The sequence below is a fragment of the Pusillimonas sp. ANT_WB101 genome (genome assembly GCF_008369125.1).
GTDB lineage: Bacteria > Pseudomonadota > Gammaproteobacteria > Burkholderiales > Burkholderiaceae_B > Allopusillimonas.
The window spans coordinates 56,713-114,383 of record NZ_VOAY01000002.1 but is presented as its reverse complement, the minus strand read 5'-3'; the positions used below and the strand labels follow the sequence as shown (position 1 = coordinate 114,383).

The window sequence follows — 57,671 nt, the reverse complement described above, 5'->3', positions numbered from 1 at the left end:
GTGTAACACAGCATGATAGCTGGAGGTCATTGAGTTCTGATGGTTTGATGGCTCACTGACGTTCGGCTGCCTGCCCGATAACCCCATCTTCGATGGGACCCTGATTGATGACGTTGCCAGCCCTTCGACCTGGCTGGCACCTTCAAATCCACAAATTCGCTGTCGCTCATTTGTGGCCTTAAAAGTGCCACACAAGACGCACCCTGGTGGGGTAAGAAAAGCGCTTGCTTTTCAAGGAATTGGGAGCGAACGGCGGTCGCCCGCGTTGTAGGACATAAAGAGCAAAAAAACAGTGTAAGAGCTTGATTTATCGAACGGATATCCGGCTACAGTTGTAGCCTTGTTTCTGGTAGACGGCATGGACACCAGCCGCTAGCAACGTACCAACTACACGCTGACTGCTTTCCATCTGCACTTTGATTGCATGGCGACAGCATTGGTGCTGCGTGCTGATTACCTATGGGCGGCAGGAGTTTTACAGTGTTGTGGCATCAAGCGTACGAGGAAATGTCAGAGGCACTGTTTCATACTTGAGCAGACAGGCATTGCCAGGTCTGAGGGGCAGAAATCGGCTCTGAGCGGCCGTTCAGCGAAAAAGTCAGGATGAGTCTTGCGGCGATTGCTCCCGTTTCGGCGTTCTATCGAAATAAGCAGAATGCAGCATGTAGCCTTAACGCTACGTGATTAGCCTTAGAGGCCATCGGTAAAGTACAGTTGCGTGATTTACAGCTGGACGAATGCGCGCAATGCCATGATTCTTCACTTTCCGCCGCCAACCAACTGGCAAGATTTCCAATTACTTACCTTGCGCCTTGTCGAGCAGCTGTGTGATCCGACAACTGTTCGTGAGTATGGACGTCAAGGTCATACACCACCAGGCTGCCGGTCTTTTGCAAGCGAGGGCGAAGAATCTTGTTTTGGATGAACTCGGCAATGCTCATATGCCTGCCCCCCAAGCACTCGTATTTGTGGATCATGGATTCACCCCTGTTGTTTTGTGGCTCACAGGCACACCACAAACCTGCTTGAGGCTCGCCAAATGCCATTTCGTGAGCCACAAAGGCATTTGTAGCCATTTCATGAGCCTCAAAATGCCTCCCGCCCTTCGGCGATGTTCAATAACGCTGGGAAGCACAGCGTGGCAGGCCGATTGCCGCAGGCTTCCATCAGCACCTTCAACACCTCGCCGCCGCGCAAGACACCCAGAATGCGATTGGCCGTTGGGGCAGGAATGCCGCTGCTGGCCACAAAGTCCGAACTCTTGAAGATCGGCCGCTCGAACACCCAGTCCAGCGTATGGATGGCGTACTGCGAGCGCGTCAGCTCAGTCACCTCGCGCTTCATGCGTTCGTACAACGACAGAATGTCTGCCGCCTTGCGCTGGTTCTCTTCCGCCTGGGTCTTGATTGCCCGCAAGAAGAAACGGCATGCGGCGTGGAGAGCTTGTGCAGTTGCGATGGGAGCACGTGGATCTGACGCGCCGTGTCGCGCACCTTCCACTTACCAAAAACGGAAGTTCACGCGATGTGCCGCTATCAACCTGACCTGCCCCCAAAGTTAGGCACAAAATCAGGTAGAGTCCGTTTAAAGGGATACGGACATGAAGAAACGGTTTACCGAAGAACAGATCATCGGTTTCATCAAGGAAGCCAAAGCGGGCTTATCTGTGGATGCGCTGTGCCGCAAGCATGGGTTGGCAGCTCTACTTTTTACAAGTGGAAAGCCAAGTATGGCGGCATGGATGTCTCCGACGCTAAGCGACTCAAGGCGCTGGAAGATGAAAACGGTCGATTGAAACGTCTTTTGGCTGACAGCATGCTCGATAACGCCGCGCTCAAGGATATCGTTAGCCGAAAGTGGTAGGCCCACAGGCTCGTCGTGACGCTGTGCAGCTATTAAAGCAAGCATGGCAGCTGTCGGAACGACGCGCTTGTGGGCTGATGAGCATCTCGGTGTCGGTACTACGCTATCAAGCGCGGGCCGATAGTAACGGCGAACTGCGCGAGCGTATAACAGCGCTGGCCCAGGAGCGTCGCCGCTTTGGTTATCGTCGTATTCATGTGCTACTTGAGCGTGAGGGCTGGGCTGTGAATGTAAAGCGTACCTATCGGATATATCGACAAGCAGGATTGGTTGTACGCAAACGCAACCGTAAACGTATCGGTCCAACGGAACGGATTGCGCTGACATTACCTGATCAGCCCAACGATACGTGGTCGATGAACTTTGTGCACGATGGTCTGGCCGATGGCCGGCGTATTCGTTGCTTAAACATTGTGGACGATTACACGAAAGAGACGCTCGCCATTGAAGTGGATACGTCGCTATCGGGCGTGCGTGTAGCGCGCGTACTGGATCGCATTGCCCTGCACCGCCCCTTGCCTCGTCGACTTCGTGTTGACCATGGGCCGGAATTTACGGGTTTGGCGATGGATGCGTGGGCCCAGCAGCGAGGCGTGACACTGGCCTTTACTCAGCCTGGTAAGCCTATACAAAATGCGTATATCGAGAGCTTTAATGGCAAATTCCGCGACAAATGCCTCAACGACAATTGGTTCACGAGTTTGTGTGAAGCGCGTGTACTGATTGAATCGTGGCGTCAAGATTACAATCAGACTCGACCCCATAGCTCTCTGAATAATTTAACCCCGTGCGAGTTTGCTGCTCGTCACATCAACTTAGCCACAAACTCTACAACGACTTGTGCCTAAATCTTGGGGGCAGGTCAAACCGATTCCTGCGGTAAGCAAATGGTTGCAGCGTTTTATCAGAGACTACTTCGCGTACCACGCAGTGCCGACAAACATGCGGCGCCTGGATGGCTTTAGTGTTGAAGCGTGCCAGGCATGGCTGCATGCCTTGCGTCGACGCAGCCAAATGCACCGAATACCGAGGAAGCGTTTTGCTCGCATTGCCAATCAGTACATACCACGGCCGCGTAAATTGCACCCCTATCCTGAAGAGCGCTTCTATGCGTTACAACAGAGGTATGAGCCCTATACGGTAATTCTGTACGTGCAGAGCTGTGCGGGGGGAGGCACTGGGTAACCGGTGTCTCTAGCGCAACCAGTCTCCATAGCAGCTGTGGTGATGAACCGTTACGTTTCCGCAGAGCTCTGCACCCGCCTTTTGGAGCGCGTAGGTGTTTTTGCTGGCTCAGACTCAAGTTCGGCCAATCGGGCCAACGCAATAATCTTTGCGCGCTCGTTGTATAGGATGACTGCGGCGTTGGCTGCTTCAGGATTGCGCGCCTTGATTGTCTCCAATAAGGCCATAAGATCCTTGATACTTGCCGTAGGTCGGCCAGGAACCCGTAATGATGAGGCCCACATAAAGCTGAGCTGGGCATTTAGCTGTCTTAACAAATCGGGCAACGCAAAATTGCCCGAACCCATCATAAAACACTCGAAAAAATCATTTTTAGCCACTCGAATGCGGTGCTCGTCTTCGTTGACCAGCGCTTGGTCCATTGCGTGAATGCATTTTTCCAGCGCCAAGATTTGCGCATCGGAACCGTGGAGCGCAAAACGCCTGGCGGCCAGACATTCAATGGTGGTGCGAATATCCCATAGGTCTAGGAATTCCTTGGTACTTAGGCGCCGTACCACTGGACCCTTATTTGGGATGATTTGAACCAGCCTCTCAGCTTCTAGTCGTCGTAGAGCTTCGCGAACAGAGGTGCGACTTACTTGCAGACGGTCACACAACTCGCGTTCGATCAGGCGGTCGCCGGGCTTGTAAACGCCTTCGATGATCAGAGTGGAAAGTCGTGTGAGGGTATCTGAATATACGCTTTGTTTTACAATTTTCGTTGATGCTTTTTTTTCAATTGTCATACAATATGTGTTCTTAAGGCGGTAATTAGAAGAAATATAGACTTGTTAACTAATTTTTGTCATACAATTAAACACGAGGAAGCTATGAGATTCTTTAAACTATTGTGTCATGCTTGGGTTGCCTTGGCAGCGTTGAGTTCTTTCTCTGTCGCTACCGCCCAGTCAGCCTCGTCGTACCCTGATAAACCCATTCGGCTTATCGTGCCTTTCGCACCAGGCGGAAATACCGATGTAGTAGCCCGCGTTGTCGCCGAAGGCTTGGGGCAGAGGCTGAAACAGTCCATAGTAGTTGAAAACCGGGCCGGAGCTGCCGGCATAGTTGGCACTGAATATGCAGCCCGCGCGGCGGCGGACGGATATACGTTATTAGTGGGTCACATCGGCGCGTTGACGATCAACCCGTACATCTACTCTTCGTTGCCTTACGATACTTTGAAGGATTTTGTGCCTATCAGCTTATCTGCAAAGACTGCATTAATTTTGTGTGCAGCACCCAAAATGGGGTTCAAAACAGTTAGTGATTTAATTGCGGCGGGCAAGAAGGACCCGGGGTCGTTAGCCTTTAGTACGGCAGGTGTTGGCAGTGCCGCATACATGGCTTCGATATTGTTCAATAACCAGACGGGAATCAGCGCGTTGGATGTGCCCTATAAAGGTGCGACGCCCGCCACAACTGCAGTGGTCAGTGGTGAAGTGTCTTTTACTTTTGGGGGCTTGGCACCTTCGCGAGGGTTAGTTGAATCGGGTCGGTTGAATGCCCTAGCAGTTACCAGCATCGAACGGAGCCCATTATTTCCGGATGTGCCCACAATGGCAGAGGCTGGTGTTCCGGATTTTGAGATAGAAGATTGGAATGGCATCCTGGCCCCAAAAGGAACGCCACCCGCCATCATTGAAAAACTGAACAAGGCAATGGTAGCCTTGTTGAATGACCCCGCGACAATGAACAAGCTGGTTTCACTGGGTTTCACTCCTGCGCCGACTACGCCTGACGAGTTTTCCGAATTCATCAGAAGTGAAATGAAAAAATGGTCGGCGATTGCTAAGTCGGCCAACGTCAAAGTCAATTAAACGCATTTTGGACGGTGGATGCGATAAAGGTGGAATGCATATGGCTATGACATCAGCCGAAAAAATTCTGGCGAGAGCCTCGGGCAAAGACAAGGTTTCGCCGGGCGATATCGTCCAGCCAAATCCTGAACTTGTAATCATGCACGATGGCTATGTCAACATGGCATACGAGCAACTGTCGCAGCTTGGCTACCGCAGAATTACTGCGCCCGAAAAGGTAATGATCATTACGGACCACAAAGTGCTCCATTTGACATCCGAAGCGATCTTGGACGCTAAAAACCATAGACACGTTGCGGAAAAATGGGGTGTACGATATTTTTTTGGAGCGGGCCAGGCTGGGCACGGTCACATTTACCCGATGGAGGTCGGGCTGGTAAAGCCGGGAATGTTTCTGTTTTCGTACGACATGCATTGCACAAACTTTGGAGCGGTGGGTGCGTATGCTCATAGGGCGGGGCCCGATATCATTACTGTGCTGGCTACTGGATCATTGTGGGTAACCGTGCCGGCCACGATTCGAATTGAATTGACGGGCCAGTTTGCATTCGGTGCGCATCCGCGCGATCTGGGATTCTGGTTGTCTTCGCAGTTGTCGCCGGAAAGGTTGGACATCGATTTTGACTATAGAGTTGTCGAGTTTTCCGGTCATGCTGTAGACGAAATGCCCCTTTCATCCCGAGTAGCGTTGTGCAATACGCTGACTGAAATTGGCGTAGCCAACGTGTTGTTTCCGTCTCAACAGTTGACGGGCGGTTGGCAAACGCAAATCAGCGATGAAGATGCCCATTTCGAAAACAAGATTACCCTGGATATCGGCGAAGTTAGCCCACAGGTCGTATTGCCAGGCGCGCCGGACCAGGGCGTATCGATAGACGAGGTGGTCGGCTTGAAGATAGACCATGCCTTTATCGGAGCGTGTGGCTCTGGCATGTATGACGACTTTCGGATAGCTGCGGACATCCTGAAAAATAAGAAAATTGCACCGCATGTGCGAATGTTCGTTGTGCCGGGTACGGTCGCCGTAGCCAAACAGTTATCCGACAGTGGCTTGTCCAACATTTTTGCCGATGCGGGCGCCATTCAGTTGCCTCCTGGTTGCGGCCTCTGTGCCGGCGGGTTGGGTGGCCCTCTGGCTCCAAATGAAGTGTCTATTTCCACGGCGGCAACTAACGGCGCGGGCAGGATGGGCGCCAAAGATGCTAAGTGCTATTTAGGCAGTCCCATCACCGTTGCGCGCTCTGCGATCGAAGGGTGCATAACCGATCCTCGCACATAAGTTCCTGAACTTTTATTAAAGGCGTCCGATAAATCATGAACTGGATCCAACGAGGTTATGCGCACGTGCTGGGGGATAACATTCCGCACGATGGCGGAGTGATTAGTTTTGACAAGGTGATTGGGCGGGTTACCGATCCGGCTGAACTCATGCCCTTGTTGTTTCGGGAGATCGATCCCGAATTGGCACAGCGCATTCAGCGAGGGGATTTTATTGTTGCTGGAAAAAATTTCTTAGCTGGCAAAGCCCACAATAACGGTCTGTACGCTTTGAAGGCGTTGGGTGTTGGAATACTCTGTGAGTCCATGGGTGTGCGCGCCTCTCAGGGCGTTTACAACTTGCCACTGCTTTGTCTGAAAGACTGCAACGATATCAGCAAGAATATCCAGAATGGTGATGATCTACAGGTCAACTATCAGAATGGGGAAGTTCAAAACCTGACGACAGGAGAAGTCTTTTTCTATCCCCCGCTACCGTTGAGTATTCAGCAGATCATCCAGCAAGGCGGGTCAATAGGGATGCTCGTCGAACATCTGAAAAACAACCCTCATTTAGGTGAACCGGCTTAATCGCGCCGACCATTAATTCCGCCAATTAAATATCTCCTAATAGCTTGGGAGGATTGTTGACACTGAACCGCTCAGAGCGCATGGAAGAACACGCATGACTATAGAATTAACAGGAAGAATTGCTCCGGAGAAGATTAAGCTGCTAGAGCTGCCACACACTGATCCCTCAGTACTGGCGGAGCTTGAAGCACTAGGTGACGCAACATCTGCCGTATCCGATGCATTGGACTCCTTGGGTATTCCAGGAGCGATAAGTGCGTCCAAGCTTAGATGCATCATGCCCAATAGGCGTATGGTCGGCACCGCGTTAACGCTTAAGAATGTGGCGCGGGAGGAAGATCCATTTTTACTCGCCCAAGTTAATGACAGCCGGATGGCTGAAATTGAATGTCACAACCTTGCCAAACCGGGCGACGTCCTTGTTATTCAGGGAGTCGCGGGCGCATCAAATATGGGAAGCGTGGGCGGGCGTATGGGAAAGCGTCAAGGCGAAGTCGGCGCCATTGTTGATGGCGCAGTTCGCGATGTGCCCGATTTCATCGCCATTGGATACCCTATTTGGTCCACTGAAATTACTCCAATAACAGGCAAGTGGCGGGTTGAGTCCGTTGAAATAAACGGCATGGTCAATATATGCGGTATAGAGGTTCATCCAGGCGACTTGGTTGTGGCCGACGGCGCCGGCGTATGCTTTATTCCACGCAGTCATATTCTTGAAGTGCTGGCGTTCGCCAAAAGAAAAGTGCAGTATGAAATAGATAAGTGCGCCGAGGTCGACAGCGGAAAGCGTATCGTCGATATGGCGAAGTCATAGGACGCTCAAGCGGACACAGGCTTTTCCACCACATACACCGGATCCACCGGTAATAAGCTGTTCGATATCAGCTTCGGTGCATCGAGTTAAGGGTGAGCGAGCCCAGATGTTCAGTCAGCCTATCGGTTGGGATAGAACACCCCTTGGTGGCAGCGCCTGCTCTAATGTCACCACAACGAAGTCCGTTATCAAGCGATTTACAGATGCTGATTGATCAGTAACCAGGACCTGACCGCCGGACGGGGCCTTGCCGGGCTCGGTAGCTCGGTGCTCAAAAGGCAAAACCGTTAGCATTACGCTGAGCGGACTACTTTTTGCGAATAAGCAAGGAACAGGCGGAACTCTTGCTTACGGCAGGCGAGAGTACGATCAGGCTTACTCATCCACTGATTTTTTCAGCCACATCAATCAAACGGCGAGTCTGATGGCTAATCGCGGCCTTCACCTCTTCGGTAAATTCCTCGCCTTGTGTGTGACTGTAGCCGTAGGGGTTGCCGCCTACCTTGAAGATTGATGGGTCGGTATAGCCAGGGGCCACCACAATGGCACCCCAATGAAACATCGACGTATAAAAGGAAAGCAGTGTGGCTTCTTGTCCGCCGTGCCGGTTTTGCGCAGATGACATCGCCGAGACTGCTTTGTTGGCAAGACCGCCTTTGCTCCATACGCCTCCGAGGGTATCGATAAAAGCGCGCATCTGGCTTGCCATAACACCGAAACGTGTCGGAGCCAAGAACAGGTAGGCGTTAGCCCATTCCATGTCTTCTATCGTGGCAATTGGGATGTTGGCAGTCTTGTCAGCTTGCGCTTTCCAGGCCTCTTGGCCCGCAACGACCTCCTCTGGTGCCGTCTCGGCGACTTTTAAAAGTCGTACTTCAGCGTTCGTCGTTTTTGCTGCTTCGGCAGCAATCGATGCCATCTGATGGTTGGTGCCGTAGGTAGAGTAAAAAATAATAGCGAGTTTGACTGCCATGACGGGTTCCTTCTTGAGTGATTAGCTAGAGTGTTCGTCGCATGAATATAATTGCGGTTTCCTGACGCCTGGGTGTCTGTTGGGCTGCAGGGCAATGTTATCTGATTGCACCGCGGACACGCCTTCCGAACTATCGCCTACTTGGCGGGCGATCTAGGTCCAAAACAGGGCCTACGGGGACAATGCCGTTGGGATTGATGGTGCCGTGGCTGCGGTAATAGTGCTGCTTGATATGATCGAAATTCACGGTACCCGCAACGCCCGGCCATTGGTAGAGCTCGCGCGTGTAGCTCCACAAGTTTTCGTAATCGCTCAGACGCTTCAGGTTGCACTTGAAATGACCGTGATACACCGAATCGAAGCGGATCAAGGTCGTGAATAAACGCCAGTCGGCTTCGGTGATCTGCTCGCCCACCAGATAACGCTGCTGATCAAGCTTGACTTCAAGTTTGTCCAGTGCGGCGAAGAGATTACGCACATCGTTTTCATACACGCTCTGTTCGGTGGCAAAGCCTGCCTTGTAGACACCATTGTTAATGGCATCGTACGTGTAGGCGTTAATGGCATCGATTTCGGGCAGTAAGTCGGCGGGTGAATAATCGCCGTCCTTTGTCGCAAAGCCATCAAAGGCTGAGTTAAGCATGCGCATTATTTCCGCCGACTCGTTATTAACGATGGTGTCGCGCTCCAAATCCCAAAGCACCGGGACCGTGACGCGACCACTGTACTCTGGCTTGGCTCGTAGATAGACTTCGTACATGTACCGGGCCCGTGCGACGGGGTCGGCGATCACGCCGGGGCCGGGCTCGAAAGTCCAGCCGTTTTCTGCCATATAAGGGTTGACCACGGATACACTGATCACGTCTTCCAGGCCTTTGAGGGCACGAAGGATCAGAGTACGGTTGGCCCACGGACACGCGAGCGAGACGTACAGGTGATAGCGACCTGCCTCGGCTTTAAAATCCTGGCTGCCCGTCGGGCCAGCGGAACCATCGGGTGTGACCCAATTGCGAAACTGTGCATCACTGCGTACAAAGCGTCCCCCAGTGCTTGAGGTGTCATACCACTGGTCATGCCATGTTCCATCGACTAAAAGTCCCATAACGTTTTTATCCTTTTAAAAACGGGTGCACGATCGCCTTCAATTCTAATGTGTCAGCCCTTTTCCAATACTACCCCAGCCCAATTTAAGGGTGATGCTCTACCTAGGCCGTACCCAGTGCTACTTCGTGTTTCATGACGGAGTTCCTTCTTTTAGACGAGTATCGGCCGTGCGTCGACGCGTCCTACTGTTTGCAACATCTCACGGCATTTGCGGCAATTCCTGTGAGCGCAGATCGAACACCAGCACCTCGGCATCCTTGCCCCCGGTTAGCTGCAGCGACTGCGGATTGCGCAGGCGCACGCCGTCGCCGGCTTCTAGCTTTACACCATCCAGTTCAATGCTGCCGCGAGCGACATGCACGTAGGCATGGCGGTTCTTGTCCAGCGCCAACGTGGCACTTTCATCGCCGTCGAACAGGCCCGCGTATACGTAGCTGTCCTGCTGAATACGCAGCGAGCCATCGCTGCCATCGGGCGAAATAATCAGGCGCAGACGCCCACGCTTGTCCGCTTCATCAAAGTGCTTTTGCTGGTAGGCCGGCGCACCCCCTGTGTGGTCCGGCACGATCCATATTTGCAGGAAATGCACCGGCGCCTCTTTGGAGCCGTTAAACTCGCTGTGAGTAACGCCGGTGCCGGCACTCATCAGTTGCACATCGCCGGGCTTGATCTGTGAGCCGGTGCCCATGCTGTCGCTATGCGCCAGAGTGCCTTCCAACACATAGGAAAAAATCTCCATGTCCCGGTGTGGGTGTGTACCAAACCCCTGGCCCGGCGTTACGCGATCCTCATTAATCACGCGCAGATCCGAAAAGCCGATCTGGCTGGGATCTCTATAGTCGGCAAACGAAAAGGTGTGGCGCGAACTGAGCCAGCCGTGTTCGGCCACGCCGCGCTCAGAAGCCTTGCGTACTTGCATCATTATGGTTCTCCTTGGTAATGTGAAATGGAGGAGCTTTCCTCACCTGAAGCGATCAGGCGGTCTGGCTGCGACGTAGACGTAGGGCATCCAACCCTAAGCCGCCGGCGCCATATACCGCCACCTGCAACAAGCCACCGGCGATAGCAATGTTTTTCAAAAAATGAGTCATCTGGTTCGGGTCGGCGAACTGCGCATGAAAGACGAATGCGGTGATCACTGTAAATATAGCTAGCAGAGTTGCCACCACGCGAGTGCGGTAGCCTACTAACAGAGCCATGCCCAGGCCGAGTTCAATAAAAAGGGCAGCCAGGTAGGCTAGATCCGGCGAGGGCAGTCCAACCGAAACGATGTAGGCCTTGGTCGCGGCGGGCGCGGCCAACTTGCCGAAGGCGCTGACGACAAACAGCAAAGCCAGTAGCACACGGGCTGCGGCAGAAACGTTGGACGATTGACGGTTTATCATGATAGGGCTCCGAAGTGAGAGAAAATGCAGTCGTTGCTGCATCGGTAAAGAGTTATCATAAAGTCCCTATGCGATTTGATAAATAGGCTCAAACGCTTAACACTGTCAACTAAAGAGAGACAATGAGCCAACTCGAAGACATGCGGATCTTTGCAGAAACCGTGGATGCGCAAAGCTTTACGGCAGCGGCTGATCGGTTGGGCCTGTCAAAACAGTTCGTCAGCAAGCGCATCGCCGCGCTAGAGAAGCGGCTGGGTGCGCGACTGCTGGAGCGCTCCACGCGGCAACTACGCGTCACCGATCTGGGGCTGGCCTATTACGAGTGCACTCAGCGCATTCTGCTGGAGGTCGATGCCGCCGAACAGATGATCACCAACCAAACGGCAACGCCTCGCGGCGTGTTGCGGCTGAGTGCGCCAATGACGTTTGCCACCATGTATCTGGGCCCATTGATACCCGCTTTCATGCAACGCCATCCCGAGGTGTCAGTGGAACTTGAGCTTAGTGACCGCATCGTGGACGTAATCGGCGAGGGCTATGACATGGCCTTACGCATAGGTACATTGGCCGACTCCAGCCTGATCGCACGACGGATCATCAACGTGCAACTGATTACCTGTGCAAGCCCTGGCTACTTGCGTCAACATGGCGTACCGACGGCGCCGCAGCAACTTGCCACACACGCCTGCCTCATCTACGGGCATACCCCTCAAGCGCAGTGGACCTTTCGTGTCGGCGAGCGTATGCGTAAGGTATCGGTGAGCGGGCCGATTCGCTCGAACAATGGCGAGATGCTGCGCGAGGCTGCAGTGGCCGGTCTGGGGCTCATCTTATTGCCTGACTTCATTGTTGGCGGTGCGCTGGCCAAGGGACGGTTGGTGGAGGTGCTGGAAGATTTTCGCCCCGAAGGTTTCACCCTATATGCGGTTTATCCGCAGCATCGACAGTCATCGTTAGTGGTGCGCGCATTTACCGAATTCTTAGTAGAGAGCTTCCCTCAGGACGGCGCGTAAAGTACCAACAAGTAAGAATCAGGGCAGGAAAGGATATAAGGTATCTGGTTCTGCCGTCCTTGTATTCGGTAAATCCAGTCTTAAGAGGCTGCCCTAGCTCGCACGTCCTACTGATGTGTCAGAAATTGAGGCAATAAACAAGAGTCCACACCAGTCCGACCACGTACCTAACTCAAAGCTGTTTCGCAGTGCTGCCGTAAATTGACGTGACCGACAGGCATCTCATCGATGTTATATCGGTCGCACGCGCGTCATCCAGGGTGCCAGCCGTGCGGATTATTGCGTTTCCGGTCGTTGTTTGCGGGCTACAAAAGGAGCCATGTATTCATGGGGCTCAGAGGTCGTGAAAGCGTGGCTGAAGGCGTCAACACTGCGATCCAGCCCTGCCTCTACCGTCGATGTGCTCCAGTAGCGCAGCAAGGCTTTCTGCGAGCGCACGGCGCGCGGGCCGCTCGCGATGATGGGTGCAACGCTGCGTTCGATTAGAGAATCGAGGCCCTGTGGCTCGCAGGAAAATTGTAGGAAACCCCAGCGCAGCGCTTGTTCCGCGTCAATGGTCTCGCCCGTGAGCAGCAGCCAGTTAGTGGCGCCGGAGCCGATCAGATTGGGTAGTAGCAAAGCATGGATAACTGAAGGTATCCCCACCCGAACCTCCGGCATACCGAAAACGGTATCGCGCGAGCCCAGACGAATATCACAAGCTGCAGCTAGCTCCATGCCAGCACCCAGGCAGAACCCCTGGATGCGCGCGATGGTAGGTACAGGGATATCGGCTACTGCTTCGCAGAGCTGGCGCAAATTCGTGATGAACGTACGAGCGCCTTCTGGATCAAGCTTTGCCATTTCATAGATATTGGCTCCTCCCACGAAAGCTTTCTCACCCGATCCCCGAATAACCACTACGCGCGCATCATCCTGGGCTGCGATCCAGCGTACGGCCTTAGTTAAGCTCTGAGTAACTGGTGTTGCCAGGATGTTTAAACTTTTGGCATCGCGTATTTGTAGCGTATAAACGCCGCGTTCATCGCGCGCGATCAGGCTGTGAGCAAAGATAGGAATGGCTGCGGTCATCGTAGTGAGGCTCCGACTATAGTTGAACGAGTAAGGTATGGGCTTTTGTTAATCACAACAAGCAATCAGTTTTTATATATTCAGCTCGCTTTAGAACACATAACGACAGTATCGCGACCCTTCCAACCCCAGGGATAACAGTGATGGGCATCTCGTTGAGCCAGCTTAGGGTCTTGCGTGCTGTCTATTAGTTAAGAAATTTTACGCGTACCATCGAGGCATTTAGTTCGACCCAATCTGTGGTGAGCAAACTGTGCTCGCATCTCGAGAAAACCGTTGGATTTGAACTGTTCTGGCGTGCAGCGCGCGGCGCGCAGCCGCGCGCGAGAGTTGACGATCTCTACGCTTATGTACAAGGGGTATTGGACTCGCTGAGCGCAGCGCAGTCCCGCCAGTGACGCCGGGCTGGAAGGCGGTGAGGTAGCCAGTGCTGCGTTGCCTGTCCTGATATGCTCGGCGGTGCTGCGCTTCGCAATACCAAGGACGTCGTAGGCTCGATCCAAGCGTCGCTGGGGTCCCTGTAAAACAATGGGTGTGCCCGTCACAAGGAGACCGATTTGTCATGCTTACGGGGCCGCGCTCATTTACCTTCGTACTGAGCGATGACTCCTTGGGAGAGGAATCGTTCTATCTCGGATTGATCATACCCAGCCTGCAGCAGCACCTCTTGAGAGTGTTGGCCTAAGGTGGGTGCAGCAGACTTGACGCCTCGAGGCTGTTTGTTAAATGTGACAGGGTATGCAATGTGTGAGACTTCGCCCAGCGTTGCATGAGCGCTTTTCACAACAATATTTCGTGATTTGACCTGCTCGTGATTCAATGCCTCGGCCAGGGTCTGGATTGGTGAAACTGGAACACCTGCAGCGCGAAGAATGCTGATCCATTCTTCTGTTCCGCGCGTGCGAAGTCGCTCTTCCACCAACGCGCAGGTTTGGGCGAAATTCTTTACTCTGGCGGCGTTGGTCGCAAATCGCGGATCGGCCATGTACGGTCCAAGATCAGCGCTGCTACAAAACTTTTGCCATAACCTATCATTACCCACCCCAAGCATGAGCGAGCCATCTAATGTGGCGAATGTCTGATATGGACAAAGTGAGGGGTGGCTCGTTCCCATCGGAGTTGGGACCCGCCCAGACGCCCAATAGTTGTGCGCCATATAACCCATGTATCCCATTGCTGTATCAAGCAGCGATACCTCTACATAAGAACCTTGGCCTGAGTTTTTTTTGTGAAGAAGTGCGGCGAGTATGCCCGATACGGCGTGCATGCCCGTCCCGAGGTCTACCGGGGAGAAGCTGACGCGTGCGCACTCGCCACCCGCTTGACCTATGCTGCTGATCATGCCGCTGAACGCCTGGAGCATCACATCATAGCCGGGCTCTGAGCCCATAGGGCCATCGCGACCATACCCGGAAATTTCGCAATAAACGACGTCGGGAACAATCGCCTTTAACGTCTCGTAATCGACACCCAAGCGCCGGGCTGTACCCGATCCGAAGCCCTGAATAATGACGTCGGCGTTGCGCGCAAGACGATGAAAGATCTCTTGCCCCTGCTTTGCCTTCAGGTCAATTGCCAGACTCTTTTTGTTGTGATTGACCGCCAGAAAACTGGCGGATTCATCACCGTATTTTGGGGTCCAAGCCCTGGCGTCATCACCTACTACTGGCGGTTCTATTTTAATAACGTCCGCGCCCAGATCCCCCAGTGACTGCGCGCACAGCGGGCCAGCCAATACTTTACTGAGGTCCAGGACCTTTACACCATTGAGAGGCAACATAGCTCTGATTCATCCATGAAAATGTTAATTAGGTCGTTTGCGCAGTAGATATTTTTGCAGACCATCCATAACAGTCTCGCTACGCTGATTTTTGATTTCAGAGCGCATAACTAGTACGCCAGTCGTATTGCCAGCAGTCATCTCAGCCACCTCGAGTGAGGGGTACAGGGTATCGCCTACGTATACCGGTTTCAGAAAGCGACTGCTTTGTTCAATGAACGCCTTTAATGACGCTTCGACCATATGGGGAAACATGCCAGCACCGGCAGCCGACTGGATAAGCACCTGAAATCCATGCGCAAGCATATGTGGCATTCCGAGTGCACGGCAGTATTCAACATCATAATGAACCGGATGGTTATCTCCGCTGGCCATTTGAAACGCTGCGAATAAGGCATCGGTCATAGTGCGGGAGGGGATGTTAAAGCGTTCTCCTAGCTGGAAATCTTCAAAGTATCGTTGTTCGCAAAGCTGATGTGAAATCATGTTCATACTCCAAGTGTCATTTATAGTAATTAGTTTTTTGACATGTCCGATGTCTTTACCACATCACGCCATTTATCGATTTCCGCGCTGATGAAAACATCCAAATCAGCCGGGTTGGGCTCACTTTCCAAGAGTAGGCCCATCATATTGGCTTTCTCTTTAAGCGCTGGATCTTGCAATGACTTCTGCAGGGCGGATCTAATTTGTTCGATGACCTCTGCCGGCGTTCCTGCAGGCACCAGAACCGCATTCCATGTGTAGGCTTCGTATCCAGGCAAGTATTCGGCTATTGCGGGAGTATCCGGCGTCAGTGGCAGACGGTCTTTCATTGACGTTGCCAGAAGCCTGACAGTACCAGCTTTGACTTGGGCTAACCCAGTGGGAGCGCTATCAATCATGAATTCGGCATGTCCGCCAATTACATCGGCCATAGCAGGCGCACTACCGCGATAAGGGACATGAATGGTCTCAAATTTGCCTATATGATTGAGCAACGCACCACCTAGATGGGGTGCACTTCCAATTCCTGCAGATGCGTAGTTCACTTTGCCTGGGTTGCTTTTGAGGTATTCAAAGAACTCAGTGACTGTATGAGCAGGCAAGTCATTGTTAACCACTAGTACGAGCGGTGCACGCGCGGCAAGCCCAACTGATGAAAAGTCTTTGATGGGGTCGTAACTAAGGCTCTCGTGCAGACTGGGGTTAACTGAGTGAGCCACAGTGGAAAGCAAAATGGTGTAGCCATCGGGTGCTGACTTGGCCACAAACTCAGTCCCTAGCATTGTTCCCGCCCCAGACTTGTTTTCGACAATCATGGTGGCACCGAGGTTTTTCCCCCACACCTCGGTAAGTACTCGTGCGAATGTGTCGGTTGGGCCGCCTGCAGCGTAGGGCACTACGAGCTTTACGGTGCGCTCAGGGTAGGCGGCCAGAGCGACACTTGAAGCGAACAGAGCTAAAAGACCGGAAGCTATAGCGAGGCGAGCAGGAAAAGTCATTTTCTACGTCCTTTGAATATTCAGAAGTGAGTTATTAGACTCACTATAAGCGTGAGTATTTCACACGGTCCAGTTGAAATACTCACCAGTAGCATTAGAAAAATTCGAATTGAACCTATAATGCTGAGTCATTTATGCGTCATTGATAGGAGATGGGCTTGCGATACGAACTCACAGATCTACGTGTATTCATGGCCATTGCCAATGCCAAGAGCCTAACCAATGGTGCGCTTGACATGCATATGACGGCTCCCACCGCCAGCTATAGATTAAAAAATTTAGAACGCGCTATGGGTGCTTCCTTATTCAACCGTACGCCAAAAGGCATGGCGCTTACGTCGGCCGGTGAGACTGTTTATCGCTACTGCCAGAGCGTCTTGTCCAACATCGACCAATTGCATGGCGAAATGAGGCGCTACACCTCGGGAGTGGTGGGGCAGGTCCGTGTGTTTGCCAACAGCAGCACCCTAAGTCAGTTGCCAATTCCACTAAGCCGTTTTCTTGCTGCGTACCCCAATGTGAATATTGATTTGGAGGAGCATCTGAGCGACGAAACTGTCAGAGCAGTGCATGACAATATGGCTGATATCGGGCTGGTAGCCAGCGTTGTTCATTTGCGTGGACTTGAGTCGATTGAATACGGACATGATGAGTTAGTGGTGATCACTGTGCCTGGTCATCCATTGACGAAACGAGAACGAGTCACACTAGACATGATGCTGCAGTACGACATCGTGTCTATCGGAAGAAACAGCAGTAACTTTTTGTACTTGCAGCAAATGGCTAACAGCTTGAGCTGTCACATGAACGTTCGAGTACATGTGCCCAACTTTGGCGCTGCGCTGCGCTGTGTTCAAGAAGGAGTGGGGATCACGCTGATACCGGCGACTCTCGCGAGGCCCGCAGTCGAGAAGGGTTTGGTCGACTGGGTTCGGCTCGACGAACACTGGACTTTACGCCAGCAAATGATCGTAGTCAGGTCATTTGCTGCATTACCTGACTACGTTAAAGCCTTCATCCAGTATTTGCAGGACTACTCTATTGAGGATGCGAACTTGCAGCAGGGTATGTGAAGCGCTTGGGGCTTTGCTAAGCCACGTATCAGAAATATCGAAGCTTCATATCAGTCGTTCGACCGCGCTGCGCCCCAACTCGGCCCAAGCTTCGTTTTCTTCGGTCGTGACTGGCGGCCGAGTCGAACAGTTCGCCCCACCTGACTTCGTCTCGCACGTTTTGCCGTGCGCGGTGTACAGCGACTTTCTCAGCGGTGGTTGGGACTGTTTCAGTGGCCATGCTGTTCTCTTGTGTGAATGGGCACAGCTGACGCACACCCAGTTGTCGCCCGGCGACTGTTAACTTTTGTTGTCATATTTTCCAGGTATGAGAATTGCGGAGCGACTATCCCTTTTCGGAGATAGCAGAGACTCTATGGCCGCAACAAAGCCCGATATAATCCAAGGCAGAGATATGTATGTACTCCAATCTGGACGCTTAGCATTTATAGAGGGCCGATGCCCATCCAGCGTGCTCGAAGTGGTGTATACCGGCTACACAGTCATCCTTGTTGCTGGTACTGCCCGGAAGCTGTATCTCAAATGGCTTAGTGATGGGCGATGCATCACATCAGACAATGATGAATATCAGATCATTAAGCGCGTGTAAGGCCGACTCGCCTCATTGGATGACCCCATCTCGCGTGCCAGTGCCCAACTCATACTTGCGCACCCATTGGTTCAAGGCCTGCGGCACATAAACTAGCTTCGTGGCAATCGATTCGTTGGTCGCTCACATAGACGGATACTCTCCACGGTGCTCTTACACCCTGCGCACGGCGTGCTCACGCACCTCGGGGGAAACCTTGGTCTGTTTCATCATAGCTTTGTCCCCTCAAATGTGGGAGCCTCCACAAATGCCGGGGCGCTTCAGTCACGCCATTTACCAAGCATTATGCACATCAACCGCTCAGCTTATTAGGTCTGGCGTCCTGTGGTGGGGGTATATGTTGAACTTTCCCCCGTCACGGCCTAAGATCCCCACAGCAGCGAACAGCGAACAGCGAACAGGGAAGGGGGAAGAAATGCAGGGTTGGTGTAGCGCTTTTGATTTGGCTTTGGATGAATTTAAATCAATGAAAGCGGAAGAGGCTCTTTTGCTTTCATGCCTCAAAGAGGCAGAGCGCAAGGCGGGCGTATTGGCAGCGGCCGAAGAGCGTGCGCGATGGTTTTCATCTCGTGAGCGGGCTCGGTGCATGAATGAGTACATCGTGCGCCACATAAGCCGCGCACCATCAAGGCCGGAGACGTGTCTTGATGCTCAGATCGGCTGACGCTCGTCGCTCAGTGCGCCGACCAGATCGGCTTGCTGGAGGCTTTCGTTGTTGTCAGCTAGGCATGCAATTGCAACGCAATAACGGTTCGCACAGGCGAAGAACTCATAAACGCATTGTAGTAAGTTAAAAAAGGCTCATCTGCCACGCTTATTGGAGTGATATGCATCAGTACGCCTATGGATGCAAGCAAACACTTTGAACTCTCCATCTTAATCGTAGTCCTCATCGGCTGAGAAATAGATGAGCGAGATTTAGCCTCCGGGGGGCTGACCTGCCCTCAAAGTTAGGCACAAAATCAGGCAGAGTCCATTTAAAGGGATACGGACTTGAAGAAACGGTTTACCGAAGAAAAGATCATCGGTTTCATCAAGGAAGCCGAAGCGGGCTTAGCAGTGGATGCGCTGTGCCGCAAGCATGGAATTGGCAGCTCAACTTTTTACAAGTGGAAACCCGAGTTTGACGGCATGGATGTGTCCCACGCTGAGACAATACTGTCGAGGTGAGGGCTCTAAACCAAATGAGAGAAATGGTCGGCTTTTGGCCTGTTGAATTGCCTTTTGCCTTGTTTACGGTTTACCTGATATTTTTGATCCGCGTCAGGCTTGGAGTTTTATGCCATTGCGCAGTTTCAACTTAAAAACAGAAGATCGGTTTATAGTGCTTTTAACGCCCTTGTACTGGAGACCGAAATGATTGAATTTGAAGTCAATAACATGTCTTGCCATCATTGCGTAGAGACGATCACTCGTGCGGTTAAGGAGGCTGTTCCAGGTGCTAGGGTGGATATTAATCTACCTGAAAAAATAGTCCGCATTGAAGGGGCATCGGACATTGATGTACTACAACGCGCGATTCGAGAGGTCGGCTACACGCCTACGATCAAGTGATAGGAGCAATGGTCCAATTGGCCATTGCGTGCCTCGCTCAATGATCTGGAGGCGTGCTAAGTATTCAGCATCGCCACTACGCCATGCGGCGTCAGTTTGGCTTTTGCTAGCATGGACTGCGTGGCCTGGCTGATTAAATTGCTGATCGGTCATGCTTGAGGCCCCTCTCGAGTAATCGGCATTTGGAGCAAGTTTGACGAGTCTTTCAACGAATAGCCCCATTGGGCGCCATTGCACTTCGTGGGTCATGCTTGGCCTGATGGCCAGTGTCACCTTTGTCGGTATTCTATCTGAGCTCGCTCCTTCTGGAATCATGTCTCAGATGACTGAAGGCCTAGAAATTGAGCAGACCCAAGTAGGCTTTCTCGTGGGCGTGTATGCGCTGGCATCTGCAGTCCTTGCGATCCCACTAATCAGTATGACCCTGTGGATGAACCGAAAAACTCTCTTGTTGGTTTTGTTGACAGGATTTGCCGTTTCAAATGTCATCGTCGGTCTCGCGTCTTCTTATTCCCTGATTGTAGCAATGCGCATTATCGGCGGCATTTGTGCGGGCGTTATGTGGCCTATGATTGCTGCGTACGGTACAGCGCTCGTCCGAGAGGAGATGCAAGGCAAAGCTATTACTGTCATTCTGGCGGGCAATACCTTTGGCATAAGCCTTGGTCTGCCTTTCATGACGTTCATCGGTACCGAAATTGGCTGGCGGGCAGAGTTCGTGGCGCTAGGCGTGCTTGTGGCCATCATCGCGCTCTTGTCGATCAAATATCTGCCTTCGGTCCAGGGGGAAAAGCTCACCAAGCACAATTCGCCCTTTGCTGTTCTTAAAACACCGTCGGTCTTGATAGTCCTGTTGCTAACTTTTCTTTCAGTCATTGCTCATTACGGTACCTATACCTACGTCACGCTGTTGGTCGAGAGTATCGATTTCTTGGGCGGCATCAGTATAGCGTTACTCATTTTTGGTATCGGCTCCGTCATTTCAGTGCTTGTGTCGATCAAGATCATCGATTCTTACTTACGTGGTTTGATCATTAGTATGTTGGCTTGCGGCGCCGTCTCGATGGCCCTGTTTGTTTTTTTCGACGGAGCCAACGGTATTTCGCACTTGGCCTTTTTTCTTTGGGGCCTTGCATTCGGCCCTCTTGTGACGATGTATCAGGCTGCGGTTAGCAAGCAGGTCGCACAGGGCAAAGCTGTGGCAACCTCGGTGCAGTCCAGTGTCTTTAACTTCTCAATAATGATTGCCACGTGGGTCGGCGGGTTAATTCTTACCTATATGCCACGGTTGGGTGTGCTGGGCATTGTGTATCTGTCCATAATTTGTTTTGTTCCGGCCATGATTGTCGCTTTTATGGCAAAGCGAGCCTTGAACTCTTAATGGGCGATTTTGCACGAAGGCGGGGTAATGAAGAAATTTATTAAGGCGGTGCGTAACAGCCTTCAATTTAGATCACCGCTTCGGTGATGGTTGCGCTCGCAGCGGGTGGAGCTGCTGGGTTGTGCAGTGGTGGTGGGACCGCAAGCCGGAGTGTCTGGAATTTTGTGTTCAGGTCTATGATTGTCTTTAAGGGGGCAACCCATGGCACGAGAACACAAAAAAACAAGGATTAGGGGTTCCCAAAGGCACGTTGCCGGCCAGCGCCTAGCAACTGCTGGATGAACTGGTGACCGGGTCGATGACGGCCGAGGCAGTGCATGACACGTTCACGCTTCTCAAGAAAGCGATCATCGAGCGTGCGCTGGGTGTTGAACTGGGACACCATCTTCCTGGGTACAGCAGCGGTGAGCTTCGTCCGGAGCAGAGCACCAACCAGCGCAATGGCAGCAGCGCCAAGACCGTGCTCACCGATATAGGACCTATACGCTTGGACATCCCTTGGGAACGTGATGGGAGCTTGGCATCGATCCTGATTCCCAAGCCTGCACGACGTATTACGGGGTTCGATGACAAGATCATCGCTATGTATGCTGTTAATGGCCAATTAAACTAACCCACCAGGAGGTGCGGTTAAAAGTAATGGCCATTGACATATGCCCGGGGCATGAGTGTGCGCGAGATTCATGCGTTTCTGGCTGCGCAGTTTGGCATCGAGGTTTCAGCCGATTTCATCAGTTCAGTGACCGATGAGGTCATGGACGAGGCGCAGGCCTGGCAGCACCGAGCGCCCGAGCCAATGTATCCGGTCGTGTTCTTTGATGAGTTACGGGTGAAGATTCGCGATGAAGGGGTGGTCCGTAACAAGGCGGTGTACATGGCCTTTGGATTGCTGCCCGATGGTACGCGTGAGATCCTGGGGCTCTGGATTGAGAACACGGAAGGCGCCAAGTTCTGGATGCGTGTATTTAACGAGGTGAAGATGCGCAGTGTACAGGGCATTCTGATTGCGGTGACCGACGGACTAAAAGGTATGCCTGATGCCTTGAAGCGGTGTTTCCGGCCACGACGCTGCAGACCTGCATCGTGCACTTGATCCGTAACAGTATGAGATATGCAGGCTGGAGCGACAGGAAAAATCTGGGTGCCGCACTATGGCCCTATCTATGGTGCTTTGAATGCGCAGGCCGGTCAGCAGGCGCTGCACGAGTTCGCCCAAGGCCCGTGAGGCCAGAAGTATCCGATGTTGGCGATCGCCTGGGAAAGAGCGTGGGAGCACGTGATTTCTTTCTTTGCGTTCCCGCCGCAGATACGCAAGATCAACTATACGAACAATGCTATCGAAAGCGTGAACGCGCAGTTACGCAAGATCATCAACACGCTTAGGCAGTTTCCCACCGACGAATCGGCCACCAAGCTATTCTGGCTGGCCATAAGAAACATCACCGTCGAATGGGAATCTGCCGCAGATCAATGGACACCTTCGATGCAGCAGTTTGCTATCCTATACGAGGAGCGATTCACTCAGGCCTATTCCTATCGGGATCCAGAGTCACGGGCAAGATAGGTAGATCAATGGTTTATGTAAAAAGCCTGAACACAAAAATTCTGACACTCCTCCGTAAGCCTGGTCCTGAGAGTCTCATGGCCGTAAAAGGCCGACAGTATCTCCGCTTCGGCGCTACAAGGTGCATTCACAAAAACCGCGCTGCGACTTTTCCTGTGGAAAAACTCGGAAATATTTGCAAGAAAATCACTCAGTGTTATTCCAAATGTGACAATTCTTGTTGTGCTTGTTATCGAAAAAAGCTCTTGAAAACTGGCTTTCGATAATTGGCAAGACTGAGCACTTAGATTGATATAGCTCCGTCTACCCCGTACGAACAGAGCACTGGAAGCACTATCTGCGTTGAACCAATACTTTATGAATTTGTAAATAGCAGTGGGCTTTTACCTTACTATTTACGTTTCTCGGGCCATCAGGTCAAAGGGTCCATATGGTTAAGAAGTTAGAAAGACCCATGCGGCGCTTTCTAAAAGGCAATAGCCAATTAACAATGAGACCGCCTCCCAGATCGTGTGTGGATTTTTCGTTGACTAGTTCAATGCTCCTTTGATGCAGGATGACTAACGCCGTGGCCTGGCGTTTTGACTTAAAGCGATTGACCCATCGTCCACCAGTTGATAAAGCAGGACGAGCGGAATTGCGAGTCATCGTTGAGGCAAACTTACAGGCCCCGAGGGGCCAGACCAGTCCGTGAACACGGACGATGTGTCCCATGTAGGAACGACACTGTGGCAGCCATGGGCATGCCTAGCCGACTCAGGTTGGAGCGCCGCAGCCAACAGCGTTACAAACGCTTGGTGACGGATGATCAGTTATTCGGGCATGCTGAAATTACCTCCTGAAGAAAGCCGACTTATGACCGGACAAATTAAAAGCGCTTTACATTTGTACGTACATAATATTTAATTGCAGCATAAGAAAAAAATATCAGTTGATCGCACTGCCACCCTATTTATCTGCCTGAGGAGGCATTCAATGAAGAAACTTCGCCCATCTGTGTTCTGGTTTGCTCGTAAGGTTGTGATGATTTCCTTGGCGTTAAGCTCGGCCAGCGCCATGGCTCAGATGGAACTGAATATTTCGGTTCCATGGGGAAAGAATGAAGTGCACTCGGTGAACGCCGAGCGCTACGCTAAGCGCGTGCTGGAGGAAACGGGTGGCTATATGGTTCTTAAGCCCCACCCCGGTGGCACATTGGGTGTGAAGGCAAGCGAATCTATGAGAGCAATTGGCGAGGGTGTTGTACCCATGGGAGATTTTGCACTTTTCCAGAATGCCAGTCGGGGCGCCGTACTCGCGGCAGAGACACTGCCTTTCATGGTGCATGACTTTGATGAACTAAAAGTGCTGCACCGCTCGTTTCGCCCGCTTTGGGAAAAGGTGCTGGCCAAGAATAACCAAAAAGCCTTGTACATGGCCCCGTGGCCCAGCCAGTTTTTCTTTCTCAAGCAGCCCGTTAACTCCATCGATGATCTCAAAGGGGTGAAGATGCGTACCCTGGACAAGTTGACGTCCGACTGGATCACACGACTAGGTATGTTACCGGTTCAAATGACGAATCTTGAAATTTTGCAGGCACTGGGCGCCGGAATGATTGAAGGTATTCCAACATCTGCCGGTACCGCGGTTGCACAGAAGTACTGGGACTTTCTCGATTATGGCTATGTGACCAACCACATATGGGCATCGAATGCCATGGCCATCAATCTGGATGTGTGGAAGAAGATTCCGCCTGAGCATCAGGCCACCATGGAACGCATCGCAAAAGAAATGGAGCCTGAGTTCTGGGAGGCAGCAAAGCAAGATCATGAGCAGAAAATGGCAGAACTGAAGAAAAACGGTATGAAGATCGCTGTAGCTCCTGAGGCTTTGCTCAGAGAAATGCAAGAACGCACCGCCCCACTTTGGGCTGTTTACGTCAAGCCTATGGGGGCTGACGCAGTGGCCGCATTGGCTCAGTATCGCCAGGCAACTGGCAAGTAAATGGCCACTTCCGTTTGTACCTTTAAAGGAGTTAGTGCGGTGCGGAAAATTCTGGATACGCTATACGACGGCAGCCTTTATCTCGCCGGACTGTTCTTGGTTTCCCTGTTTGCTGTGATGATTCTCGAAGCCGTGATGCGTGCGTTCGGTTCGCAGGTAACGGGGGCTGGCGAGCTGGTAGGGTGGTTTTGCGCAGCTGCTGGATTTCTCGCTTTGCCAGCTACGTTCAAACGCGGCGACATGGTCAGAGTGGGTGTTTTGCTTGACGCAGCGCGGCCGTCGCTGCGTAAGCCGTTAATGCTTGCAGGGCTGCTGATTGCCACGTCGTTCAGTGTGTACATGGTTTGGGCTGCAGGAAAATACTTGCTTGACGGATGGGACTCGGGCGAGCTTACTCAGGGCATGATCGAGCTGCCTGTCTGGATACCTCAGTTGAGCTTTTTGTCAGGCACGGTGCTTTTGCTTCTGGCCGTTGTGGACGAGTTTGTATCTATATGTATGGCATCGGCAAGTACCCTGCGGGCCGAGAATACGCCTTCTGTTGAAGACGCCGCTACACACTATTGACAGGGGCATCACCATGATTGCAGCATCTATTTTAGTTTTACTGCTGGTGGTTCTAATTGCTGGGGGAATATGGATCTCCTTCACGTTAGGCATTGTTGCCTGGGTTGGCATAGCCTTTTTTTCCAGCACCAAGCCAGAGTTCAATCTGTTTACGTCCTACTGGAACACTTATTCATCCATGACGCTCGCGTCATTGCCCATGTTCATCTGGATGGGTGAGATTCTTTACCGTACACGTCTGGCAGAACAGATGTTCGCTGGCCTTGCACCCTGGCTGGATAAATTGCCCGGCAGGCTGCTGCATGTAAATGTCCTTGGCTGTGGCATATTTGGCGCGGTATCGGGGTCTTCTGCAGCCACCTGTGCCACGATATCGAAAATAGCGCTGCCTGAGCTGCAAAAGCGCGGGTACGACGCAAAGATGAGCCTGGGGTCTTTATGTGGGGCAGGCACTCTGGGGATATTGATTCCGCCATCTATTGCCATGATCGTGTACGCGGTTGCAGCAGATGTCTCGATTATCAGAATGTTTCTGGCGGGGATACTTCCCGGCCTCTTGTTGTTGGTGCTGTTTTCTGGCTACATCATCGTGCACTCGTTGTTGAATCCTGGCGCTACTCCAAAACAGACAATAAAAATGAATTTCCGGCAACGTGTCCGCAGTTCTCGCGAATTGATTCCGGTTGTGTCGCTTATCGCCTTTGTGTTTTTTTCCATGATGGGCGGTTTGGCAACCGCAACGGAGGCAGCTGCCTTTGGCGTGCTGGGTGCATTGCTGATTGCCTGGTGGGGTAAATCACTAAGCTGGGAAACCTTTAAAGCCAGTCTGTCCGGCTCATTGCGCATGAGCTGCATGATCATGTTTATTTTGGGTGCATCCAGTTTTTTGACCGTGGCTATGGGCTTTACAGGGATACCCGCCTCGCTGGCGACATGGGTGGTGGCGCTTGACCTCTCGCCTTATATGCTCATTGCTATTTTGACCTTGATCTATTTGCTTATGGGCTGCGCACTAGATGGCGTTTCCATGATTGTGCTGACGACATCTGTTGTGCTGCCTATGGTGCAGGCTGCAGGCTTTGATCCAATCTGGTTTGGTGTTTACATTATTATCATGATTGAACTGGCTCAGGTAAGCCCACCTGTAGGGTTCAATTTGTTTGTATTGCAAAACATGAGCGGCCAGCCCATTATGGCCATCGCCAAAGCTGCCATTCCGTTTTTTCTACTTATGGTTTTGGCAACGATGATTATTGTGGTCTTCCCGGGCGTGGCCACCTGGTTTCCGCAGTTTGTAATGGGCAGGTAGCATCATCAACCGCGACCGATCGATTTTCATCCTCCTGACCCTCGTCACCATGTCCTGGGGGCTGAATTTCTCAGTCGTCAAAATCCTCACTTCGGTTTTGAGTGAACTGTGGATCGTCATGCTGCGCATGATGCTCGCCACCGTCACGCTGGCGCTGTGTATGGTGTGGCAGCGCGTAGATTTTTCGCGGTTTGAAACGCGTCGTTGGTTTGCCATGCTGGCTTGCGGGTTCTTTACCGTCTATCTGAATCAGCAGTTTTTCATTAAAGGCTTGCATCTGACAACGGCGGGCAATGCGACGCTTATGATCGCCCTTAATCCCGCCCTTGCGGCCGTTGCTGCCGCCATTGCCTTTCGCGACAAGGTGTCGTGGTCGGCTATGGTTGGGCTGTTAATCGGCTTTGGTGGTGTAGCATTTGTCATAGCGGGTCGCAGCGGTGCCGAAATTTCCACCGTGGGCATGGGTGAGTTTTTTATCTTTGTCGCAATGAGCGCTTTTATTTGTGGCGGGCTGATTATGCAGCGGCTGGCACAATCGGAAGATGCCTTTCAGATAACGCTTATTGTGCAGGTGATGGGGTCCGCATTGCTTGCTCTGCATGTTGCCGTCTTCGAGGGCTGGTCTAATTTTCCCTTGGCCCAGATTGATTTCAAGATCGGCATGTTGCTGCTGTATTCGGGTGCGATCGGTACTGCCCTGTCAAACCTGGCATGGTTTTACTCGGTCGCCAAGGTTGGGCAACGTAGAGCAGCTGTCTTCTTTTATTGTGTGCCCGTTTTTGGTCTGCTGTTTTCTGTGCTGCTGCTAGGCGAGGTTATTCGCTGGCAGCACGGAGTTGGTTTAGCACTTGTCATTGCTGGTACGCGACTAGGAGTTATGGTCAAACGTAGCGTCAAGGCAGTAAAACCGGGCACCAACCCTGGTGGGGATGAGGCCTCTATCATTACTTCAGGCAGTTGCCCACCGCGTTAATTTTCGTTTCAGGTTTTTCGCGGGGGTGACTTGATCTCAATGGCGATGGCGACGCAGTCTTCAAGCACCTCGCTCCAGTGTGACACACCTATATGATGTATCCACGCGTCGCCGGCTGTCGCTTTGATCACGCACACTATTTGTATTCATACCCATTTGATATGCTCCTTTGATTATTGCCAGTCGATGCGCTAGCTATTACTTACCGCAAGAAATTTCAAAAGTTCCTGACAATCGGTGTGCGACTCGATGTTATCGAACCAGTGGATCATGTTACTGATTTTTTCTTCGCTGTGAGTGGCTTGGGCGTTGCCGCGACCAAGTCGATAACACTGCATGAATTTTTCTTCCCGATCTGTGCGGTTAAGTGGCATGTCGGGGTGACCCCAGGCATAAGGAATAGGGCGTTCAAATACACGACCATCCTGCAGTTCGAAAATCAGTTTTTGTGGGTAAAACGCATTGGGATTCGGGTGCGCCGCTTCGACAGCGTTAACCTTTTGCGCAAGTGCTTCAATGGCTGGGTCAGCAAGTCGATCGGGGTAAAAACTCGTTGGGTCCACACTGCCATATAAAAGCTCGGTAGCCGCTACAAAAGGAACACAAAGACGGGCATAGTTGGGTGCGGGGCTGGGACGCATGGGGCGTCCGACCAGCTGCATGCCCAAGGCAGGAAGCTCCAGTGTTATCGCTTTGATCGCGTCATAGGCCTGCTCAGGCGCAAGCGCGAGTTCGTTGCGTAGTTCACGCAAGGCGCGGATAGTGCCATGGGTAACGCGACCACTCGGAAATGGTTTGTGAGAGAGCCGCGTTACCTTCCAGGGCGCGCCGAGTTGCGCGATGGCTTCTGGCAGCTTGTTTCCGTGCTCAAAATTATTGAAATAACCAAAGCGACCATCCAGCACCTGCACAGCACTGGAAACACCTGCAGCAGCCATGTCGTAGGCTTGCACAGCATTACGTGCCGCAAAACCCATTTGCATGGCAAGCATCATGGAGCCTTCTTCATGGGCCTGCATTGTTCCGCCCATTTGCGCGTAAGCAATACCGAAGGCATAGCGCAATTGTTCTCGGGACAAAGGGGCCAGACATGCCATGGCAGCCAGTGCCCCAAATGTTCCTGCCGTTCCTGGTCTGAAGAAAAACATGCTGCCATTCGCCGCCAGGCCGAGGCTGCAAGACACTTCTACCGCAACCACAAATGCTTTGAGTAGAGCTTCGCCGCCTGGAGGGTGGCCTTGATTGCTCAGTTGCTCCGCTTTGAACATGAGTGCACTGAAGATGGGTGCAGCTGGGATAACGACACCCTCTTCGTAGACGCAATCAAACTCCAGCGCATGGCATTGATAAGCGTTTGCCAGGACAGCGACCGGTGGGGGCATGACTTGCCCGGTATTCCATACTGTTGCGCCGAGTTCGGGGCGCTCTGCTTTACCCCAGAGCCCTGCAGCCGCGAGTAGTTTGTCCAGCCCTGGTGCTTGAGCGCCAGCGCAAATGACACCCACGGTGTCCAGCATAAAAATCTTGGCGGATGCGATTGCATCTGGGCCAATTGTTGCGCCGCCTTGATTCAGGATTAGGTCCAGAAAACGCTCAATGGAATCGTTGTAGGTCGTGTCTTTCAAAGCGGCTGCGTCCTGTAGAGATAACTGGAACCCTGGCGTGATCTGCCTAGGCAATAAAAAATTCAATTAAATTAATTGTACGTACATATAGTGTCAAAGATACATTGTTAAGTCAACGGTGTGATGGTAGCGATCCATATTTGGCTTAAATTCAACTATTTCATTATTTTATGTACGTACATATTGACTTTATATGTCCGGTCTTTTATATTTTCTCGACCTTAGCGAAATTATGTGGAAGATGAATGGCCAACAAAGAATCTTTTCTGAAGCGTTGCCTGCTGTTTGTTCCGGCAGACCGCCCCGATCGGTATCAGAAGGCGCTGGCAACTGGTGTGGATGCAATCTGCATCGATATGGAAGACGCAGTTGCCCAGTCATCCAAAGATGCTGGCCGCAACGCAGCAATGGATGCATTGAGTAGCCAAGATTTCATGGGCTACCGCCTGGGCCTGCGCATTAACGCAGTGGAAACCCGTGCAGGGTTGCAAGACCTTCTCGCATTACAAACCCTGGCCGAACATGGCATACGCCCAGCGTTTGTGTTGATCCCCAAGGTGACTGCCCCCGCCACGGTTGAAATGGTGTCGAGCTTGCTTGGTCCAGGTCAGCAAAACCTAATCCCCTTGGTCGAATGCGCTCGTGGCCTGTCATCGTGCGAGTCCATTGCCGCCGCCCCAGATGTGGTCGCTTTGATGTTCGGTGGTGCCGATTTCAGCGCCAGCATCAAAGCTGACTTCGCCTGGGACAGCCTGGTCTACGCGCGTCAGCGCTTGGTTGCTGCTGCGGGTTTGGCAGGTGTCGCAGCCCTCGACGTGCCCTATATCCACGTCACCAATCTGGACGGGTTGGCGGATGAGACTGCCCGCGCAATCAGTTTCGGGTTCTCTTGCAAGACGGCTATTCATCCCACCCAGGTTCAACCAATTCAGCAGCTATTTGCGCCGTCGCCCGATCGTGTGGCGTTCGCCCAAAAAGTTATTGAGCAAGCAACAAACAGTAAGGGTGGTGCGCTTATGGTTGATGGCCGCATGATAGACCAGCCAGTGCTGGATATGGCTTATAGAACAATGCGTTACAGCCAGTTGGCTGCAGATCTTGAGTCCTGACAGGCTCAGTTTTTTTGAATTTAAACGAGGTAATAAAAATGGTTCAGACAGTCAAGAAAGTAGGTGAAGGCCGATACCGCGAAACCTTCGGTCGATATTTTGAAGATTTCGAAGTGGGTGATGTGTATGAACATCGCCCGGGCCGTACGGTAACCCAGACGGAAAACATCTGGTTTACCTTGCTCACCATGAACACGCACCCCATGCACTTTGATGAAGAATATGCAAAAGCCAGTGAATTCGGGCAATGCATTATTTGCAGCCCCTTCACCGTTGGCCTGATGGTGGGTATGAGCGTGACCGACGTCAGTCAGAAGGCCGTCGCCAATCTGGGCTGGGGCGAAATAAAAATGACACATCCACTGTACGCAGGCGACACCCTGTTGGCCGAATCCAAAGTCTTGGGCAAGCGTGAATCTAACTCGCGACCTGGAGCCGGCATCGTAACTGTTGAGACGCTTGGCTTTAATCAAGATGAGAAGCAGGTTTGTTCATTCACACGCACCATGTTGATAGCCAAGCGCGGCTTTAGCGTGGAAGACAAAGTCGGCTATTGAGAAGGAAGAACGTCATGAGCAGTTGGAGCCAAGAAGATGAAGTGGCAATACTCGACGCCGTTGGTAATTGGGTAGAAAAAGAACTTCGACCTGTAGCGCGCAAGTTTGATCTGGCTGACGAATATCCCTATGAGATCGTCGAGCAGATGAAAGAGCTAGGGTTGTTCGGTGCCACCATTGGCCAGGAATATGGTGGTTTGGGGCTTTCCGCCTGGGCATACGCCCAAATTGTAATGAAGGTCTCCAGCGTCTGGATGGCGCCCTCCGGAATCTTCAACTCGCATCTGATCATGGCGTCGGCCATTGAGCGGGCAGGTACGCCCGAGCAAAAAAGTGCTTATCTGCCGCGCATGGCCAGTGGCGAATACCGCGGTTGTCTGGGCTTGACTGAGCCAAATACCGGTACTGACCTGCAGGCAATACGCACCATGGCCAAGCGCGACGGTGACAATTACGTTATCAACGGTGCAAAAACCTGGATTACAAACAGCAGGGAAGGGCATGGTGTTCTGCTGCTGACGAAAACCAATCCGGATGCTGATCCTCGATACAAGGGGATGAGCATGTTTATTGTGGATAAAGGCCCCGGGTTCCAGGTCGTCAAGAAACTGTCCAAGATGGGCTACCGGTCTATCGACACCTGCGAGCTGTTGTTCGACAACTGTGTGGTTCCCGCTTCGAGGCTGCTTGGAGGGGTCGAAGGCCAAGGCTTTATCCAGACGGCTGGTGGCATGGAACTAGGACGAATAAACGTCGGATCCCGTGGGGCGGGCATAGCGCAAGGGGCTCTCGAACACGCACTGCGCTACGCCCAGGAACGTGAAACCTTTGGCAAGCCTATCTGGAAGCATCAGGCCATCCAGCTCAAGCTGGCTGAAATGGTTACTCAAGTTGAGGCAGCCAGATTGTTGATTCGTAATGCAGCTCTTAAGTTCGACAAAGGCGAGCGTTGTGACCTTGAGGCATCCATGGCCAAGTATTTTGGTTCTGAGGCGGGCGTATTCTGCGCGCAAGAAGCCATGCGAATCTTTGGTGGTTACAGCTATTCAACGGAGTACGAAATCGAGCGCTACTACCGTGACGCCATGCTTATGTGCATCGGTGAAGGCACTAATGAAGTACTTAAAACCGTTATCGCCAAGCAGCTGGTAGCGCGCAATACCGTGTAAGGCCTGCAACCCTCTCTCTCAAGAAAAGGTCGGATAAAGGGAAATTACCGATAACGATTTTCTTGACGGAGCTGGTGTTGATTCGTAGTATGTACGTACATATTTAAGGATGACAACATGTCAACATTTAAGAATCTGTTTTGTGCGGCAATCGTCTCATCAATGATCGGTTCGACCGCCCTCGCAGAAACGATTACCTGGAACGTCGGTTACATCAATGCTGCCGGTAGCAGCTATGTAGAAACCATCAAGACCGTGCCTGAGCGCATTTCGAAAGCGACTAATGGGCGGCTCAAAATTGAGTTGTATGACACCCTCGTGGCGGGGCCTGATCAACCAGCGGCGGTACGAGACGGCAGCCTGGATGCCACCTTTGCCGTTGGCCCTTGGCTAAGCGCTGAGGCACCGTTGTTAAATGTGGGCATGTTGCCTGGCCTTCTGACCGATGTACCCACATATCACAAGCTGCTTGACCCTTACATTCGCGGTGCTGTCGCCAAAGTCTGGCAAGAAAAATACAACGCCCGCCAGCTGGCAACAGGTGTGTTTGAGTTGCAGTGCGTAATCTCCAAAGAGCCGCTACTGACAGTAGAAGGCTTTAAGGGCAAGAAGGTTCGCGTACACAACAACAGTGCCGCTGATTTAATGTTGCAGGTTGGCGCAGCACCCACAGCGGTTCCTTTCGGTGAAATCGTGCCCGCTCTGCAGCGCGGCATTGTTGATGTGGTGATGACCTCTGTGGGAACAGCCAATGGTATTGGCTTTTCCAGCGTCGCAAAGAATGTTTCCATCTGGAATATTGGCGCTGTCATTACCTGGTCGTTTGTCGTCAATGAAGACGTGTGGAACAAATTGCCAGCCGATCTGAAACCATTGGTTGAGCAAGAGTTCCGTAAGATCGAAGATGAGCATTTTGCAAACAACGCAGCGTTTAACGCCAAAAATGTTGAAATGCTGAAAAAGTCAGGTATGGATGTGACATTTGTGCCTCAGGCTGAAATTGATAGGCTGTTTTCGCCTGAGCATATTAAGCCGGTCTATGACAGCTGGTACGCCCTGAACGACAAGTCGGGCACAGACGGTCGTGCGATGGTCAAGAAAATTCAAGAACTAAAGAAACAGCTTTAACCCTTATGCCCGAACGCGTAAACGTGTTCGGGCTGTCAGGCGTTTTACGGCTGACGAACCTGGGTGCACCGGAGACAAAAGTGAATAATGATTGCGAAGTGCTGGCTTTACTGGAGCAAGCAGGCCAAGATGCTTTGAACGCTTCTGGCGCTGAAGCGGCTATTGAAGCGTTGATGCAGGCTTGTCATACTCGGCTGGGTGACCATAATGCGCACATGAAAGAGGGCGCGCTGAAACCGGGTGAACAAGATATTTTTGTGGCTGGTGCATTTTTTGTCACGCCGGATGAGCGCTTTCATATGCTGGTGGGAGGCGTTGGCTTCCCTTCTGAGCAGAAGCGGTTGCTGGTGCCTATTGATGGCGGGCATCCAGGCATTGTTTACGCGACCAAGAAAAAACTGATCCTGAAGAACACCGATGAGCACCCTGAGTTTCGACAGTATCTGAAGACCGCCCGAATGGGCGCAACCATATTTGCACCGTTGATCTGGCAGGGTAAGTTTATTGGCCAGATCATTATGGCTGCTCAGGCGCGCAATGCCTTGCGGGATGAAGACTTAAGCGCATTAGTGGCGGTTTCTCGTGTGGCTACTGCTGTTTGGGTCGCTCAGGGCGGGCTAGCGTGGATGCAGCAAGCCTACCCGCCTGTTGACGGTTTTTATGTAGATATAGCAGGGTTGAAATGATGTCCGGCGATATTACGGCATACAGCCTGCCGGCACGAGCCATCTGCCGGGCGTCAACGTTTCTCAACTATCTGGCTATTCTCGGCGTAATCGCCACTTTGGCGGCGACCAATTTTGATGTGTTTTCGCGCTATCTCTTTGATGCGCCCACTTCCTGGGCGACCGAGATCAGCACATATGCACTTGTCGTCGGTATATTCTGCGGTGCGGCGCACACGCACCTGAAAGAAGGCAATGTTCGCGTCGATTTGCTTCTGATGTGGGTGTCACCGGCCAATCGACGTGTAATTCTCCTGATTGCAGCGTGGGCTGCTCTGGTCTTTACGCTGATCGCAAGCTGGCAATCGTTTTTGCTGGTGTTGTCCGACTATAAAAATGGCTCACGTTTATTGGGCCTGTTGTTGACGCCCAGCTGGTTGCCAAAGTTGCCAATTGCCGTTGGGCTGCTGGTTCTTTCCGGTGCGCTTTTGGTTGAAATAGAGCGCGTCGCACAATATGCTGCAGGCTTTCGTCGCTCTTTCCCGTATCTGTTGATGCTCGTGTTGGCGGTTGTGCTGGTGGGCCTGGGCGTCAAGCCTCCTTTGTTGCCCGGCACGCGGTTTGACTTTGGCAGTCTGGCAATCGTCCTCGCCGTAGTAATAGGCGCTAGTTCGAATGGCCCCAAGGTGCTGCTTGGGGTGGGGGTCATGCTTGTTGGTGGGTGGGCCGCCATGTATTTAGGCAAGCATCAGGGCGTAGGCTTTGTCACTTTGATGATGGGGCTGGTCATTGTCGGCATGTTGGCCGCAGGCGTTCGTATTGCCTTCGTGCTGGGACTGGTGGGCATACTGTCTATCTATTTTCTTACACCCATTCCGTTTCCGGTCAATATTCCCGGCCGCATCTGGAACTCCACGAGCAGCTTTGCATTGATTGCGGTTCCTATGTTTGTCTTGATGGGAGCGGTGTTAATGCGTAGCGGGCTTAGCCGGGAGCTGTTCGCTGTCATGGCGCGTTGCCTGTCTTGGCTACCGGGCGGGCTGGCGCATGCGAGCATGGCCGGTTGTGGCATTTTTGCTGCCGTATCGGGGTCTAGCGTTGCCACGGCAGCGACCATAGGTGGGGTCGCCTGTCCGGAGATGACACAACGCGGGTACCACCCGGGGTTGACGTATGGCGCTGTTGCAGCAGGAGGAACACTAGGCATACTGATACCGCCTAGCGTCCCCATGATCATCTACGGCATGACGGTTGGGGTTCCGATTACCGCCATGTTTATTGCTGGCATTGTGCCGGGCATATTGATGATGCTGTGCTTCACCCTGGTGACCATCGGTTGGGCATTGATCATGCCTTCAGCTGCGCCGCGCACAAGTGCAGTGCAAGCCCCACTAACACGTGCAAGCTATATTGATACGCTGCTGCTGTTGCTGTTGTTGGTACTGGTTATTGCCGCGCTTTACGCAGGGCTGGCTACGCCCAGCGAAACCGGAGCGGTGGGGGCATTCATTGCACTAATCATATGCGCTGTGCGCGGACGCATGACGCTACACAGGTTTCTGGATGCTGTGGCCGAAACTGTAGTCGTCACTTCCTTCATCTTCTTGATTGTGGCGGGGGCACATATACTGACCTTCGGCTTCGATTACCTCAAAATATCCCAAAGCCTGATGGCTAGCGCCACAGAGGGCAGTCTTGGGCGTTGGCAAATCATGCTGATCATTTTGCTGGTCTATGTCGTACTTGGCATGTTCCTTGACTCCATCTCCATGCTGGTCCTGACCTTGCCCATCGTCTTTCCGTTGATTGTGTCACTGGGATTCGATCCGTTGTGGTTTGGTGTCATTGTGGTGATTGCCGCTGAAATTGGCCTTGTTACCCCTCCTGTAGGCATGAACCTTTTTGTTCTTCAAGGAATTAGCCGCGACGTATCCATACGCACGATTGCGTTGGGTACGGCGCCCTATGTGGTGGCCATGTTTGTTGCGATTGCCTTGCTGTGTGTTTTCCCGGAGATAGCCATATGGCTGACAAGACATATGAAGTAAATGGCACAGACGATATTGTCTGTTCCCGTACCGACGCAGTAGCCCGCCTAATTCTGAACAGACCTGCCAAGCGTAACGCGATGACGTCCAGCATGTGGGCGGCAATACCAGGCCTCGTTAAACAGCTCGAGGCTGATGCATTGGTCAAGGCCGTGGTGTTGTGCGGTGCGGGTGAAGTGGCCTTCTCGGCGGGTGCCGACATTGGTGAGTTTGAACACGTGTATAGATCGCATGCCAGCGCGAAAGCGTACAACCTGATCGTGCGTAATGCCCAGTTGGCGGTAGAACAAATGTGCAAACCTGTGGTTGCCCAGATATACGGCAGTTGCGTGGGAGGGGGCTGTGGCCTGGCACTGGCATGCGATGTGCGGTTTGCTGCCGAAGACGCACGTCTGGGAATAACACCAAGCAAATTGGGTGTGGCTTACAGCGTGTCTGACACTCGTCGTTTGGTTGCGCTCATTGGCCCCAGTCGGGCGAAAGACTTGTTGTTCAGTGGACGTCTGGTAGATGCCAATGAAGGCAAGCAATTGGGTCTGCTAGATCGCGTCGTGCCGACTGCCAGTCTTGAATCGACGGTGTCTGCTTATGTCTCTGCATTGACGGCTAATTCGCCGCTGTCTATTCGTGTCGTAAAGAGCATGATCAACTCACTAAGTGGTGTTGATCCCAAAGCGTCAGACGACTTGGAACAGCAGTTTCAGATGACGTTTGAAAGCGCCGACTTCCAGGAAGGAATCGCGGCGTTCAAGGAAAAGCGCAAGCCGCTCTTCTAATGTCAGGCAGGTTTGCGGTGCGGCCCGCAAACCTGTCTTGCTCCTGACCATTAGCGTATGAGACTAGACAGCCCCTTGATTGTGAGAGCTCCTGGTAGTGCCAATGCCGCCGTCGTTAACTCAGATAGGGTATTGGTGTCGTAACCCGCACTAGTCAGTAGCATGGCCGCCTTTTCTTGTAGTTGGCTAAGACTCATGGGGTTCTCGGGGTCGCCCAACGCATCGTTTACGGTATGAGTAACAATCGTACCGTCAGCGTGCTCTATGTGCATACTGCTGCCAAAGTGCTGGGGATAGACCTGGGTCATCTCGGACGCCTCTTCAAGAACGACTTTGGCGCGCAGAGCGGCGACTGTTTCGTCATTGATATAGGCTGCGCTGAAATGTTCAAGCTTGGGCTTGCCGAATAGCAAGGTAATGGCGCTGGCATGTTGCAGGCTGAACTTGGCTTGCACGCTGGTAACTGGCAATGCGCGGTCGCAGACCTGCACGGCGTCGCGAAAACTCTTTACTACGATGTGCGTAATTTGATCGGTATTTACGCAAGTAAGCAGCGCCAACGCGGCATCGATGGTTGCATGGGTATGGCGGCACGCGGGCCAGGGCTTGAAACTGGTGCCATGAATGCGCCACGGGTTATCGGCACCCACAAGAAGGTTCTCGGGTTGCCCATCTGGACACATGGCGTTGAAGAAGCCCAGATCACCCTCAAGAATCTGAGTGGCTCCCGTTAAACCCATGCTTGCCAGTTGTGCGGACATGACGCCTGATTGCGCGGCCCGGCCTGTATGCAGTTGTTTGCTCATCGTGTCTTCAATGCGGCATTGCCAAAGCCCCGAAGCCATGGTGCCTGCCTGCCCTAATGCATGCACCATGGTGTCGGCGTTAAGTCCGAGTAAGCTGCCAGCGGCGACGGCGGCGCCAAATACGCCACAGGTTGCCGTATTGTGAAAATAGCGATAGTGCCTGGGGCCGACGCTATCGCCTATACGGATCATGACTTCAAAGCCTTTGATGACCGCATCCAGAAATGCATCACCGCTGGCATCGGTTGCGGCTGCCATAGCCAGTGCAGCGGGCACGACAACTGGACCAGGATGAACGAGCGCGGTGCGATAGAAGTCGTCCATCTCCAGCACATTACCCATGGTACCGTTGATCAACGCGGCATCACTTGCGCTGAGGCTTAGTCCCCCGATGACGGGGCATTGCCCTGGGGCCAGCGTGGCTGCATAGGCGCTGAACACTTGGCCAGGAGGCGTGGTTAGGCCCGCTGCGGCACAACCCATCCAGTCGAGTACATGCAATGCAGCACGCTCACGATCAGAAGTTGTAATAGGCCGTGCGAGTAAATCTATGAGCTGGCGAGAAAGGGGTGAACCTGTATTCATGATGCTGGCTTCTCTTCAGGTTTGCCCACCAGGCTATTGTGCTGGCCCATCGTGGGGATGGCAGTGTTGATCTGTGCGGGCTCATTTTTGAACTGTATGGGGTTGCCGATATGCAAATGCCCCTCCGCATCGCGGAACACCATGTTTCGCTGCGCCAACTGGGGTTGATGCAGGGCCTCATGAAGATCTAGCACCGGTGCGTAACAGATATCGCGCCCATTCATCCATGCATCCCATTCGTCGCGTGTCTTTTCCAGAAACTTGGCGCGCAAGAACGCTTTTACAGTTTCTTGTGCAGGCCCGGGCGGTAACAGGGCGGTCGGAATCAGGTCTGGACGATCAAAATCAGTGAGTAGATTGCGAATGAATTTGGCTTCTACACCCGAAAGCACTACGTGTTTTTGATCTTTGGTGGGGTAAATTTGATAAAACGAATGGCCGCCCCAAGACCGCTCTTGTTGCACCACTGGAGCCCTGTCTTCAGCGAAAACGCTGCCTACCGCATTGGGAAGCCATGAGACCGTGGCATCATGCATAGAGATGTCTATGTAGTCTCCTTCGCCGGTTTTTTCGCGCCGATACAAGGCCATCAAGATGCCTGCCAGTGCCATCATTGAACCGTTGATGTCGGCCACCGGCATATGTGGTTGGGCTGGCTGCCCATCCCGTCCCAGATTTAAACTGACAACCCCAGCCAGTGCTTCGATACCCAGGTCATGTGCGGGCCGAAGGCGTTCAGGGCCTGTTTGCCCAAAACCCGCAATCGAGGCATATACGATGCCGCGGTTACGCTTGGCAATAGACGCGTAATCGACACCCAGTCGCTCGACGACGCCGGGGCGAAAGGCTTCAATCATGACATCACTGGTGTCAGCCAAGTTTAGCAAACGTGCATGATCTTCTTTGTTTTTAAGATCGAGCACAATGCTTTTTTTGCCGCGGTGTGTATTGCGAAACCAGACGCTTGCATCCCCGCTTCGATATCCGATGTGGCGGGTAGGCTCGCCCTCGCCCGGTGGTTCAATTTTGATGACTTCTGCGCCATGGTCGGCAAGCATAGTGGTCAGATGCGGGCCGGGCAGAAATAATGAAAGGTCCAGTACGCGTAGTCCTTCGAGTTTCATGTTAAATCACTCCTTGAGCTTGCAAACTACTTATCTTATTTTCGTCCATACCCAGCTCTTTTAATAAAGCGACGGTGTCTGCGCCGAGCGAAGGGCCTGCGAGTGCCGCAGCGCGTTGCCCATTGACGCGGATGGGGCTCGATACCACCTTGAAATCGGGCCGTACCGCGTGGGGTTGTTCTGTAATGCCGCCCATTTCTTTAAAGTAGGGGTTGTCCAGTGCCTGGGGCATGGTCAGAACCGGCGCAGCAGGTACTTTTCCTGCCAGAGTCTGCATCCAGGCTGAGGCGCTTTTGCGAGAAATGATGGCATCAAGAATTTCTGCCAATGCATCGCGATTGGCGAGTCGGTCTTCGAAATCCGCAAAGCGAGAGTCTGTGATCAGATCAGGCCGTTCCAGCAGCGTGCAGAAGTTTTCCCAGAATTTTTTGGTGATGCACATGACAAAGAGCCACCCATCGCTCGTTGGGAACATCTCGCAGGGTACAACGAAGGGGTGACCGGATCGCGGCATGCGTTCTGTAAGGTGCTGCTCATTCAGGTACCACGTGGCTGGGTAGGTTAACTGTTGCATGGCTACGTCATATAACGTGACGTCAATATCGCATCCCTGACCACTTCGAGACGCGCCCAGCATGGCGGCCGTCATGGCGAAGGCTGTCGTCAGCCCTGTTAAAAAATCGACTATCGACAGGCCCATACGGGTAGGCGGGCTACCGGGTTCACCTGTCAGGTTCAAATAGCCGCTCTCGGCCTGCATTAAATAATCGTATGAAGGCCATGCTGCACGTGGGCCTGTGCGGCCATAGCCCGAAAGATGGGCGCAGACAATGCGCGGGTTGACGTGCTTGAGGTCGTCGTAGGTAATCCCAAGCTTTGCGGGTTGGTCGCCCCGTAAGTTATTGACTACCGCGTCTGCTGTAGCGACCAGTTTCAGCAGAATCTCGCGACCTTCTGGGCTGCGCGTATTGAGCGACAGGCTGCGTTTGTTGCGGTTAAATGTTTGAAAAAACTGGCTGTCATCCTCACCCATGAAATAAGGGCCCGATTGCCGCGAGCTGTCGCCTCCTGGCACGCCCTCTCGTGCAGGGCTTTCTATTTTGATGATTTCCGCACCCAGATCCGCCAGGTTCATTGTGCAAAATGGCCCGGCACCGTATTGCTCCAGCGCTATGATACGTATGCCTTGCAGGGGCTTGGGTCTGTTCGTATTTATGGTTTCCATCGCTCGCATGCTGAAAAAAAGGGTTTATATTTTTGTCCGTACATATTATTATTGTACGTACATAATATTGTGTCACTTACTGAATATCAACTGTTTTTGAGCGCAAGCGCGAGGAATCTTCATGAATACTGAGCTATATCCTGACTTTAAGTGGCCCAACGGCGCCCGTTTGGCACTATCGCTGGTTGTAAACGTGGAAGAGGGGGCAGAGGCCAATATTGCTGACAACGATAAGTTTCCGGAGCCGGTGGATGAACTTGGCATCGTATTGAAGCGTTCGGTGCGCAATTATGGCAATGAAAGCAACTATCGGTATGGGCTAAACGCTGGTGCCCAACGTGTCTTTGATTTGCTTGCAGAGCGCAACATGCAGGCGACGGTGACAGCCTGCGCCCTGGCGCTTGAGCGAGCCCCCGAATTAACTCAGCGCATCGTACGAGACGGGCACGAAGTATGTTCGCACGGCTATCGGTGGTCACATCAGTTCTTAATGGACGAAGCGGCAGAAAGAGAATATATCCGCAAGGCTGTGGCGTCCATTGAGGCAACCACTGGCAAGAAGCCGTCAGGTTGGCTATCTCGTTATTTGACGACGGAGCGTACACGCAGACTGTTGGCTGAACAGGGCTTTTACTACACCATGGACGATTACAGTCATGATCGGCCGTTTTGGGATACAACCCAAGCCAGTCCTTTGGTCGTCGTACCGTATGCCATAGACACCAATGACATGAAGTTCTGGACAGACCCGGCCTATGGTCCAGACGTATGGCTGCGCTATGCCAAAGACACCTTTGACTGGCTATACGAAGAGGGCGCCAGTTCACCGCGCATGATGTCACTTGGCCTGCATCTTCGGGTCATAGGGCGGCCTGGGCGCATTGGTTATCTGAAGCAGTTTCTTGATTACGTTGCTGCGCGTTCTGATGTATGGATTACATCCCGGCTCGATATCGCCCAACACTATGCAAGCGCACATCCGCATCGCGCAGACTAAGCGTAATGGTCGTTATTTCTGACATCAACCAACTTGATCTGGCGGCGCTTCTGCGCCCCGGTGACAGGTTGGTGGTAGGCCAGCTTACGGCCGAGCCGGTAGCCCTTCTGCAGCAGCTATGCCGTACCCACTTGCCCTCAGGCTTGACCATGTTCATAGGAGCCCATACCAGTGGTGTGCTCCATGAACTCGATGGTGTCCACCTGGTAAGTTATGGGGCCATGTTTGCCAATGCGCCATTGGTGCGAGCGGGCAAGCTTGCCATTTACCCGCTGCTTTATTCAGATCTACCCGAAGCGGTGAGCAATGGCGTCTTCCAGGCAGACGTGGTTCTTATGCAGGTGGCCCAGTGTTCGCAAGGCGGCGGGCTTTTCTGGAGCGCTGCACATGACTATATGGCAGACGCTTGTGCGAAGGCCCGTCTTGTTGTCGCTGTGTGCAACCGCCAAGCGCCGGTGGTCATGGGCGCCGCCGTACCTGTTGATTTGCGCATTGATTATCTGGTGCATACCGATACCGCGCTGCAGACTTTTACGGCGCCTACGGCCGGAGCCATTGAACTGCAGATTGCATCACATGTGGCGTCGCTGATCGATGATGGCTGTACGCTGCAAACAGGGATAGGTAGCGTGCCTGATGCAGTCTTGGGTTGTTTGACAGAACATCGCGATCTTGGAATACATTCTGGGGTAATAGGTGATGCAGTTCAACGTCTGATTGAAACCGGTGTCGTAAACAATGCTCGCAAGTCTTTTGATGCAGGGATTACGGTGACCGGATCGTTGATGGGAACACGCCGTCTGTATGAATGGGCTCATCATAATTCGTCGCTACGGTTGGCACCGATCACCTATACGCACGCGTCATCAGTGCTGTGTCGCCTGCACCATCCTGTCGCAGTCAATGGTGGGCTTCAGGTTGACCTGTTCGGCCAGGTAAATGCTGAGACTGCGGGGGCGCGCTATATAGGTGGCATGGGTGGTCTGGCTGATTTTGTGCGCGGCGTTCGAAAGGCCCCACGAGGTAAATCGGTAATCGGCCTGCGTTCAACCGTCAGAGCATCAGCGTCCGCGCCTGATCAGATCGGGATCAGCACAGTTGTTTCCAAACTAAATGGCCCGGCGACGCTTGGGGTGGCCGATGCCGACATCGTCGTGACGGAGTGGGGCGTTGCGTATTTGCGCAACCTGAGTCTGCGTGAGCGTATGGCGGCCATGATTGCGGTGGCGAATCCAGCGCATCGAGAAATGCTGAGCGCAGAATCTCGACAGCTGGCTGTTTGATTTTTGGAGTGAAGCTAAAGTCAGACTTTGGTCAGCACCGTTGAGTAGCTGAACAAGTCGCCTGCATGCCAGCTGTAGGCGACGGCGATGAGTTTGTCCTGAATGTCTACGTACGTTCTCAAAGAGCGCAGAGTGGCTGCTCCAGGCTTGAGTTCAAGTACTTTCGCCAGTGTTCCGTTCGCGTTTTCCGCCGTAAGTGTTTGTTCTACGGTGCGCAGGTTGGGGATGTCGAGCTTGCGGGTGACATACTTGATTGCACGACCAAGATCTTGCAGACGTGTGCGCGTCGCTTTGGATGGAATGTTGAAATAGATCTCGGTAAAAGCAAACGGACGGTTGTCATGATGTTGGTAACGTATACCATCGAGCTTCAAGCACGGTTTCCCGGCATCACTTTGCAGCAGTTGCGCAATATGTTCGTCCATGATGTGTTCTTGTGAATCAATGACCTGCAAACGCGAGGCATTGCCATACTGCAACAGGTCATTGACTGACTGAACTTTCTGGTTGTAGCGGGTTGGAAGCTCGTCGTTTACAACCATGGAGCCGGCACGACGGCGGCGCGTGATCAGGCCATTTTGCTCGAGAATACGCATTGCCTCACGAGCCGTATGCCGGCTTAAACCATACTGTGCCGCCACTTCATTTTCACCCGGCAAGATGCTGTGTAGAGGGAATTTTCCTGTCAGGATGCCCTCAGTGAGCTCGTCGGCTACTTCGCGGTAGCGAGGTTTCCGTTTCTTTTGTTCGGTAGCTGCCATGTTTGTGGTCCTAATGCCTGCATTCCGGTTTCCACATGATACCCCGAATAATTTATGCGTCGCAATTTCACCGTACATAAAGCATACGATGTTTGCCACTGTGTGGTCAGCGATGGCGCGAAGAAAATTCTGTTGTTAAAAAAAGCGCGCTGTGATAACTTCTTTATTTGTACGTACATATTAAATTGTAATCCAAACAACAAGATGAATGTGACGTTTCCCTGACAGGAGCGTCTTAGCTGAGGAGATATCGCGTTATGCAGGCTAGTCTTTACTATCAAAGCTTTAACCCGGACGTCATAGGCAAGCGCTTTCCAATGGGAGAGCAGTTCATGTCTGGTTTTGTGGGCATGAGCCAGGACGAGCTTCGGGCCGGGCAAAATGAATTATTCATGCGTGCGGTAAGTCGCGCTTGGCAGATCCCTTTTTATCAGCGCTTATGGCAAGGGGCCGGTGTTTCGCCCGACGATATCCGCAGTATTGATGACATCGAAAAGCTGCCAAGCTTTGGCAAAGCCGAGATTATGGAGAGCGTCGCCCTGCACCCTCCTTTTGGCGACCATCATGGCAGAGATATCCCCGTCGACGGGAAGATTATTCCAATGGTTATGCACACCACGTCAGGTACGACAGGCAGGCCGCAACCTTTGGTGTTCAGCCCCAAAACTCGAGAAATTCAGTCGCTGTTGCTCGGACGCCTTTACGGCATGCAGGGAGTGGGCGTTAATGACGTCGTACAGTCGGTATACGGACATGGGCTGATCAACGGCGGTCATTACATTCGCGAAGCGTTTACCAAATACACATCGGCTATTTTTCTGTCTGCGGGGACCGGGGTTGAAACACCATCGATCAAGCAAGTAGAGTTGATGCGAGATTTCGGCGTAACCATTTTGACGGGTTTTGGCGACTACCTGACCAGGCTTGCCCAGGTGGCGGTCGAGCACGGTATCGACCCTGTCAAAGATATTGGTTTGAAGCGCATTATTGGTCATCTGTCTTTTGAGTCAAGAGAGGCGCTCAATCTCGCCTGGGGACCACAGGTCGAAACCTTTGACTGGTATGGGGTAGGCGATACGGGCATGATCGCCGGCGAAGGCCCAGATCATGACGGGCTTTACATTATGGAAGATGCCCAGTATCTGGAGGTATGCGATATCGATACCGGCAAGCCTGTGGCAGATGGCGAATCAGGTGACTTGGTTATTTCGTGCCTGTTCATTGACGATATATTCCCCATTATCCGTTTCAACACCCACGATATCACCCAGGTGTTGTCGGGGCAGTCTTCCATGGGTCTGCCATTCCGTCGCATCGCCGGGTTTCTCGGGCGAAGTGACAGCATGGTCAAGATCAAAGGCATCAATGTATTCCCTCAGGCCATCGGTAATATATTGCGCGACGAACCAGACTTTGCCGGTGACTATATCTGTGTGCTGTCAAAGACGGAAGCAGGCAAAGAGAGGTTTGCTGTTCAGATAGAAAGCCATCAGCCTGGCGATGAACAACGTGCGGAGCAGTATCGTCAGCGCCTGAAGATAGCCCTGGGGGTTGACCTTGAAGTGGAAACGGTTGGCGCCGGGGCCCTTGCTGCGTTAACAGGCATTGAGGTCAGGCAGAAGCCTATGCGTCTGATTGATCAGCGCAAGGGTTAATTTAGCACTTTGTATGGAAACTGACATGACAGGCAACACCACTCTCGCATGGCCGATTTTAAACCGTACCGATTTTGAGTCGGCCACAGAGCGTGTAAGCGCCATGTTGCGCCAGATACAAGAGTACAACTCAAACACGCATATTTATCTGTCGCTGGCACATGACGCCCTGGAACAGGCCCGCTCAAGTGATGCCCGGCGGGCGCAGGGCCGTCCACTAAGCGAAATCGACGGCCTTGTTTTCTCTGTTAAAGACAACATCGATGTGGCAGGTCTGCCCACAGCGGCAGGGCTGGGTGTGCTGCGCGAGCGTATTGCGCCTCACGATTCATTCGTAGTCGCCAGCTTGCGCAAGGCGGGTGCGATTATTCTGGGCAAGAGCAACATGCATCCCGCTGCATTTGGTGCCAGCAATCACAACCCTGATTTTGGCAATTGCATGAATCCGGCGCACCCCGGTCGCGTGCCAGGCGGGTCGAGTGGCGGCGCCGGAGCCAGTATTGCGGCAGGGTGGGCCGATGTCGCAATAGGCAGCGATACGATGGGCTCAGTGCGCATTCCCGCCAGTTATTGCGGTGTTGTGGGATTCAAACCTAGTTTTGGTTTGCTCAGCACACGCGGCAGTGTGCCATTGTGCAGTGCGCTGGATCACTTGGGCTTAATAGCCGGCAATGTATCGCTGCTGCAGAAAACTTTGGAGGTGGCCGCCAAGTTTGACGTTGACAACCCAGATTCCCGACGTTTTTTCCCGACTGGCTCATCGACCGGTCCACTCAAGTTGCGTGCCCCAGATCGTGTCATCGGTCTGGACATTGCACCGGCAGTCTGGCTGGCCTATGAGGCCGCTGTTCAGCGCATCGAAGAGGCAGGGTGGGCGGTTGAGCGCTTTACCGCGCAGGCTGGCGAATTGAGCCGTGTGCGCCGGGCGGGGCTGGTGTTGTGCGAGCTTGAAATGCTGTTGACCTATGGCGATGTGTGGGATCAAGAGCCTGAACAATTCCCGCCAGACCTGGCAGCAGCACTTCGCTGGGTCCAAACTCGCAGCTTGCCCGATATTGCCCGCGCTCAACGAGTACTTGCCAGTGGCCGGCTAATTTGGCGTAACTGGTTGGCTGAAGCTGATATGCTGCTGCTGCCGACCACAGGGCATGAGCCTTTTCTAATGGATGACCCCGCTCCGGCCCAGCAGGCTGATCTGACGCTCTTGGCAAATCTTGTGGGCTCACCGGCGATTAGCATTCCGCTTCCCGTACAGGCAGGTGCACTTTCTGTTGGTTTGCAATTAATCGCGAAGGAGGGGCACGACATGACGCTCCTCGACATGGCCCGCAAGCTTCAGGGTTTGTTGGGAACACGCGCGGCTGCTTGTGGCTGAAGTTTTCATTAAGCGGAAGGTAATTTCCTGTTGTTGTTGCAGCCCATGGCAAACGGCAGAGGTCGAGTTGCTTCTTCTGGGTGCGCACCGGCCTTGGAAAGGCATTGCGACCTTCACGCCCTGCAGCACGCGACTGCCTTAAATATGAAGTTACCACAGCGCATGACCGCCCGAAATCTGGCTTGAAGGAGTTGGAACGAGTTCTTAATGGGCCTGTCTTGTTTTTTCCTACTCTGCTCACAAGATTAAGCAACTCATGCTCGCATACGGAGGCAATGCGCTTGCCTAGTTCATGCATTTCTCACAAGCCGGCTGCAGCGACCGCTGGCTACATCATACGCTTAAGAAGTTTTGTTTTTTTAGCTTGTTTTATATATGCCCCCTGGAGGAAACTCAATGAAGGTCTTGGTACCTGTCAAGCGCGTTGTTGATTACAACGTCAAAGTGCGCGTTAAGTCTGATCAGACTGGCGTAGACATCGCCAACGTCAAAATGTCGATGAACCCCTTCGACGAAATTGCCGTTGAAGAAGCAACACGTCTGAAAGAAAAAGGTGTTGCTACCGAAGTGATTGCCGTGTCGTGCGGCGTGGCTCAAAGCCAGGAAACCCTGCGTACGGCCATGGCCATTGGGGCAGACCGTGCTGCGCTGATTCAAACTGATGTCGAGCTGCAGCCGCTGGCTGTGGCAAAGCTTTTGAAAGCGATTGTTGATAAAGAGCAGCCTCAGCTGGTCATTCTCGGCAAACAGGCTATCGATGATGACGCCAACCAAACCGGGCAAATGCTAGCTGCATTGCTGGGGTGGTCGCAGGCTACATTTGCCAGCAAAGTCGAAGTTTCTGGCGATACCGCAACCGTAACGCGTGAAATTGACGGTGGCCTCGAAACCCTGTCGCTCAAATTGCCTGCGATCATTACGACCGACTTGCGACTGAACGAGCCTCGCTATGTCACTTTGCCCAACATCATGAAGGCAAAGAAAAAGCAGCTCGACGTGTTCACGCCCGAAGACCTCGGCGTTGATGTTACACCTCGCCTTAAAACACTCAAGGTTGCAGAGCCACCTGCACGTTCGGCAGGCATTGTTGTGCCCGATGTGGCAACGTTGGTAGAGAAACTCAAGAACGAAGCGAAGGTGATCTAAATGACAATTCTGGTAATTGCCGAACATGATAATGCCCAGCTCAAGGGTGCTACGCTTAATACCGTTGCGGCCGCCCAGAAAATCGGTGGCGATGTACATATACTCGTTGCTGGCAGTGGTGCGCAAGCTGTTGCAGACCAGGCGGCCAAGGCTGCTGGTGTAAGCAAAGTATTGCTGGCCGACGCGCCTTATCTGGCTGAAGGGCTGGCTGAAAACGTTGCTGACCAGGTGCTGGCCGTGGCCAAAGACTACAGCCACATTCTGTTTGCATCGACGGCATCGGGCAAAAACATTGCTCCCCGCGTTGCCGCTCTGCTTGATGTTGCACAAATTTCCGACATTATCGCTGTAGAGTCTGCTGACACGTTCCAGCGCCCCATCTATGCTGGTAACGCCATTGCGACGGTGCAGTCGGCTGATGCAGTTAAAGTTCTCACTGTGCGCACCACGGCATTTGATGCCTTGTCCGCTGAAGGCGGCAGCGCTGCTGTTGAAACGCTGACTGCGGCGGCTGATGCCGGGCTGTCTTCGTTTGTAGGCCGTGAGGTTGCCAAGAGCGATCGTCCTGAGCTGGCTGGCGCGGCAGTGGTGGTGTCCGGCGGTCGTGGCCTGGGTAGCGCCGAAAACTTCAAAATGCTCGAACCATTGGCTGACAAGCTTGGTGCAGCGCTTGGGGCCTCGCGCGCAGCCGTAGACGCGGGTTATGCACCCAACGACTGGCAAGTCGGTCAAACGGGCAAAATCGTTGCGCCGCAGCTTTACGTGGCCATCGGTATTTCTGGTGCCATCCAGCATCTGGCCGGCATGAAAGACTCCAAGGTCATTGTGGCCATTAACAAAGACGCTGAAGCCCCCATTTTTGGCGTGGCCGACTATGGGCTGGTTGCCGATCTTTTCCAGGCTGTTCCAGAGCTGGTTGAGTTGCTGTAATCCTGGCGACGGGCGATCGGCCAGTTTTAAAGGCTGATGGCTCCGTCCAAAAAAAACCCCGAAGCAGGCACTCTCCTGTCTCGGGGTTTTTTGTTTGAAGCAGCTGGAGTTCTTTCGTTCTTGTGGCTGAATCCGGTTGAAATGAAAGCAGGTTAAAGCGATGACCCGCGCACAGCACGATCAATGCGGTGAGCGCAGTGCCGTAGAAACCGTAAGCAACAGCACGGTGGAGCCGGTAAGCACAGCACCGTGGAGGCGCAAGCACAGCTCTGTGGAAGCGGTGAGCACAGCACTGTGGAGGCGGTTAATATATGAGAAAAACTGCGCAGGCAAAGCCTGGGTTAAATGCTGCCCGTTGTACGCGTGTTCGATTGCGCTTTGACAATTAAATCAATAGATATTGGAGATTCTGTGACTTACCGAGCCCCCTTAGATGATATTCGTTTTGTTATTAAAGAGCTTGCGGGCCTGGACGACGTGCTGGCAATGCCAGGCTTTGAAGAGGTGTCTGAAGATCTGGTTGATGCGGTGCTCGAAGAAAACGCACGCTTTGTTGAGCAGGCGCTTGCTCCGTTGAATCACAGTGGCGATACGGATCCGGCCAAATGGAACAATGGCAAGGTTGAAACGTCGCCTGGCTTCAAAGAGGCTTTTCAGGAGTTCGCTCAGGGTGGGTGGCAAGGGCTGCAGCACGAGATCAAATGGGGCGGCCAAGGCTTGCCCAAGCTCGTGGGCGCGCCCACGGGTGAAAACCTTAACGCCGCCAATCTGTCTTTTGCCCTGTGTCCTTTGCTGACCGATGGTGTCATTGAGGCCCTGACGGCGGTAGGCACGCCCGAACAGCAAAATTTATATATTCCACCCATGCTTGAAGGCCGCTGGACGGGCACCATGAACCTTACCGAGCCTCAGGCCGGGTCAGACCTGGCACTGGTTTCGAGCAAGGCAGTAAAGCAGAGTGATGGTAGCTATCGCCTGTCAGGCCAGAAAATTTTCATCACTTATGGCGAGCACGACATGGCCGAGAATATCGTCCATCTGGTGCTGGCCCGCACACCTGATGCGCCCAAAGGCGTAAAAGGCATTTCACTGTTTATTGTTCCCAAGTACCTTGTCAATGACGATGGTTCGCTTGGTGCGCACAACGACGTGTGGTGTGCCTCTATTGAGCACAAACTGGGTATTCATGGCAGCCCAACCACCGTCTTGATGTACGGTGCGGGTAAAGGCGATGTGGGCGAGGGGGCTGTCGGCTACCTGGTAGGCGAAGAAAACCGCGGCCTTGAATACATGTTTATCATGATGAACGCCGCCCGCTATGCGGTTGGCGTACAGGGCATTGCACTGTCAGAACGCGCCCTGCAGCACGCCGACGCCTATGCGCGTGACCGCCTGCAGGGGCAGGCGCTTGAAGGGTCTCAGGGGCCTGTTGCGATTGTTAACCACCCCGATGTGCAGCGCATGCTCATGACCATGAAAGCGCTTACCGAAGGCACGCGTGCTATGGCCTATGTGGCGGCGGCAGCCTTTGATAAGTCGCGCCATCATCCAGACGCTCACGAACAGGCGCGCAACAAGGCCCTGTATGAGTATCTGGTGCCGTTGGTAAAAGGCCTTTCCACTGAGTCATCTATTGAAGTGGCCTCACTGGGTGTGCAGGTGCATGGCGGCATGGGTTACATCGAAGAAACAGGTGCAGCGCAGTACTATCGCGACGCCCGTATTTTGACCATTTATGAAGGCACAACGGCGATTCAGGCCAATGATTTTGTTGGGCGTAAGGTATTGCGCGATGGTGGCGCTACCGCCAAGGCTCTTGCCACTCAAATGTACGCAACGGTGGCTGAGCTCGAAGAAGCAGCCAACCAAGGTGGCGATGATGCCGGAGGGTTTGCCCTGATGGCGCGCAGGCTGGCCGCCGCGATAGATGCTAATGAGCAGGCCACTCACTTTGTACTGGCCAATGCCAAAGAGTCACCGCGTGCGGTTTTTACAGGTAGCGTGAGCTACCTCATGTTGGCGGGCATCGTATACGCAGGTTGGCAAATGGCACGCGCTGCGCTGGCTTGTCACAAGCGTATGGTCGACGGGGCTGGCACGGCATTTCATACGCAGAAACTCGCAACCAGTATTTTTTATGCGGCGTATATTTTGCCGCGAGCTCAAGCCATGTCTACCGCCATCCAGGAAGGTGAACTGGCTGGGCGGTATGCGGCAGTGGCCTTGGCAAAGTAAAAAACTGAATCTGGCAGGCGGAATAAGTTAATACGTAAAGTCTATTTCCGTTTGCCGGCTTATGCTGTCACACTATATGGCCTAACTTTGTTGTTCAATTGCCTTATAAAAGCGAGCTGAGCAAAATGACGCGCACGTCAAGATTCATCTGAGCAAGACCGAGTCGCGTCGGAAGGTTTCTCTGTAATTGAAACGGCTGTCGGGGAGCACGCTGATCGCGCACACAGTGAGGTCGCCGCGCTCGTCTAGGTATCGGCGCGCCAGCACGAGGCCAGGTGTATGCGGCGGTACTATCAGCAGATGAGCCATCTCCTCGGAGAGGATGGTGGCACGGATTTCTTGCCCGACGGTCATAATACTTGCCTGAAACTGCCTGTCGATCAGGGTGTAGACGGCACACGCTACGCGCCCTACCACTCCCTCTACGGAGCGGAATCGCGGCGCGATGTAGATATCTGTAAAACTGATGGGTAGTTCGCTACCCTTGGTAAAGCGCAGCCCTCGCACGTGCAGCCAAGTTTCGCCCTCAGAGGCGCCCAACATGACTGCCACATCGCCGGACACACTGACGATCTCGCTCTTATCAACATGAAGTGTGGTCTCTGTAGCATATTGAATCAGATCACTGACGCCACTCATGCGCTGCACACACTGGCTTACCGGCGCCACCGCGCAAACCCGTGTTCCAACACCGCGTTTCCTGACCAGCAAGCCCTGCCGCACAAGTTGCTTGAGAGCTTCGCGGACCGTAGAGCGCGACACCCCAAATTGTTTGCACAACTCGAGTTCGATGGGCAAGTAGCTATTCGCCTAGCCTGCGATGCGTTTAGCATCAGCGAGAAATGCTATCGCTATCAGGCCAAGTTAAGCAGTGACAATCAACAGATTGCCGATTGGCTGCTTCGGCTGACCCATAACCAACGGAACTGGGGCTTTGGCTCTGCTATTTGTACCTGCGTAACGTCAAAGGCTTTAAATGGAACCACATGCGGTAATTTATAGCTTATTGCCCTATGAAGGAGATGATCATGAAAGCGTATGTTGGCCTTGATGTTTCTCAGAAGAAAACTGCCATTTGCGTCGTCAATGAAGCGGGCGAAAAGGTTTACCAAGCCGATGTTGACTCCAGTCCCGTAGCGATAAGGGGCTTTCTCGTCGCACAAGGCTATAAAGACGCCAAGATTGGCATGGAAACAGGCCCTTTGGCTGTTTGGCTTTATCACTCTCTGAAGGCCGGCGAGCTGGATGTTGACTGTATTCATGCGCAACATGTGCATGCGGCGCTGAGGATGCAATTAAACAAGACCGATCGAAATGACGCGCTAGGCATAGCCAGGCTCGTTCGCTCGGGGTGGTATCGCCCGACGCATGTGAAAAGATTGGACTGTCATCATCAAAGGCTCATGATGACAGCCCGTGAAAAGTTGATTCAGATTCGTGTCACGATTTCGAACCAAATCCGAGGGCTTTTGAAAACATTTGGCGTCATACTGCCACCTGAAAAAAATAGCGTGTTTAAACGGTCCATACTTGAGTCTGAGCCTACCATCGAGGCGATCAAACCCGTTGTACTAATGTTGCTGGATACTTGGACCCATATTACGGGGCAGATCAGACAGTTCGACAAAATGCTGGCCAAGCAAGCCAAGAATGACCCGGTTTGCCAGCTGCTAACCTCTATTCCCGGGGTGGGTGTGCTAACCGCACTGAGCTTTAGAACAGCTGTCGATGACCCATCACGGTTTAAAAGCGTTTCCGATGTTGGCGCCTTTCTTGGCTTAACGCCGAAGAAATACCCATCGGGCGAGGTTGACAGGAACGGCGGGATCTCAAAGCATGGGAGCCGTCAAACAAGATCGCTGCTCTACGAGGCTGCTTCGTGCTTGCTCTCGCGCTACGGTACCGAGACAACGCTGGCGAAATGGGCTAACTCGCTAAGGCAACGCATGGGATACAAAAAAGCTGTTGTTGCGTTGGCGAGAAAACTTTCAAGCCTGATTCTCAGCATGTGGAAGTCCGGCGAGTTCTACAACGACAACCAGGGGAAACTTGCTGCATAATAGTAGTTAGATGTGCCGTACAAGAAGGTTATTCAATGATCACACTGAGTTCGGCGCCAAGTCCAATTCCGAGATGCGCTTTGCAGCTGCAAAACAAACTTGCGTGAATCACATAGGAATGGATGCGACGTCTGGCTGCATGTTGTAGCGCCTATTAGGTGACTACGGAGACGACAAAGACCACAGTTGATTTTTTGATTGACTAATTAGACGACAAGCGCATATACCGTATTTATCGCGAGCTGGAGCTGAATATGCGTATGAAACCGCGTAAACGCCTGGTGCGTGAACTGTCGCTGCACCAGGTTCGGTGATACCGGCAGCGCATGTTTACTGTCGGTGGTTGCCACAAATCGCCGCTTGTCTTTGGCACGGATGGCGTGTCGTTGCATCAGCTGCCGTACGCGCTCCTTTCCGATCCTTATGCCACGTCGAAGAAGCTCCTGGTGCATACGAGGCCATCCATACTCGCGCTTCACGTCAGCGTGGATCACACGGATATTGGCCAGTGCCCATTCATCACTTACTCTGCGTTGGTGTTTCGTCCAGGGCGTCGCGTTCTGCCGACGTGGCCAACTGAAGTAACCGCTGTCGCTCACTTCTAGAACACGGCACATCGCACGGATAGGCCAATGAGACTTCATTTTTTGAATCCAGGCGTACCTTGCAGCGTGTCCAGCGCAAAGTACGCCGCGGCTTTTTTTGCAATGTCGCTCTCCATCCTCAGGCGAGCATTCTCAGCCCTCAGGCGTGTAAGCTCCATCTGCTCGGGCGTGACCGGCAAGGTATCCTTCGGGCTACTGCCAGTATTCACCAACTCGCCCCGAGCGTGCAGTCTAACCCAGTTGCTCAAGCTCGCTTTAGGAATGCCTAAGGCTATTGCGACCGATGCAATTGACTGTCCGGTCTGGACTTGCCGGACACCTTCCTGTTTGAATTCCGCCGTGTATTTCCCACGCCGTTGTTGATCTGACATTTCTTGCTCCTTTGTTCCAATTTAACTGGAACTAAGAACTACGTCATTTAGGGGCAACCTCAAGTCATGGAATGGCGTGGGCGTCCAAAGATAATTCGCTGTGACAAGGAGCTACCTTCGCAGTCAAGTCATTTTTGGCCAAAATATAACCATGGCACTCAGCAAGTGAGTACGATTTAATACGATGCTCTTTGCCTGTGGCTCGTTGGATGCTCACCATAATATACAGAGGTTCGGACCAGCCGGCCTGAACAAGCTTCACACAGCAATTTTAAATAGCCATGAGCGTGGAGCATTATCTACTGGGTCGCGTGTCAGCGCCCTGACGGCCCTTGTGACTTACGTCCCATGGCTAACCTCGTAATACCCGATATGGTTGATATCCTGTTTAACGACGGCATGCGCGATGCGTGCCATTTTGGCCGCAACGGCGACACGCCCCTTGCGACACAAATCGGCATCCGTTGGATTCTGCTTCACATACCTTGTGTATTTTTGCCAAAACGCGTTCTCTTTCAAGTTGATCGCGACTGTAGCAGCCAGCCAGAAGGCATAGCGCAGACGACTGTTACCGCGCTTTGAAAGGTGATAGTGCCCATGCTTGGTTCCGCTTTGCTGAGCGGATAAGTTAAAGCCGCAGAAAGCCAGAAATTGGCGGTAGTGCCCAAACCGTTTCAGATCACCACTCTCCGCCAAGATTATTAGTGCAACGATGGGGCCAATTCCAGGGATCGAGCGCAAGTGCTCATAGTCTGAGCGTGAGCAGAGGAAGGCGTCTGCCTGCTTCTCCAATTGGAGGCGTGTATTGGTTAATTCTAGAAATCGGGCCAGCTGTAGTTTGAATGTTCCAACGGCCGCACTACCGAGCACCACGGGCAAGCCTATCGACTGCCCTGCAACAGCGTACAGTTCCTCCAGCAAATGCTCCTTATTAACCTTACGCCCGACGACGTCCCAGGCTCGCTTTACGAACGTCTCGCAGCGATAACGTGTGATTGAGGCGGGAGTTGGGAATTTGAGCAGAAATCGGCAAAACCATTCCGACCGAGAGCTGTGGAAATACCGCTCCATTTCCGGGAAATACAGGGTGATGTAATGATTGAACAGGCTGTTCATGCAGCGGGTTCTGGCCACGGAGATCTGGTGGTAGGTGTTACTAATCTCCTGAATGTCCATCACGTCAGCGTGCAGTGGATCATAAAATGGCAGCATCAATCCTTGTTGCATCAAGTAGAGAATGACACCGGCATCTTTACGATCATTCTTGTCCCATGTATTGAACAGCATCTCGCGCGCTCGAGCGCTGGAGAGGGAGGAGACCAGAAAACATTGACAGCCATGGGTCGCCAGCCAGTATGCAATGTTCCGTTGGTAGTCTGCTGTCGGTTCGAAAGCGACATGAACCTGGAAGCGATCGAGCTGGCATCGATCAAGCAGCAGCTGATAGCATTCAAGATTGTTGGCCACAGTCATCAACAGACGCTTGCCAGACGGCAGCAGGATCCCTAAGGAATTTTTTTACTTCTTTGGCTTGCTAGGCTTGAGAGCAGGCGTATTGCCAGGGGTTTGCTTGTTATCGCGACGGCGTTGGTCAGGCTTGCCTGTTGATTTGGCGATTGGTTTCGGACCAGGCTTAAGTGTCATGACAAATCTCTATTTGGCTTTTTGTAACGCATAGTAACCCCCAATGGATTCCATTGTAAATACTGAATCACTCTGGATATGACCGTCCGCATCGGTCGATATCTGCCGGGCATGACAACAGATCCACTTAGACGCAGCTGCAGTAACTTGTTTGGTTAACCAGACTGTATGCGGAATAGAGAACAAGGGGCGGCTAGTTATCCTATTTCCAGCTCAGACTCCGGGCGTAGGGAAGGAGTGTCGAGTTCGTTCTGACCGTGCGTCAGGTCTTTGGCCGCCACCGGATGCAGGTCATGTGCCAGCCCCTTGTACGTTAGCCGATCCACCTGCTCAGGCAGTTTTTTCGCATCGTCTGTGAACACAACAACCTCGTGCCGTTCGCGGGAGATGCTGACATAGTAAGTGTCCTGGGCGGTCGTGCGGCTGAAACTTTCGGCGTTATAAAGGACTCGGTCGCAGGTCAGCCCTTGGGCGCTATGCGCAGTGGTGGTGTAGGCATAGTCCATGTTTAGCGGTCGATCTGTGGGCAGCTGCACGTGGCGACCATTGGTTGCTATGGTGACGCTGGTTGCATCAATCGCCGCGACCTTCGCCAGCTGTCCGTTGACTAGGTCATTTTGGGCATCGTTGCGTGTGATGCGCACATGGTCACCTACAGACAGCTCTGCCCGATTCAGGTGGTAGACCGATAGCTTGCTCATGGTCTTCGGGATGATTTCTATGGGTTGGGTGGGTGACGGGCCGGGCTGGAGCGGTTCGACGGTGATGCGGTCATGGTGTGTGCTGCCGGTCACGCGGTACATCTCGCCGCGTTTCAGGCCGCACTGGTAGTCCCGTTCGGGAACGACGATGTCGCCCACGGTGTAATACCGCGCTACGCTGCGTTCTGCGCGCGTGGTGTCATGGCGAGCCAGTAGCTGGCATTGATGTCCTTTGTCTTTCAGGCCGAGCAGGGTATGGATCCGCGCATTAATGGCTTCGCGTGAAGCGTTGGTGCCAGTCACCACGATAGTGCCCGCCTGATCTGCCGCGGGAAGCTCTACATAGGCTTGAGCAATGGCCTCATATCGGGCGGAACTGTCCCGGCTTTTGTGGCCATGCTCGTCGGCAGTGAACTGGTCCGGGATGGTGAGCACCTGATCCAGGAGTGGCAGGGATCGGCTGGCTTGGCCTTCTGCAGCCAACTGCACCGCCTGGCGCAGCCGTTCATAGCGTTGACGCTGGATGTCTGCCATCAGTACGGTTTTCATGCCGTTTTCCTGCAGCATGGCAAACGCACGGCCTGCCTCAATGGCCTTGGTCTGGGCGGTGTCGCCCAGTAACACGACCTTTGCGCCCGTCGGCTGAATGAGGGCCAGCAGCTTGTCCATCTGCCGTACAGGCACGACTCCGGCTTCGTCAATCACTACGACGGTTTTCGGTCCCAGGGTGTTTATGAAGGGGCGTTTGTCGGAAGCTGCAAGCACGGATGCAATTGTGTTGGCCGGTATTCCATCTTTGCGCAGGTTGCGAACCATTCCGCCGTAAGGGGCCAGGGCCGTCATGGAGTGTCCCTGTTGTTGGAGGATGGTCTGGGCATTTTGCAGAGCGAAGGATTTTCCGGTGCCAGCTAGACCCTGGATACCGGCGATCTGATCGGTGCCGGTCGCGACCAGTATGACGGCCTCCCGCTGGCCAGGCGTCAGGCGCGTGTCCAAGCTGCTGTCGGCGTTGTACTCGGCAATCGTGGTCTGCCAGGCGCTGCGGCCAGCTTGTTCGGTGGCCAGAATCCTGGATTCGGCATCATAGGCGTTCTGGGTCGCGTAGCGTGGGCTTTCCATCAACAGGCGTCCCTCGGCAATGGCCTGGTCAACTAGTTTCAGGGCGGTGTCCCGAGGCAGGCCGCGCAGGCGTATGATCTCTGTGGCCCAGCCGTCGCGCGTCATGGGAAGGGCCAGCCTGTCCTGGGTGCTGCAGTAGTGCGGTGCTTCCCGGATCAGTGTGCCAGACTCTACACGGCCCCGGATTGCAGTCTGGATGGCTGTGATGTCCGTATGGCCACCAGCATGGCGCACGGCGTTTTGCAGTAAATCCGCCAGGGACATGACGGATTCCCTTTCGGCCAGATGTTGGATTGCCCAGTTCAGTGAGGCTTGTGCCACCAGGTCAGATGATTTCTCTGGGTCCTGTTTTAGCTGAATTTCCGTTTGTTGTCTTGTGTGGTCAAACTGCATGCCGATAGCTGTAGCGGCGTCACGCCATTGTCGATGCAACTCTGTGCGGCTGAGGTCCTGAGTCTTCGCCTGGCGGTGGGCTAGGGTGATGCCTTGGCGCAGGGCGTGAGGGGCTTCTTCACGACTGGTGCCGCGTGCGGACAGTTCAGCAGTAATGCTAGTGCTGCGTTTACTGAAAAACTCAATCTGCTCGCGACTGATATGGGC

General features: G+C 53.0%; 47 protein-coding genes and 7 pseudogenes (1 of these 54 running past the window's edge). 34 read left to right on the top strand and 20 right to left on the bottom strand.

Going from position 1 to position 57,671, the window contains the following annotated elements; genetic code table 11:
- Nucleotides 1-800: 800 nt before the first annotated feature.
- Nucleotides 801-1,076 (bottom strand): hypothetical protein, encoded by a 276-nt coding sequence (locus FQ179_RS09530; RefSeq protein WP_149397085.1) that lies wholly within the window; start codon nt 1,074-1,076, stop codon nt 801-803.
- A gap of 10 nt (nt 1,077-1,086) precedes the next feature.
- On the bottom strand, nt 1,087-1,416 hold the full coding sequence (locus FQ179_RS09525) for a hypothetical protein (RefSeq protein WP_149397084.1): 330 nt from the start codon (nt 1,414-1,416) through the stop codon (nt 1,087-1,089).
- Here FQ179_RS09525 and FQ179_RS09520 point away from each other — a divergent pair.
- Nucleotides 1,413-1,538 (top strand): annotated as a pseudogene (locus FQ179_RS09520) (tyrosine-type recombinase/integrase); the annotation flags it as partial. The gene FQ179_RS09525 and the pseudogene FQ179_RS09520 sit on opposite strands and share 4 nt — an antisense overlap.
- A gap of 62 nt (nt 1,539-1,600) precedes the next feature.
- Nucleotides 1,601-2,711: pseudogene (locus tag FQ179_RS09515) on the top strand (IS3 family transposase).
- 387 nt (nt 2,712-3,098) lie between these two features.
- On the opposite strand, the gene FQ179_RS09510 reads toward FQ179_RS09515, so the two are convergent.
- The gene (locus FQ179_RS09510) at nt 3,099-3,836 is read right to left on the bottom strand and encodes a GntR family transcriptional regulator (RefSeq protein ID WP_149397083.1); all 738 of its coding nucleotides are present in this window, start codon (nt 3,834-3,836) and stop codon (nt 3,099-3,101) included.
- 84 nt (nt 3,837-3,920) lie between these two features.
- Here FQ179_RS09510 and FQ179_RS09505 point away from each other — a divergent pair, with 84 nt between their 5' ends.
- The 4 genes from FQ179_RS09505 to FQ179_RS09490 all read left to right on the top strand — a co-directional run bounded on the left by FQ179_RS09505 (nt 3,921) and on the right by FQ179_RS09490 (nt 7,569).
- Complete coding sequence (locus FQ179_RS09505) at nt 3,921-4,907, top strand: tripartite tricarboxylate transporter substrate binding protein (protein ID WP_149397082.1); 987 nt, start codon at nt 3,921-3,923, stop codon at nt 4,905-4,907.
- Nucleotides 4,908-4,947: 40 nt separating this feature from the next.
- Nucleotides 4,948-6,186, top strand: a complete 1,239-nt coding sequence (locus FQ179_RS09500; RefSeq protein WP_188074471.1) for an aconitase family protein — start codon at nt 4,948-4,950, stop codon at nt 6,184-6,186.
- Nucleotides 6,187-6,221: 35 nt separating this feature from the next.
- Nucleotides 6,222-6,755, top strand: a complete 534-nt coding sequence (locus FQ179_RS09495) for a hypothetical protein (protein WP_149397081.1) — start codon at nt 6,222-6,224, stop codon at nt 6,753-6,755.
- Between the two features lie 94 nt (nt 6,756-6,849).
- Nucleotides 6,850-7,569, top strand: a complete 720-nt coding sequence (locus FQ179_RS09490) for an RraA family protein (RefSeq protein WP_149397080.1) — start codon at nt 6,850-6,852, stop codon at nt 7,567-7,569.
- Between the two features lie 379 nt (nt 7,570-7,948).
- On the opposite strand, the gene wrbA is transcribed toward FQ179_RS09490, so the two are convergent.
- The 4 genes from wrbA to FQ179_RS09470 all read right to left on the bottom strand — a co-directional run bounded on the left by wrbA (nt 7,949) and on the right by FQ179_RS09470 (nt 11,031).
- Nucleotides 7,949-8,542 carry an NAD(P)H:quinone oxidoreductase gene (gene wrbA, locus FQ179_RS09485; protein WP_149397079.1) on the bottom strand — a complete coding sequence of 198 codons (594 nt, stop codon included), beginning with the start codon at nt 8,540-8,542 and terminating at the stop codon, nt 7,949-7,951.
- 130 nt (nt 8,543-8,672) lie between these two features.
- Nucleotides 8,673-9,644 carry a glutathione S-transferase family protein gene (locus tag FQ179_RS09480; protein WP_149397078.1) on the bottom strand — a complete coding sequence of 324 codons (972 nt, stop codon included), beginning with the start codon at nt 9,642-9,644 and terminating at the stop codon, nt 8,673-8,675.
- Between the two features lie 201 nt (nt 9,645-9,845).
- On the bottom strand, nt 9,846-10,568 hold the full coding sequence (locus FQ179_RS09475; RefSeq protein WP_149397077.1) for a pirin family protein: 723 nt from the start codon (nt 10,566-10,568) through the stop codon (nt 9,846-9,848).
- 52 nt (nt 10,569-10,620) lie between these two features.
- Complete coding sequence (locus FQ179_RS09470) at nt 10,621-11,031, bottom strand: DoxX family protein (protein WP_149397076.1); 411 nt, start codon at nt 11,029-11,031, stop codon at nt 10,621-10,623.
- 122 nt (nt 11,032-11,153) lie between these two features.
- Between FQ179_RS09470 and FQ179_RS09465 the strand changes: the two genes are divergently transcribed.
- Entirely contained in the window at nt 11,154-12,044 is an 891-nt protein-coding gene (locus FQ179_RS09465; protein ID WP_149397075.1) for a LysR family transcriptional regulator, read from the top strand.
- A 276-nt stretch (nt 12,045-12,320) separates the two neighbouring features.
- Here the strand turns inward: FQ179_RS09465 and FQ179_RS09460 are convergent, their stop codons facing one another.
- From FQ179_RS09460 to FQ179_RS09445, 4 genes are all read right to left on the bottom strand, one after another.
- Nucleotides 12,321-13,115: an enoyl-CoA hydratase gene (locus FQ179_RS09460; RefSeq protein ID WP_149395367.1), complete on the bottom strand. Its 795-nt coding sequence runs from the start codon at nt 13,113-13,115 to the stop codon at nt 12,321-12,323.
- Between the two features lie 580 nt (nt 13,116-13,695).
- Nucleotides 13,696-14,895 carry a CaiB/BaiF CoA-transferase family protein gene (locus tag FQ179_RS09455; protein WP_149397074.1) on the bottom strand — a complete coding sequence of 400 codons (1,200 nt, stop codon included), beginning with the start codon at nt 14,893-14,895 and terminating at the stop codon, nt 13,696-13,698.
- 24 nt (nt 14,896-14,919) lie between these two features.
- A complete protein-coding gene (locus FQ179_RS09450) occupies nt 14,920-15,381 on the bottom strand; it encodes a MaoC family dehydratase (RefSeq protein WP_149395369.1) in 462 nt (153 codons plus the stop codon).
- Between the two features lie 29 nt (nt 15,382-15,410).
- On the bottom strand, nt 15,411-16,379 hold the full coding sequence (locus FQ179_RS09445) for a tripartite tricarboxylate transporter substrate binding protein (protein ID WP_149397073.1): 969 nt from the start codon (nt 16,377-16,379) through the stop codon (nt 15,411-15,413).
- Between the two features lie 158 nt (nt 16,380-16,537).
- On the opposite strand from FQ179_RS09445, the gene FQ179_RS09440 reads away from it, so the two are divergent.
- The 11 genes and pseudogenes from FQ179_RS09440 (at nt 16,538) to FQ179_RS09395 (ending at nt 27,372) form a co-directional block, all read left to right on the top strand.
- A complete protein-coding gene (locus tag FQ179_RS09440; RefSeq protein ID WP_149397072.1) occupies nt 16,538-17,452 on the top strand; it encodes a LysR family transcriptional regulator in 915 nt (304 codons plus the stop codon).
- Between the two features lie 926 nt (nt 17,453-18,378).
- Nucleotides 18,379-18,705, top strand: a complete 327-nt coding sequence (locus tag FQ179_RS09435; RefSeq protein ID WP_149397071.1) for a hypothetical protein — start codon at nt 18,379-18,381, stop codon at nt 18,703-18,705.
- 329 nt (nt 18,706-19,034) lie between these two features.
- Nucleotides 19,035-19,199, top strand: a pseudogene (locus FQ179_RS09430) (transposase); the annotation flags it as partial.
- A gap of 198 nt (nt 19,200-19,397) precedes the next feature.
- On the top strand, nt 19,398-19,595 hold the full coding sequence (locus FQ179_RS09425; protein WP_149397069.1) for a heavy-metal-associated domain-containing protein: 198 nt from the start codon (nt 19,398-19,400) through the stop codon (nt 19,593-19,595).
- Between the two features lie 247 nt (nt 19,596-19,842).
- Nucleotides 19,843-20,976 carry an MFS transporter gene (locus FQ179_RS09420; RefSeq protein WP_223146228.1) on the top strand — a complete coding sequence of 378 codons (1,134 nt, stop codon included), beginning with the start codon at nt 19,843-19,845 and terminating at the stop codon, nt 20,974-20,976.
- Nucleotides 20,977-21,274: 298 nt separating this feature from the next.
- A pseudogene (locus FQ179_RS22900) lies at nt 21,275-22,069 on the top strand (transposase).
- 147 nt (nt 22,070-22,216) lie between these two features.
- Complete coding sequence (locus FQ179_RS22690) at nt 22,217-22,540, top strand: transposase (protein ID WP_255474928.1); 324 nt, start codon at nt 22,217-22,219, stop codon at nt 22,538-22,540.
- Between the two features lie 975 nt (nt 22,541-23,515).
- Nucleotides 23,516-24,523, top strand: coding sequence for a TRAP transporter substrate-binding protein (locus FQ179_RS09410; RefSeq protein ID WP_149397068.1), 1,008 nt, complete (start codon nt 23,516-23,518; stop codon nt 24,521-24,523).
- 39 nt (nt 24,524-24,562) lie between these two features.
- On the top strand, nt 24,563-25,090 hold the full coding sequence (locus FQ179_RS09405; protein ID WP_188074565.1) for a TRAP transporter small permease: 528 nt from the start codon (nt 24,563-24,565) through the stop codon (nt 25,088-25,090).
- Between the two features lie 13 nt (nt 25,091-25,103).
- Nucleotides 25,104-26,399 carry a TRAP transporter large permease gene (locus FQ179_RS09400; RefSeq protein ID WP_149397066.1) on the top strand — a complete coding sequence of 432 codons (1,296 nt, stop codon included), beginning with the start codon at nt 25,104-25,106 and terminating at the stop codon, nt 26,397-26,399.
- Between the two features lies 1 nt (nt 26,400).
- Entirely contained in the window at nt 26,401-27,372 is a 972-nt protein-coding gene (locus tag FQ179_RS09395; RefSeq protein ID WP_370459867.1) for a DMT family transporter, read from the top strand.
- A gap of 191 nt (nt 27,373-27,563) precedes the next feature.
- On the opposite strand, the gene FQ179_RS09390 is transcribed toward FQ179_RS09395, so the two are convergent.
- The gene (locus tag FQ179_RS09390; protein WP_188074564.1) at nt 27,564-28,997 is read right to left on the bottom strand and encodes an MmgE/PrpD family protein; all 1,434 of its coding nucleotides are present in this window, start codon (nt 28,995-28,997) and stop codon (nt 27,564-27,566) included.
- A gap of 245 nt (nt 28,998-29,242) precedes the next feature.
- Here FQ179_RS09390 and FQ179_RS09385 point away from each other — a divergent pair, with 245 nt between their 5' ends.
- The 7 genes from FQ179_RS09385 (at nt 29,243) to FQ179_RS09355 (ending at nt 36,449) form a co-directional block, all read left to right on the top strand.
- Nucleotides 29,243-30,106: a CoA ester lyase gene (locus FQ179_RS09385; protein WP_149397063.1), complete on the top strand. Its 864-nt coding sequence runs from the start codon at nt 29,243-29,245 to the stop codon at nt 30,104-30,106.
- A gap of 38 nt (nt 30,107-30,144) precedes the next feature.
- Nucleotides 30,145-30,663 (top strand): MaoC family dehydratase, encoded by a 519-nt coding sequence (locus tag FQ179_RS09380; protein WP_149397062.1) that lies wholly within the window; start codon nt 30,145-30,147, stop codon nt 30,661-30,663.
- A 14-nt stretch (nt 30,664-30,677) separates the two neighbouring features.
- The gene (locus tag FQ179_RS09375; protein WP_149397061.1) at nt 30,678-31,832 is read left to right on the top strand and encodes an acyl-CoA dehydrogenase family protein; all 1,155 of its coding nucleotides are present in this window, start codon (nt 30,678-30,680) and stop codon (nt 31,830-31,832) included.
- 117 nt (nt 31,833-31,949) lie between these two features.
- Nucleotides 31,950-32,960 carry a TRAP transporter substrate-binding protein gene (locus FQ179_RS09370; RefSeq protein ID WP_149397060.1) on the top strand — a complete coding sequence of 337 codons (1,011 nt, stop codon included), beginning with the start codon at nt 31,950-31,952 and terminating at the stop codon, nt 32,958-32,960.
- A gap of 80 nt (nt 32,961-33,040) precedes the next feature.
- Nucleotides 33,041-33,646, top strand: a complete 606-nt coding sequence (locus FQ179_RS09365) for a GAF domain-containing protein (protein WP_149397059.1) — start codon at nt 33,041-33,043, stop codon at nt 33,644-33,646.
- Entirely contained in the window at nt 33,643-35,673 is a 2,031-nt protein-coding gene (locus tag FQ179_RS09360) for a TRAP transporter large permease subunit (RefSeq protein WP_149397058.1), read from the top strand. The genes FQ179_RS09365 and FQ179_RS09360 overlap by 4 nt, the downstream gene beginning before the upstream one ends.
- Complete coding sequence (locus FQ179_RS09355; RefSeq protein ID WP_149397057.1) at nt 35,649-36,449, top strand: enoyl-CoA hydratase-related protein; 801 nt, start codon at nt 35,649-35,651, stop codon at nt 36,447-36,449. Before FQ179_RS09360 ends, FQ179_RS09355 begins: the two co-directional genes overlap by 25 nt.
- A gap of 50 nt (nt 36,450-36,499) precedes the next feature.
- Here the strand turns inward: FQ179_RS09355 and FQ179_RS09350 are convergent, their stop codons facing one another.
- The 3 genes from FQ179_RS09350 to FQ179_RS09340 are packed head-to-tail and all read right to left on the bottom strand — an operon-like array spanning nt 36,500 to nt 40,189.
- The gene (locus FQ179_RS09350) at nt 36,500-37,840 is read right to left on the bottom strand and encodes an MmgE/PrpD family protein (RefSeq protein ID WP_149397056.1); all 1,341 of its coding nucleotides are present in this window, start codon (nt 37,838-37,840) and stop codon (nt 36,500-36,502) included.
- Entirely contained in the window at nt 37,837-38,964 is a 1,128-nt protein-coding gene (locus FQ179_RS09345; protein ID WP_149397055.1) for a CaiB/BaiF CoA-transferase family protein, read from the bottom strand. Before FQ179_RS09345 ends, FQ179_RS09350 begins: the two co-directional genes overlap by 4 nt.
- A 1-nt stretch (nt 38,965) precedes the next feature.
- Nucleotides 38,966-40,189: a CaiB/BaiF CoA-transferase family protein gene (locus tag FQ179_RS09340; protein WP_149397054.1), complete on the bottom strand. Its 1,224-nt coding sequence runs from the start codon at nt 40,187-40,189 to the stop codon at nt 38,966-38,968.
- A 121-nt stretch (nt 40,190-40,310) separates the two neighbouring features.
- Here FQ179_RS09340 and FQ179_RS09335 point away from each other — a divergent pair, with 121 nt between their 5' ends.
- On the top strand, nt 40,311-41,186 hold the full coding sequence (locus FQ179_RS09335; RefSeq protein WP_149397053.1) for a polysaccharide deacetylase family protein: 876 nt from the start codon (nt 40,311-40,313) through the stop codon (nt 41,184-41,186).
- Nucleotides 41,187-41,191: 5 nt separating this feature from the next.
- Nucleotides 41,192-42,469, top strand: a complete 1,278-nt coding sequence (locus FQ179_RS09330; RefSeq protein ID WP_188074563.1) for an acetyl-CoA hydrolase/transferase family protein — start codon at nt 41,192-41,194, stop codon at nt 42,467-42,469.
- A 20-nt stretch (nt 42,470-42,489) separates the two neighbouring features.
- On the opposite strand, the gene FQ179_RS09325 is transcribed toward FQ179_RS09330, so the two are convergent.
- Nucleotides 42,490-43,230 (bottom strand): GntR family transcriptional regulator, encoded by a 741-nt coding sequence (locus FQ179_RS09325; RefSeq protein WP_188074562.1) that lies wholly within the window; start codon nt 43,228-43,230, stop codon nt 42,490-42,492.
- Between the two features lie 257 nt (nt 43,231-43,487).
- On the opposite strand from FQ179_RS09325, the gene FQ179_RS09320 reads away from it, so the two are divergent.
- The 5 genes from FQ179_RS09320 to FQ179_RS09300 all read left to right on the top strand — a co-directional run bounded on the left by FQ179_RS09320 (nt 43,488) and on the right by FQ179_RS09300 (nt 50,571).
- Nucleotides 43,488-44,885 (top strand): phenylacetate--CoA ligase family protein, encoded by a 1,398-nt coding sequence (locus FQ179_RS09320; protein ID WP_149397050.1) that lies wholly within the window; start codon nt 43,488-43,490, stop codon nt 44,883-44,885.
- A 25-nt stretch (nt 44,886-44,910) separates the two neighbouring features.
- Complete coding sequence (locus FQ179_RS09315) at nt 44,911-46,260, top strand: amidase (RefSeq protein ID WP_188074561.1); 1,350 nt, start codon at nt 44,911-44,913, stop codon at nt 46,258-46,260.
- Between the two features lie 396 nt (nt 46,261-46,656).
- Nucleotides 46,657-47,406: an electron transfer flavoprotein subunit beta/FixA family protein gene (locus tag FQ179_RS09310; RefSeq protein WP_149396737.1), complete on the top strand. Its 750-nt coding sequence runs from the start codon at nt 46,657-46,659 to the stop codon at nt 47,404-47,406.
- Nucleotides 47,407-48,336 (top strand): electron transfer flavoprotein subunit alpha/FixB family protein, encoded by a 930-nt coding sequence (locus FQ179_RS09305; protein WP_149397048.1) that lies wholly within the window; start codon nt 47,407-47,409, stop codon nt 48,334-48,336.
- 411 nt (nt 48,337-48,747) lie between these two features.
- Complete coding sequence (locus FQ179_RS09300; protein ID WP_149397047.1) at nt 48,748-50,571, top strand: acyl-CoA dehydrogenase; 1,824 nt, start codon at nt 48,748-48,750, stop codon at nt 50,569-50,571.
- Nucleotides 50,572-50,715: 144 nt separating this feature from the next.
- On the opposite strand, the gene FQ179_RS09295 is transcribed toward FQ179_RS09300, so the two are convergent.
- A complete protein-coding gene (locus FQ179_RS09295; protein ID WP_149397046.1) occupies nt 50,716-51,369 on the bottom strand; it encodes a GntR family transcriptional regulator in 654 nt (217 codons plus the stop codon).
- On the opposite strand from FQ179_RS09295, the pseudogene FQ179_RS09290 reads away from it, so the two are divergent.
- A pseudogene (locus FQ179_RS09290) lies at nt 51,370-51,563 on the top strand (IS3 family transposase); the annotation flags it as partial.
- Nucleotides 51,564-51,599: 36 nt separating this feature from the next.
- The gene (locus tag FQ179_RS09285; protein WP_188074560.1) at nt 51,600-52,631 is read left to right on the top strand and encodes an IS110 family transposase; all 1,032 of its coding nucleotides are present in this window, start codon (nt 51,600-51,602) and stop codon (nt 52,629-52,631) included.
- Between the two features lie 278 nt (nt 52,632-52,909).
- Here the strand turns inward: FQ179_RS09285 and FQ179_RS22685 are convergent.
- The 3 genes and pseudogenes from FQ179_RS22685 to mobF form a co-directional block, all read right to left on the bottom strand.
- Nucleotides 52,910-53,607 (bottom strand): annotated as a pseudogene (locus FQ179_RS22685) (IS3 family transposase); the annotation flags it as partial.
- Nucleotides 53,608-53,946: 339 nt separating this feature from the next.
- Nucleotides 53,947-55,101 (bottom strand): annotated as a pseudogene (locus FQ179_RS09270) (IS110 family transposase); the annotation flags it as partial.
- Between the two features lie 347 nt (nt 55,102-55,448).
- Nucleotides 55,449-57,671 carry the 3' portion of a MobF family relaxase gene (gene mobF / locus FQ179_RS09265; protein WP_149397041.1) on the bottom strand. Its footprint extends 675 nt past the window's final position, so the window shows 2,223 of its 2,898 coding nt (coding positions 676-2,898); its start codon lies beyond the right edge, outside the window — the gene reads right to left on this strand; it ends in the stop codon at nt 55,449-55,451.

Coding starts and splice junctions, on each gene's coding strand:
- FQ179_RS09500 (WP_188074471.1), top strand. CDS start 4,948: ATGGCTATGACATCAGCCGAAAAAATTCTGGCGAGAGCCTCGGGCAAA.
- FQ179_RS09530 (WP_149397085.1), bottom strand. CDS start 1,076: ATGGCTACAAATGCCTTTGTGGCTCACGAAATGGCATTTGGCGAGCCT.
- FQ179_RS09305 (WP_149397048.1), top strand. CDS start 47,407: ATGACAATTCTGGTAATTGCCGAACATGATAATGCCCAGCTCAAGGGT.
- FQ179_RS09360 (WP_149397058.1), top strand. CDS start 33,643: ATGATGTCCGGCGATATTACGGCATACAGCCTGCCGGCACGAGCCATC.
- FQ179_RS09455 (WP_149397074.1), bottom strand. CDS start 14,895: ATGTTGCCTCTCAATGGTGTAAAGGTCCTGGACCTCAGTAAAGTATTG.
- FQ179_RS09450 (WP_149395369.1), bottom strand. CDS start 15,381: ATGATTTCACATCAGCTTTGCGAACAACGATACTTTGAAGATTTCCAG.
- FQ179_RS09445 (WP_149397073.1), bottom strand. CDS start 16,379: ATGACTTTTCCTGCTCGCCTCGCTATAGCTTCCGGTCTTTTAGCTCTG.
- FQ179_RS09330 (WP_188074563.1), top strand. CDS start 41,192: ATGGTCGTTATTTCTGACATCAACCAACTTGATCTGGCGGCGCTTCTG.
- FQ179_RS09470 (WP_149397076.1), bottom strand. CDS start 11,031: ATGATAAACCGTCAATCGTCCAACGTTTCTGCCGCAGCCCGTGTGCTA.
- FQ179_RS09355 (WP_149397057.1), top strand. CDS start 35,649: ATGGCTGACAAGACATATGAAGTAAATGGCACAGACGATATTGTCTGT.
- FQ179_RS09340 (WP_149397054.1), bottom strand. CDS start 40,189: ATGGAAACCATAAATACGAACAGACCCAAGCCCCTGCAAGGCATACGT.
- FQ179_RS09495 (WP_149397081.1), top strand. CDS start 6,222: ATGAACTGGATCCAACGAGGTTATGCGCACGTGCTGGGGGATAACATT.
- FQ179_RS09480 (WP_149397078.1), bottom strand. CDS start 9,644: ATGGGACTTTTAGTCGATGGAACATGGCATGACCAGTGGTATGACACC.
- FQ179_RS09345 (WP_149397055.1), bottom strand. CDS start 38,964: ATGAAACTCGAAGGACTACGCGTACTGGACCTTTCATTATTTCTGCCC.
- FQ179_RS09370 (WP_149397060.1), top strand. CDS start 31,950: ATGTCAACATTTAAGAATCTGTTTTGTGCGGCAATCGTCTCATCAATG.
- FQ179_RS09460 (WP_149395367.1), bottom strand. CDS start 13,115: ATGACCGCAGCCATTCCTATCTTTGCTCACAGCCTGATCGCGCGCGAT.
- FQ179_RS09380 (WP_149397062.1), top strand. CDS start 30,145: ATGGTTCAGACAGTCAAGAAAGTAGGTGAAGGCCGATACCGCGAAACC.
- FQ179_RS09350 (WP_149397056.1), bottom strand. CDS start 37,840: ATGAATACAGGTTCACCCCTTTCTCGCCAGCTCATAGATTTACTCGCA.
- FQ179_RS09375 (WP_149397061.1), top strand. CDS start 30,678: ATGAGCAGTTGGAGCCAAGAAGATGAAGTGGCAATACTCGACGCCGTT.
- FQ179_RS09435 (WP_149397071.1), top strand. CDS start 18,379: ATGTTGAACTTTCCCCCGTCACGGCCTAAGATCCCCACAGCAGCGAAC.
- FQ179_RS09420 (WP_223146228.1), top strand. CDS start 19,843: ATGCTTGGCCTGATGGCCAGTGTCACCTTTGTCGGTATTCTATCTGAG.
- FQ179_RS09490 (WP_149397080.1), top strand. CDS start 6,850: ATGACTATAGAATTAACAGGAAGAATTGCTCCGGAGAAGATTAAGCTG.
- FQ179_RS09285 (WP_188074560.1), top strand. CDS start 51,600: ATGAAAGCGTATGTTGGCCTTGATGTTTCTCAGAAGAAAACTGCCATT.
- FQ179_RS09510 (WP_149397083.1), bottom strand. CDS start 3,836: ATGACAATTGAAAAAAAAGCATCAACGAAAATTGTAAAACAAAGCGTA.
- FQ179_RS09315 (WP_188074561.1), top strand. CDS start 44,911: ATGACAGGCAACACCACTCTCGCATGGCCGATTTTAAACCGTACCGAT.
- FQ179_RS09465 (WP_149397075.1), top strand. CDS start 11,154: ATGAGCCAACTCGAAGACATGCGGATCTTTGCAGAAACCGTGGATGCG.
- FQ179_RS09325 (WP_188074562.1), bottom strand. CDS start 43,230: ATGGCAGCTACCGAACAAAAGAAACGGAAACCTCGCTACCGCGAAGTA.
- wrbA (WP_149397079.1), bottom strand. CDS start 8,542: ATGGCAGTCAAACTCGCTATTATTTTTTACTCTACCTACGGCACCAAC.
- FQ179_RS09425 (WP_149397069.1), top strand. CDS start 19,398: ATGATTGAATTTGAAGTCAATAACATGTCTTGCCATCATTGCGTAGAG.
- FQ179_RS09505 (WP_149397082.1), top strand. CDS start 3,921: ATGAGATTCTTTAAACTATTGTGTCATGCTTGGGTTGCCTTGGCAGCG.
- FQ179_RS09310 (WP_149396737.1), top strand. CDS start 46,657: ATGAAGGTCTTGGTACCTGTCAAGCGCGTTGTTGATTACAACGTCAAA.
- FQ179_RS09385 (WP_149397063.1), top strand. CDS start 29,243: ATGGCCAACAAAGAATCTTTTCTGAAGCGTTGCCTGCTGTTTGTTCCG.
- FQ179_RS09400 (WP_149397066.1), top strand. CDS start 25,104: ATGATTGCAGCATCTATTTTAGTTTTACTGCTGGTGGTTCTAATTGCT.
- FQ179_RS09410 (WP_149397068.1), top strand. CDS start 23,516: ATGAAGAAACTTCGCCCATCTGTGTTCTGGTTTGCTCGTAAGGTTGTG.
- FQ179_RS22690 (WP_255474928.1), top strand. CDS start 22,217: ATGTTGGCGATCGCCTGGGAAAGAGCGTGGGAGCACGTGATTTCTTTC.
- FQ179_RS09475 (WP_149397077.1), bottom strand. CDS start 10,568: ATGATGCAAGTACGCAAGGCTTCTGAGCGCGGCGTGGCCGAACACGGC.
- FQ179_RS09335 (WP_149397053.1), top strand. CDS start 40,311: ATGAATACTGAGCTATATCCTGACTTTAAGTGGCCCAACGGCGCCCGT.
- FQ179_RS09320 (WP_149397050.1), top strand. CDS start 43,488: ATGCAGGCTAGTCTTTACTATCAAAGCTTTAACCCGGACGTCATAGGC.